The 57,671-nt window shown below is 44.5% G+C and carries 47 protein-coding genes (2 of these 47 cut by a window edge); 26 read left to right on the top strand and 21 right to left on the bottom strand.

The window, feature by feature from the left end; translation table 11 throughout:
* The 6 genes in view from OA79_RS11575 to OA79_RS11550 are tightly spaced (at most 20 nt apart) and all read right to left on the bottom strand, a layout consistent with a single transcriptional unit that may run on beyond the window.
* On the bottom strand, window positions 1-923 hold the 5' portion of the coding sequence (locus OA79_RS11575; RefSeq protein WP_063333397.1) for a BatD family protein. The gene continues 895 nt to the left of window position 1, outside the view; 923 of the gene's 1,818 nt are visible here — the first part of the coding sequence; the start codon lies at window positions 921-923; its stop codon lies beyond the left edge, outside the window.
* Window positions 917-2,617 carry a VWA domain-containing protein gene (locus OA79_RS11570; RefSeq protein ID WP_063333396.1) on the bottom strand — a complete coding sequence of 567 codons (1,701 nt, stop codon included), beginning with the start codon at window positions 2,615-2,617 and terminating at the stop codon, window positions 917-919. The genes OA79_RS11575 and OA79_RS11570 overlap by 7 nt, the downstream gene beginning before the upstream one ends.
* Complete coding sequence (locus tag OA79_RS11565) at window positions 2,614-3,612, bottom strand: vWA domain-containing protein (protein ID WP_063333395.1); 999 nt, start codon at window positions 3,610-3,612, stop codon at window positions 2,614-2,616. The genes OA79_RS11570 and OA79_RS11565 overlap by 4 nt, the downstream gene beginning before the upstream one ends.
* A complete protein-coding gene (locus OA79_RS11560) occupies window positions 3,605-4,078 on the bottom strand; it encodes a DUF4381 domain-containing protein (protein ID WP_063333394.1) in 474 nt (157 codons plus the stop codon). Before OA79_RS11560 ends, OA79_RS11565 begins: the two co-directional genes overlap by 8 nt.
* Window positions 4,078-4,989: a DUF58 domain-containing protein gene (locus tag OA79_RS11555; protein ID WP_063333393.1), complete on the bottom strand. Its 912-nt coding sequence runs from the start codon at window positions 4,987-4,989 to the stop codon at window positions 4,078-4,080. Before OA79_RS11555 ends, OA79_RS11560 begins: the two co-directional genes overlap by 1 nt.
* 20 nt (window positions 4,990-5,009) lie before the next feature.
* On the bottom strand, window positions 5,010-5,996 hold the full coding sequence (locus OA79_RS11550) for an AAA family ATPase (RefSeq protein WP_269447841.1): 987 nt from the start codon (window positions 5,994-5,996) through the stop codon (window positions 5,010-5,012).
* A 111-nt stretch (window positions 5,997-6,107) separates the two neighbouring features.
* Here OA79_RS11550 and OA79_RS11545 point away from each other — a divergent pair, with 111 nt between their 5' ends.
* The 5 genes from OA79_RS11545 to OA79_RS11525 all read left to right on the top strand — a co-directional run bounded on the left by OA79_RS11545 (window position 6,108) and on the right by OA79_RS11525 (window position 11,080).
* Complete coding sequence (locus tag OA79_RS11545) at window positions 6,108-6,329, top strand: DUF2835 domain-containing protein (protein ID WP_063333391.1); 222 nt, start codon at window positions 6,108-6,110, stop codon at window positions 6,327-6,329.
* A 39-nt stretch (window positions 6,330-6,368) separates the two neighbouring features.
* Window positions 6,369-7,409: a quinone-dependent dihydroorotate dehydrogenase gene (locus OA79_RS11540; RefSeq protein WP_063333390.1), complete on the top strand. Its 1,041-nt coding sequence runs from the start codon at window positions 6,369-6,371 to the stop codon at window positions 7,407-7,409.
* 126 nt (window positions 7,410-7,535) lie between these two features.
* On the top strand, window positions 7,536-9,704 hold the full coding sequence (rlmKL, locus tag OA79_RS11535) for a bifunctional 23S rRNA (guanine(2069)-N(7))-methyltransferase RlmK/23S rRNA (guanine(2445)-N(2))-methyltransferase RlmL (RefSeq protein ID WP_063333389.1): 2,169 nt from the start codon (window positions 7,536-7,538) through the stop codon (window positions 9,702-9,704).
* A gap of 92 nt (window positions 9,705-9,796) precedes the next feature.
* Entirely contained in the window at window positions 9,797-10,654 is an 858-nt protein-coding gene (gene purU / locus OA79_RS11530; protein ID WP_063333388.1) for a formyltetrahydrofolate deformylase, read from the top strand.
* 162 nt (window positions 10,655-10,816) lie between these two features.
* On the top strand, window positions 10,817-11,080 hold the full coding sequence (locus OA79_RS11525) for a formyltetrahydrofolate deformylase (RefSeq protein ID WP_231908859.1): 264 nt from the start codon (window positions 10,817-10,819) through the stop codon (window positions 11,078-11,080).
* 77 nt (window positions 11,081-11,157) lie between these two features.
* Here the strand turns inward: OA79_RS11525 and OA79_RS11520 are convergent, their stop codons facing one another.
* Window positions 11,158-12,228, bottom strand: a complete 1,071-nt coding sequence (locus OA79_RS11520; RefSeq protein WP_063333387.1) for a DUF3549 family protein — start codon at window positions 12,226-12,228, stop codon at window positions 11,158-11,160.
* Between the two features lie 99 nt (window positions 12,229-12,327).
* On the opposite strand from OA79_RS11520, the gene OA79_RS11515 reads away from it, so the two are divergent.
* The 5 genes from OA79_RS11515 (at window position 12,328) to can (ending at window position 17,190) form a co-directional block, all read left to right on the top strand.
* Window positions 12,328-12,666 (top strand): YqcC family protein, encoded by a 339-nt coding sequence (locus OA79_RS11515; protein WP_063333386.1) that lies wholly within the window; start codon window positions 12,328-12,330, stop codon window positions 12,664-12,666.
* Window positions 12,667-12,669: 3 nt separating this feature from the next.
* Entirely contained in the window at window positions 12,670-13,527 is an 858-nt protein-coding gene (locus tag OA79_RS11510; protein WP_063333385.1) for a DUF1853 family protein, read from the top strand.
* A 67-nt stretch (window positions 13,528-13,594) separates the two neighbouring features.
* Window positions 13,595-15,610 carry a putative bifunctional diguanylate cyclase/phosphodiesterase gene (locus OA79_RS11505; protein ID WP_063333384.1) on the top strand — a complete coding sequence of 672 codons (2,016 nt, stop codon included), beginning with the start codon at window positions 13,595-13,597 and terminating at the stop codon, window positions 15,608-15,610.
* 92 nt (window positions 15,611-15,702) lie between these two features.
* Window positions 15,703-16,551 (top strand): putative RNA methyltransferase, encoded by an 849-nt coding sequence (locus tag OA79_RS11500; protein WP_063333383.1) that lies wholly within the window; start codon window positions 15,703-15,705, stop codon window positions 16,549-16,551.
* A gap of 3 nt (window positions 16,552-16,554) precedes the next feature.
* Window positions 16,555-17,190 (top strand): carbonate dehydratase, encoded by a 636-nt coding sequence (gene can / locus OA79_RS11495; RefSeq protein WP_063333382.1) that lies wholly within the window; start codon window positions 16,555-16,557, stop codon window positions 17,188-17,190.
* Between the two features lie 99 nt (window positions 17,191-17,289).
* Here the strand turns inward: can and OA79_RS11490 are convergent, their stop codons facing one another.
* Both OA79_RS11490 and OA79_RS11485 read right to left on the bottom strand, forming a co-directional pair.
* Entirely contained in the window at window positions 17,290-18,243 is a 954-nt protein-coding gene (locus OA79_RS11490) for a LysR family transcriptional regulator (protein ID WP_063333381.1), read from the bottom strand.
* A gap of 101 nt (window positions 18,244-18,344) precedes the next feature.
* Entirely contained in the window at window positions 18,345-19,535 is a 1,191-nt protein-coding gene (locus OA79_RS11485) for an AGE family epimerase/isomerase (protein ID WP_063333380.1), read from the bottom strand.
* Window positions 19,536-19,709: 174 nt separating this feature from the next.
* Between OA79_RS11485 and OA79_RS11480 the strand changes: the two genes are divergently transcribed.
* Both OA79_RS11480 and OA79_RS11475 read left to right on the top strand, forming a co-directional pair.
* Window positions 19,710-20,912: an ROK family transcriptional regulator gene (locus tag OA79_RS11480; protein ID WP_063333379.1), complete on the top strand. Its 1,203-nt coding sequence runs from the start codon at window positions 19,710-19,712 to the stop codon at window positions 20,910-20,912.
* A gap of 4 nt (window positions 20,913-20,916) precedes the next feature.
* On the top strand, window positions 20,917-22,407 hold the full coding sequence (locus tag OA79_RS11475; RefSeq protein WP_063333378.1) for a TyrR/PhhR family helix-turn-helix DNA-binding protein: 1,491 nt from the start codon (window positions 20,917-20,919) through the stop codon (window positions 22,405-22,407).
* A gap of 60 nt (window positions 22,408-22,467) precedes the next feature.
* On the opposite strand, the gene OA79_RS18235 is transcribed toward OA79_RS11475, so the two are convergent.
* The 4 genes from OA79_RS18235 to OA79_RS11460 form a co-directional block, all read right to left on the bottom strand.
* Window positions 22,468-22,626 (bottom strand): hypothetical protein, encoded by a 159-nt coding sequence (locus OA79_RS18235; protein ID WP_156486261.1) that lies wholly within the window; start codon window positions 22,624-22,626, stop codon window positions 22,468-22,470.
* A 119-nt stretch (window positions 22,627-22,745) separates the two neighbouring features.
* The gene (locus OA79_RS11470; protein ID WP_063333377.1) at window positions 22,746-23,567 is read right to left on the bottom strand and encodes an HAD-IIB family hydrolase; all 822 of its coding nucleotides are present in this window, start codon (window positions 23,565-23,567) and stop codon (window positions 22,746-22,748) included.
* Window positions 23,568-23,720: 153 nt separating this feature from the next.
* A complete protein-coding gene (locus OA79_RS11465; protein ID WP_063333447.1) occupies window positions 23,721-24,068 on the bottom strand; it encodes a HopJ type III effector protein in 348 nt (115 codons plus the stop codon).
* Window positions 24,069-24,096: 28 nt separating this feature from the next.
* Window positions 24,097-25,290, bottom strand: coding sequence for a Bcr/CflA family multidrug efflux MFS transporter (locus OA79_RS11460; RefSeq protein WP_063333376.1), 1,194 nt, complete (start codon window positions 25,288-25,290; stop codon window positions 24,097-24,099).
* A gap of 244 nt (window positions 25,291-25,534) precedes the next feature.
* Here OA79_RS11460 and OA79_RS11455 point away from each other — a divergent pair, with 244 nt between their 5' ends.
* Window positions 25,535-27,394 (top strand): ABC transporter ATP-binding protein, encoded by a 1,860-nt coding sequence (locus OA79_RS11455; protein ID WP_156486260.1) that lies wholly within the window; start codon window positions 25,535-25,537, stop codon window positions 27,392-27,394.
* A gap of 161 nt (window positions 27,395-27,555) precedes the next feature.
* On the opposite strand, the gene OA79_RS11450 is transcribed toward OA79_RS11455, so the two are convergent.
* The 3 genes from OA79_RS11450 to OA79_RS11440 form a co-directional block, all read right to left on the bottom strand.
* The gene (locus OA79_RS11450) at window positions 27,556-29,313 is read right to left on the bottom strand and encodes an alpha-amylase family glycosyl hydrolase (protein WP_082825458.1); all 1,758 of its coding nucleotides are present in this window, start codon (window positions 29,311-29,313) and stop codon (window positions 27,556-27,558) included.
* A 72-nt stretch (window positions 29,314-29,385) separates the two neighbouring features.
* Window positions 29,386-30,612 carry a hypothetical protein gene (locus tag OA79_RS11445; RefSeq protein ID WP_063333375.1) on the bottom strand — a complete coding sequence of 409 codons (1,227 nt, stop codon included), beginning with the start codon at window positions 30,610-30,612 and terminating at the stop codon, window positions 29,386-29,388.
* A 53-nt stretch (window positions 30,613-30,665) separates the two neighbouring features.
* Window positions 30,666-31,493 carry an HAD-IIB family hydrolase gene (locus tag OA79_RS11440; protein WP_063333374.1) on the bottom strand — a complete coding sequence of 276 codons (828 nt, stop codon included), beginning with the start codon at window positions 31,491-31,493 and terminating at the stop codon, window positions 30,666-30,668.
* A 127-nt stretch (window positions 31,494-31,620) separates the two neighbouring features.
* Here OA79_RS11440 and OA79_RS11435 point away from each other — a divergent pair, with 127 nt between their 5' ends.
* Entirely contained in the window at window positions 31,621-32,493 is an 873-nt protein-coding gene (locus OA79_RS11435; RefSeq protein WP_082825457.1) for a DMT family transporter, read from the top strand.
* Window positions 32,494-32,628: 135 nt separating this feature from the next.
* Window positions 32,629-33,261 (top strand): LysE family translocator, encoded by a 633-nt coding sequence (locus tag OA79_RS11430; RefSeq protein ID WP_063333373.1) that lies wholly within the window; start codon window positions 32,629-32,631, stop codon window positions 33,259-33,261.
* Window positions 33,262-33,394: 133 nt separating this feature from the next.
* Here OA79_RS11430 and OA79_RS11425 read toward each other — a convergent pair whose 3' ends face one another.
* On the bottom strand, window positions 33,395-33,820 hold the full coding sequence (locus OA79_RS11425) for a DUF3010 family protein (RefSeq protein ID WP_063333372.1): 426 nt from the start codon (window positions 33,818-33,820) through the stop codon (window positions 33,395-33,397).
* Between the two features lie 299 nt (window positions 33,821-34,119).
* On the opposite strand from OA79_RS11425, the gene OA79_RS11420 reads away from it, so the two are divergent.
* Window positions 34,120-35,364 (top strand): pyridoxal-phosphate-dependent aminotransferase family protein, encoded by a 1,245-nt coding sequence (locus OA79_RS11420; RefSeq protein ID WP_063333371.1) that lies wholly within the window; start codon window positions 34,120-34,122, stop codon window positions 35,362-35,364.
* 50 nt (window positions 35,365-35,414) lie between these two features.
* Here OA79_RS11420 and yddG read toward each other — a convergent pair whose 3' ends face one another.
* Entirely contained in the window at window positions 35,415-36,338 is a 924-nt protein-coding gene (yddG, locus tag OA79_RS11415) for an aromatic amino acid exporter YddG (RefSeq protein ID WP_063333370.1), read from the bottom strand.
* A gap of 241 nt (window positions 36,339-36,579) precedes the next feature.
* Between yddG and OA79_RS11410 the strand changes: the two genes are divergently transcribed.
* The 6 genes from OA79_RS11410 to OA79_RS11385 all read left to right on the top strand — a co-directional run bounded on the left by OA79_RS11410 (window position 36,580) and on the right by OA79_RS11385 (window position 42,878).
* On the top strand, window positions 36,580-37,572 hold the full coding sequence (locus OA79_RS11410; RefSeq protein WP_063333369.1) for a Bug family tripartite tricarboxylate transporter substrate binding protein: 993 nt from the start codon (window positions 36,580-36,582) through the stop codon (window positions 37,570-37,572).
* Between the two features lie 82 nt (window positions 37,573-37,654).
* Window positions 37,655-38,095 (top strand): tripartite tricarboxylate transporter TctB family protein, encoded by a 441-nt coding sequence (locus OA79_RS11405; protein WP_063333368.1) that lies wholly within the window; start codon window positions 37,655-37,657, stop codon window positions 38,093-38,095.
* 1 nt (window position 38,096) lies between these two features.
* A complete protein-coding gene (locus OA79_RS11400) occupies window positions 38,097-39,611 on the top strand; it encodes a tripartite tricarboxylate transporter permease (RefSeq protein ID WP_063333367.1) in 1,515 nt (504 codons plus the stop codon).
* Between the two features lie 102 nt (window positions 39,612-39,713).
* Window positions 39,714-40,397: a response regulator transcription factor gene (locus tag OA79_RS11395; RefSeq protein ID WP_063333366.1), complete on the top strand. Its 684-nt coding sequence runs from the start codon at window positions 39,714-39,716 to the stop codon at window positions 40,395-40,397.
* The gene (locus OA79_RS11390; protein WP_063333365.1) at window positions 40,360-41,820 is read left to right on the top strand and encodes a sensor histidine kinase; all 1,461 of its coding nucleotides are present in this window, start codon (window positions 40,360-40,362) and stop codon (window positions 41,818-41,820) included. The genes OA79_RS11395 and OA79_RS11390 overlap by 38 nt, the downstream gene beginning before the upstream one ends.
* Window positions 41,820-42,878, top strand: a complete 1,059-nt coding sequence (locus OA79_RS11385) for an ABC transporter substrate-binding protein (RefSeq protein ID WP_063333364.1) — start codon at window positions 41,820-41,822, stop codon at window positions 42,876-42,878. The genes OA79_RS11390 and OA79_RS11385 overlap by 1 nt, the downstream gene beginning before the upstream one ends.
* On the opposite strand, the gene OA79_RS11380 is transcribed toward OA79_RS11385, so the two are convergent.
* On the bottom strand, window positions 42,832-43,581 hold the full coding sequence (locus OA79_RS11380) for a helix-turn-helix domain-containing protein (RefSeq protein WP_063333363.1): 750 nt from the start codon (window positions 43,579-43,581) through the stop codon (window positions 42,832-42,834). The two genes, OA79_RS11385 and OA79_RS11380, sit on opposite strands and share 47 nt — an antisense overlap.
* A gap of 141 nt (window positions 43,582-43,722) precedes the next feature.
* Here OA79_RS11380 and OA79_RS11375 point away from each other — a divergent pair, with 141 nt between their 5' ends.
* From OA79_RS11375 to OA79_RS11365, 3 genes are all read left to right on the top strand, one after another.
* A complete protein-coding gene (locus tag OA79_RS11375; RefSeq protein ID WP_063333362.1) occupies window positions 43,723-44,367 on the top strand; it encodes a methylamine utilization protein in 645 nt (214 codons plus the stop codon).
* Window positions 44,368-44,505: 138 nt separating this feature from the next.
* The gene (locus tag OA79_RS11370) at window positions 44,506-45,444 is read left to right on the top strand and encodes an SPFH domain-containing protein (protein ID WP_063333361.1); all 939 of its coding nucleotides are present in this window, start codon (window positions 44,506-44,508) and stop codon (window positions 45,442-45,444) included.
* Window positions 45,445-45,447: 3 nt separating this feature from the next.
* Window positions 45,448-45,903, top strand: coding sequence for an NfeD family protein (locus OA79_RS11365; RefSeq protein WP_063333360.1), 456 nt, complete (start codon window positions 45,448-45,450; stop codon window positions 45,901-45,903).
* 74 nt (window positions 45,904-45,977) lie between these two features.
* Here OA79_RS11365 and OA79_RS11360 read toward each other — a convergent pair whose 3' ends face one another.
* The gene (locus OA79_RS11360; protein WP_063333359.1) at window positions 45,978-46,829 is read right to left on the bottom strand and encodes a universal stress protein; all 852 of its coding nucleotides are present in this window, start codon (window positions 46,827-46,829) and stop codon (window positions 45,978-45,980) included.
* Window positions 46,830-46,858: 29 nt separating this feature from the next.
* On the bottom strand, window positions 46,859-48,349 hold the full coding sequence (locus tag OA79_RS11355) for a SulP family inorganic anion transporter (protein ID WP_063333358.1): 1,491 nt from the start codon (window positions 48,347-48,349) through the stop codon (window positions 46,859-46,861).
* A 354-nt stretch (window positions 48,350-48,703) separates the two neighbouring features.
* On the opposite strand from OA79_RS11355, the gene OA79_RS11350 reads away from it, so the two are divergent.
* A protein-coding gene (locus OA79_RS11350) for a retention module-containing protein (protein ID WP_063333357.1) crosses the window boundary here: on the top strand, window positions 48,704-57,671 show its 5' portion. It continues 1,310 nt past the right edge of the window; 8,968 of the gene's 10,278 nt are visible here — the first part of the coding sequence; its start codon is at window positions 48,704-48,706; its stop codon lies off the right edge, out of view.

Here is a 57,671-nt window from a genome sequence, read left to right as displayed (position 1 = left end):
AATGAACCTTTCGCGCGAACATTAATTTCCCACATTAGGGTATCGCCCACTCTGGGCGTATCGGTGGCTGCGGTCAGTTTAGTGCTTATTGCTACGTCTTCGCTGGGTAACCAAGAATCGGCTGTATAGCTCGCTGGTATGGGCAGAACCTGTAAATTTAGAGGTTCACTTTGTACCTTGATTAGCTTTCGTCCCGAGGACGTATTGATCATGGCTTGTACGCTTTGTGGCGGGATGGTCATCGGGCCACTGCGTTGAGGGAAACTTAGGTATTCACGAGTGATGACCTGATATTGTGTGCCATTGATGGTTTCATAATTCATTTGGTCATCAATGAGGCGTTCAATGACCAGATTGGGTTGCGCTGGCACAGAGCGGTTGGCGTTTTGTAGGGCAACGGAGGTATAGAGTTTAACGCTCAGGATGACTTGTTGTTGTAAATAAGGTTCAACATTGGAGGCTTGCAGTTTCATGATGACTGGCGGGTTGCCATTGTCGTCGAGTAGTTGAGGCGCACTATTGACCTGTAATTTAATGGCTTGTGACTGATGATCGCCAATCTTAATGGGTGGAATCTCAAGGGTGCCAACCGATTTTGGCATGAGTGAAATCACCCAAAAGTTGAGTGCTTTGCTGGTGCCAAGGTTGAAACTAAATTGGCTGTTTTGGCTTTTGCCGAGGATTTCGAAGTCTTTTTGTAGTGGAGACAACTCGGGGCCATTTCCGGTATCGCTAAAGTCCGCCCTTAAGGTCAGTTGTACAAGCGAGTTTTCAGTCACAACATTTTTATTCAGGCTGGCGGTCACGCTGGCGGCATACAGCGAGGACTGAGTCGCAATCAATAGACTTATGACCAGACAAGACTGCAATGCAGATCTTAAGCGTGACTGGAATAAAGTGAATTGTGACTGACGACTTACCATGGGTTCATCCCATCCTCTTGCATTAATAAATTTTGATTGCGTTTTTCTTGGTGCAGATACTCTAGTTTGCGCTGTAATAAGCTGCCAGGGTCGTCTTGAATCTGACGTAACCACTGTTCCAGAGCTTGTTTGCTTTCCATGTTTTGCTGAGTGTTTGTTTGTGCAGGTTGCTTATTACCTGTCTCCGTTTGCCCATTATCCTTTGGTGGTTGGTCTTTGTCTTGTGTTTCGTTCGTTTTGTCAGATTTTTTTGTGTCGTCTGTTTGTTTGGATTGCTGTCCATCAGATGATTTGTCTTGGTGCTGATCCTTGGTTGACGGCGGTTTGTTAGCATCTTGTGGTGATTGCTTGTTTTGTTGCTGTTTCAGATACTCAAGATTTTCTTTTGCGGCTGTCAGTTGCGGGTCTTGTTCAAGCGCTTTTTCGTATGACTGTATGGCTTTGTCTGTTTGGCCTGCAAGCGCATAGGCATTGCCAAGGTTGTAGTTATCAGCAGCCTGGAGGTTAGATTGCTCTAACAGTTTGATGGTGCGGTCGTATTTTTCTAGTGCGTATGACGAAGCCGCTTGCCAGTCTGGCCGCTTGAAGAGCTTTTCTGCCGTTTGCCAGTCGCCTTGATTAACCGCTTGTTGTGCTTGTTGATCTGGCGTTTTAAACCAATCCAGCGGGGAGGCATACAGCGGTTTGCTTGGCGTTGCAAAAATGCCGATTAATAGAAGAAAAAGCACGCCGCGGCGGAATTGGTAAGCGAGCCAAATTAAAAAAGGCAAAGCAAACCAGTGACCTTGATCTTGCCATGTGATGCGTTTGTTATCGGCTTGTTTATTTTGATGTCGTTGAGGTTGGTGGCGATTGATTTGTTGCAAAGCTTGTTGGTTTAGGCGGCCATGATAAAAATGCCCACCTAGGTCGTTGGTGAAGTTTTCTAGTGCTTTTAACGGTGTGCTTGGAATAATGGTTTGGCCTGATTTTTTCAGTATGCGGCCATTGGGTAATTTGATTGGGCCGCCTTGATCTGTACCAAAGGCAATGAGGTCTAATGTGATGTTTTTATCGTCCAGTAAGTCTGGAATGATGTCTTTATCTCTATCGGCAAGATCGTCGGTCAGCACAATCAGGTGCAGTGAGGAAGCGGTTTTATTTAAGCTCAATGCGGTTTCAATGGCTTGACTGAGATGGTTGCCATAAACGGGCATGATAATGGGCTCTAATGCCAGTAGAAAATGTATGATGGTGTCTTTGTCTTGGCTAAATGGGCTAATGACATAACTGTCTCCAGCGTAAGCCACTAAAGCCACATCGCCACCTTGAGTGTGATCTAAAATATCGCGAACGGTTTGTTTTAATTGTGTTTGGCGATTAGGTTTGATGTCGGTTGCGTACATAGAGAGGGATTGATCGACAACAAAGATGGTTTTCTGAGTGCTGATATACATTTTATGAGGAGATTGTTGCCAACTGATCCCTGTTAAAGCAATCCAACACAGCGACAAGCAAGCCACGCCAAGCCATTTGTTGAGCACAGGTTGTGGCGAGGGGGCTTGTAAATAGGGAAGTAGGTGAGCATCCACGAGTTGGTTGAGCTGTTTGTGTTGCGCTTTTCTGCCATCGAAAAGCCATGCCAATAACAAGGTCAATGGAATACAAAGAAGCCACCATGGGCGTTCAAGGTGTAGGGTGTCGAAAAGTATCATGTTCGCCCCCTTTTGCTTAAATAATAGCCATTATTAGAAATCAAAGAGAGGCTAAAACTTAAGATGGCAAACAGGGCAAACCAATGAAAAAATGTGGTCACAGGGCGTTGCCAAACCTCTTCTGAAGGGGTGGGTTCCATTTCATCCAGTTGTTGGTAGATGCGCTGTAAATCTTCGGTGCTTTTGGCGCGAAAATATTGGCCACCGGTTTGAGACGCAATGTTTTTTAATAGGTCCTCGTCAAGGTCGCTGGATGGGTTGACTTCTTTTGGACCAAAAAAACCTCGTACCAACATGCTGTCCGCCCCTATGCCTATGGTATGGATGCGAACATCCTGAGATGCGGCAAAGGCGGCTGCTTGGCTAGGCTGAACGCGTCCTGCTGTGTTGGCACCATCGGTCATAAGAATCAAGACTTTTTGATCGGACGCTTTGTCTTCTAAGCGCTTAATGCCCAAGCCAATGGCGTCTCCGATGGCGGTTCTTTGCCCTGCAAAGCCAATTTGCGTCTCTTGGACGAGTTGGTTGATGGTTTTGGTGTCAAAGCTCAAAGGTGCCTGCAGGAATGCTTTTGTGCCAAAGACAATAATCCCAATGCGATCACCGCGACGTTTGTCTATGAAATCAGCCAGTACCGCTTTGGCGGCCTGTAAGCGATCAGCCGTTTGTTGATGGAGTGTCATGTCGGTGATTTTCATGCTGCCGGATAAGTCCAGTGCAATGAGTAAATCGCGTCCGGACGGTGTCACTTGTGTTGGTTCTCCGACCCAAGTCGGGCGGCTAATGGCAATCACTAACAGTAGCCAAGCCAGCCACAGGAAACTTTTTCCGAGTATGGATTGCCCTGCGGTTGTTGTCTTGTCTTGATGTTGGATTAGGTGTTGAGACTGTGCCCACCACAAGGCGTCACGGCTTGGTTTGGCGTTGGGTAACCAGCGAGCCAATAGTGGAATGGGCAAAACAATGAGGAACCAAGGCCACACAAATTCAAGCATGGTGCTTCCTAATCCAATAACGAGTGGTTGTGACCATTTTCTGAATCTCTTCGGTATTGACCTCGACTTCGGCTTGATATGGCGCGACGATAAAGGCTTCGCCGAGCTGTGCAAAATTATGCTTTTTTGTCATCTGTTGGTCTAAAACAGCGATAAGCTCTCGGCTGTTTAGCGCTGCTTGTTGATCTTTACCTGAGCTGATGAGGCAGCGACGAATCAACTCATGACATAAAATAATATGGCGGCCTTCTAAGCCTTGGCGGGTTTGCTGTTTCAAAATGAGCAGTGCTTCACGTCGATAAGCTCGTTTCTTATATCGCTTTCGCAACCACCATAAGGTGCTGATGACCAGTACGCATAACAAAGCAAGCACAAGCCAAGTCCACCAAACGGGTGGCCACATGGCAACGGCATCGGGCAATAAATACCCTTTATTCGGTAAGTCTACAGGCGATGCTTGGGTCATTATCCAATGGCTCCTAATGACAGCAAGTATCGAGCGATGCCTTCAGGTGGCTCAGATAAATCAAACACCAGATGTTCAATATCGAGCTGATTTAGCTGCTTTTTTAGCTGTTGATTCTGTTTCTGAAAGGCCTGCTGAGCCAAGTTTGAACTGCGTTCGCTGATGTTCACTGTGGACTCACCAGAGGCATTTTTAATCTGATATTGTCCTGGGGCAAGTTTAAAGGTGTTGGCGTCAATTATTTGAACCCAAAATACCTTATTGTGCTGCGCAAGTTGCTTTAAATAAAGCGTTTCAGGTCGACTGAGATGTTGTTTGTCGGTCAAAATAATCACATCTTTATTGCGCGCTTTTAGACTGACCGGGTTTGGTGTCAGTACTTGCAGCGATGGTGTTGAGTATTGACGTGATTGTATTAAGCTGGCTTGCGATAAAGGCTGAAATAATTTTGCTAACAGCGGTGTTGTTTGTTGCCAGATGTCGAGTCCACCAAAGCACAATCGATAGGAAAGCTTGTCACCTTGTTGTTTTGTCCGCCAAGCTAGGATACCTGCTAGTTGTACAAAACGAGTGGAAATAAAACTGTATTTTGTACCGAAATAGGCGTCACTAGAAAGATCCATTAGAAGCAGCCTTTGGTGTTCGTTTTCTTGTGCATAGAGACGGGTTTGGGCCTGGCCTGTGCGCGCGGTGACACGCCAATCAATATGGCGCAGATCATCACTGGCTTGATACGCGCGAAGTTCCAGCATTTCTAACCCTTGCCCTTTTAGATGAGCATGGCGTTCGCCACTGGTTAAAGCGAAGTGCTTTGCCCGTGGTGCGCGCCCAAGGTGTTTAGCATAATGCCCGAGTTGAGCAAAATCCACGTCTTGTAACTCAGGTGAAGAGGGGGCTAAAAGAGCACTCATAGTCATCTATATCGAATTAATCATAACGCTGGTACATGGCTAATGAGACGATTTAGTATATCGTCTGTTGATAGACCAGAGGCTTGGGCTTCAAATGAGGTGATAATTCGGTGCCGAAGGACTGGCAAGGCGACTTGTCGAACATCGTCAGGGGTGACGAAATCGCGACCGTTTAGTAGGGCATTGGCACGAGCGCAACGATCTAATGCCAGTGTGCCACGTGGACTGGCTCCAAATTCAATCAGCTTCAAATCTTGCGCTTGTTGCCCAAGATACAGCTCTGGTTGGCGTGTCGCTACCACCAATTGCACAATATATTGCTCAACATTTTCAGACATGTATAAGCCCAATGCCTGTTGCTGTAAGGCCAAGATTTGCTTGGGACGACAGAGTGCTTGCGGCTTGTCTGTGGTGGTTTTGTGCAAGTCTTGTTGTCGAACGAGACGAAGTACTTCTAGTTCACTGTTGGCGCTTGGGTAATTAAGGTTGATTTTCATCATAAAGCGATCAAGTTGCGCTTCAGGAAGGGGGTAAGTGCCTTCTTGCTCAATGGGGTTCTGGGTGGCGATGACAAAAAACAACGCTGGTAAAGAGTAGCTTTGATTGCCTACCGTGACTTGCTTTTCCCCCATGGCTTCCAGCAAGGCGGATTGTACCTTTGCGGGCGCGCGGTTGATTTCATCGGCGAGTACAATGTCATTCATAATGGGCCCAGCAACAAAGCTAAACTGTCCGGTTTCTTGTTGGTAAATGTCGGAACCGGTTATGTCACCTGGCAGTAAATCTGGGGTGAACTGAATACGTTGGAAGCGGCTGTCTATGGTATTGGCTAATACCTTGGCCGCCGTGGTTTTGGCAATGCCTGGTGGCCCTTCTAAAAGAACGTGACCATTGGCGATGAGCGCAACCAATAATTCGTGTGTTAATTCTTCTTGACCAATAATGGCTTGATTGAGGTGATCTTTTAGTTGCTCAACAAGAGTTACCATCGAATTGAGATTCCTTATACTTCTGTCAAAAAAGGTGTGAAGGCCATATAATAGTGCCCATCTTATCGGATTCAAATCTTTACGCACAGAGCGAACTTTGTAAGGGTAATGTAAGCACAGGAAAGAATAATGGCGAAACTTGTATTAAATGTGGCTTTGCCTGCGTTTAAATATAAAGCTATGTACGCTGGTGCTGCAAAGAATTTAGTGGCAAGTAGCTTAGATGGACGTAAGGTACAATTACCTTTGTCCGCGTTTCAATCTTTTGTCACCCACCAAGGCATTCATGGTTTGTTTGAAGTCGAATTTGATAGTAGGAATAAATTAGTGGGTGTGACTAAACTGAGATGACACCCAAGATTGCAGATGATCCCATTGAGGAGCTTTTTTATGTATCAGTTTGCCCGCTCGCTATTGTTTAAATTAGACCCAGAAGTGTCACATGAGCTGTCGTTGGACATGCTCGCAGCGAGCAGTCGATTAGGCTTAAACAAATTCTTTTCTAGCTTGCCATCGACGAAGCCAGTGGATGTAATGGGCTTACGTTTTCCAAATGCAGTTGGTTTAGCGGCAGGGCTAGACAAAAATGCCGATGCTTTTGAAGCGCTGGGGGCTTGTGGGTTTGGGTTTGTGGAAGTGGGGACGGTGACACCGAAAGGTCAAGCGGGTAACCCAAAACCGCGCTTGTTTCGACTGCCGGAACACGAAGCCATTATCAACCGCATGGGGTTTAACAATAAGGGTGTCGATCACCTAGTGTCACGTATTCAAAAGCATCGTTACCCTGGTATTTTAGGGGTGAATATTGGTAAGAATCTCAGTACGTCGGTTGAAGATGCGGCGGCTGATTACCTTGCGTGTCTGGAAGCCGTGATACCTTATGCCGACTATATTACCGCGAACATCAGTTCGCCAAATACGCCGGGCTTGCGCAGCTTGCAATTTGGCGAGAGTCTTGCTGAATTGATTTCCCCATTGGTAGAAGCACGAGATCGCTATCAAGCAGAGCAGGGTAAACGCATTCCGTTGGCGGTAAAAATCGCACCGGATATGTCGGACGATGAAATTAAATTGGTGGCTGATACCTTGGTAGAGCAAAAAGTCGATGGCATTATTGCGACCAATACGACCTTGTCCCGTGATGCTGTGAGCGGTCATCGCTTTGCTGAAGAAGCGGGTGGTTTAAGCGGTGCTCCAGTACGTGATGCTTCAACTCATGTGGTGCGAGTGTTGGCTGAGCATTTGAAAGATACGTTACCTATTATTGGTGTTGGTGGTATTTCTACTGGTGCTGATGCGGTTGAGAAATTGCAAGCGGGTGCGCGATTGGTGCAAATGTATTCGGGCTTTATTTATCATGGACCGGAATTGGTCAAAGAAGCCATCGCAAGCACTGACGCTTATTATCGAGAACGAGATTTGAATAACTGAATAACGAACTGTAATTTAGCGCGAAAGACGATGCGATCGTCCTCGTGCCAGGGCGGGATTTGATCCCGCCTTTCTTATTTATGGCTTGACCATATTGTCATGACACTGAACCAAAAGTATTGATAAATGAACCCAAATACAGAAACACCAGAGCAAGTGATGTACGCATTAGAAATAACCTGTCCGATCGGCATGGAGAATGTTCTTGAAAAAGAGCTGCACGCTGAAGGCTTAACACAAACTCGCTTAGGTGAAGCGCAAGTTAAACTGACAACGGACTTGGAAGGCATCTATAAAGCATGTCTTTGGTCTCGAGTTGGCACTCGCGTTATGTTGCCCATCGCCCAATTTAAAATGGAATCTGCGGACGATTTGTACAATGGGGTAAAGGCCATTGATTGGTCACAGCATTTGCTGGTTACGAATACCCTTGCGATTGATTGTCATGGTACCAACCATCACATACGTAACACTCAGTTTGGCGCGGTGAGAACAAAAGATGCCATTGCGGATTACTTTGTTGCCCAAACAGGCGAGCGTCCAAACGTTGAGAAAAATCAGCCCGATGTTCGTATCGCGGTCCGAATTAAGCGCGATGTTGTGACGGTAAGTGTTGATCTGTCTGGCGAGAGTATGCACAGACGCAGTTATCGCCAGCAAGGTGCAATGGCGCCGCTAAAAGAAAACTTAGCCGCGGGCTTGCTCTTGAGAGCGGGCTGGGGTGTGGATTCCGATCTGAAACAATTGATTGATCCTATGTGTGGTTCAGGGACGTTTTTGGTTGAGGCCGCCATGATGTCATTGGACATTGCGCCAGGCTTACGTCGTCAGTATTGGGGGTTCAAAGGTTGGAAGCAGCATGATCACCGCTTATGGCAACAATTAAATGACTTGGCTAAAAATCGCAAAAAAGACCCTGAAAGTTTAGGCATTCGCTTTCAAGGCACGGATCGAGAGCAAAAAGCCATTGCGGCCGCTCGCGAAAACATCAAGCGAGCAGGTTTGACTGGACTCATCGAGGTGAGCATGTCGTCATTCCAAGAGCACGAATTCATCGTAGATGACGCACAGCCAGGCTTGGTTATTACGAACCCTCCTTATGGTGAGCGTTTGGGTGATGAAATGGCATTGATTGCTTTGTATCGTCAATTAGGTGAGTGGGTTGTAAATCACGCTCATGGCTGGCAATTTATGATGCTGACCAGCAATGATCATTTGGCTCGTCAAATCCCAGTTCGTCCTGAAAAAAGTACACGAGTGATTAATGGCGGTATTGAGTGTCGAGCTTATCAATTCCCTGTTACCTACGGTAATATTAAAGCGGATGCGGTTGCCCAATCTGTGATGACGCCTGGTGCGCAAATGGTGGCGAATCGTCTGCAAAAAAACCTAAAGAAAATGAAAAAATGGGCTGTTAAAAACAAAATTCAGTGCTTCCGTGTGTACGATGCTGATATGCCTGAGTATGCCGTTGCGATTGATTTGTATAACGACTGGGCTCATGTGCAAGAGTATCAAGCGCCAAAAAGTGTTGACCCTGAAAAGGCTAAGCAACGGTTATTCGAAGTGGTGTCCGCGATTCCAGGCGCATTAAACATTGCGGAATCGAATGTGGTGGTGAAACATCGTCAGCGTCAAGCGGGTAAAGGCCAGTACGAGAAGCTCGATCAATCACAGCATGAGATGATCGTAGAAGAATACGGTTGTGACTTTATTGTTAATCTTAAAGATTATTTAGATACTGGGCTGTTTTTAGATCATCGACCTGTTCGTAAATTGATTCAACAAAAAGCCGACGGCGTGCGTTTCTTAAATCTATTTTGTTATACCGCGTCGGCGTCGGTTCATGCTGGTCAAGGTGGGGCTTTGACGACATTGAGTGTCGATATGTCAAATACTTACACGGATTGGGCACGCCGTAATATTGAATTGAATGAGTTCTCAGATCGTGATCATACGGTGGTGCGAGCAGATTGCTTTGAGTGGTTAAAACAGAGTCGTGACGAATTTGATCTGATCTTTATGGATCCTCCGACTTTTTCTAACTCCAAGAAAATGGCGGATGTGTTAGACATCCAGCGAGATCACGGCGATTTGGTGCGATTGGCGATGGCGAGGTTGGCTACGGAAGGTGAACTTATTTTCTCCAATAATTACCGTCGTTTCCGTTTGGATGACGATCTAATGAGTGAGTTTGACGTACAGGATATTACCCGTTCGACATTGGATCCGGATTTTGAGCGCAATAGTAAGATCCATCAGTGTTATCTTATTAAACATAAATCTGTGCCTTAAGCGTTGGATCCAGTATAATTTCCTGAAAATTAATTTCGATTGTTTGTAAGTTATTTAACTTGCTGATTTTAAAAGGTTTATAAGTTTCTAGTATGAGAAAAACATTTCGTCTTGTGATTAGTTGTCCCGATCGAGTAGGGATTGTAGCGGCCGTTAGTCAGTTCTTAAACGAGCGTTCTGGTTCGATTATTGAAGCAAGTCATCACACAGATTTAGAGCAAAAATGGTTTTTCATGCGTCATGATGTTGATGCTGAGAGTCTTGCCATTGATGTTGACACTTTCCGTGAGGAGTTCGCGCCAATTGCGGAAGAGTACAACATGAAGTGGTACGTAAAAGACAGTGAAGACCGTCCAAAAGTCATCTTAATGGCGACCAAAGAGTCTCACTGTTTAAATGACATCATGCACCGCTGGCACACAGGTGAACTGAACTGTGAAATTGTCGGGGTCATTGCGAACCATGAAGACCTTCGTTCTATGGTGGAATGGTATAACGTGCCGTACTTCTGCATTTCAGTACCAAAAGAAAATAAAATGCCAGCCTTCCAAGAAATTGAAGCACGCATTGATGAAGTCGGCGCTGATACCATTGTACTGGCTCGTTATATGCAAATCTTCCCAGAATATTTGTGTGAGAAATACAAGCATCGAGTGATCAATATACACCATAGTTTCTTGCCGTCCTTCATTGGCGCTAAGCCTTATCATCAGGCGGCTGTGAGAGGGGTTAAGCTGATTGGGGCAACGTGTCATTATGTGACGGCGGATCTGGATGCAGGTCCAATCATTGAGCAAGATGTCATTCGAGTTCGTCACAGCCATTCTGCAGAAGATATGGTGCGACTGGGGAAAGACATTGAAAAACTGGTTCTGTCCCGAGGTTTGCGTTATCACTTGGAAGATCGCGTTCTGGTGCATGGGAATAAGACGGTCGTCTTTGCTGACTAGATCGCTAAAATATTGATGAAAAAGGGAAGGCCTTACAAAGGTCTTCCCTTTTTTTATGTTTTTTATCTTTTTGTAATATTAAGTTAGTTGAAATTTCGTTTTCCGAAAAAGCGTCTATAGTTATTTTTATGAGTTAATTAACGAGACGGCAATGAGAGGGAAATGATGAAACTCAAGTTAACGCCAACTCAAAATTTATGCGTTGGATTTTTAGAGTCTGGATTCAAATTGGTTCAGATGGGAGAGCAATATTATTTTGTCAAGGGAGAGAGAAGGCAAAAGGTGCTCCCTAAAACATTAGATGCTTTAGTTAACCGAGGTGCGTTGTCTTACACAGATCAAGGAGATTATATTTTAAGTGCGGAGTTTGTTGCCCATCGTAAGCGAATGAGAGAAACCAACGAAGCTGTTCCTGTGCGTCATTAAGTGGTGGTTCTGCTTGTTTAACCCAAACTTTTCATTATTGAAAAGTTTGGGTTTTTTTTGACTGTTTTTAATCTTATTTACTGGATAGAGCTTGGCGTTTGAGTAAACAAATAACCCACCGCTTGAGCCAAATTAGGGCTAATACGTTCGCTTCGTAATAGCTGCCATAATGGTTGCTTTGTTTCCGGGTGTTGGCTTAGTTCGGCGGTGATCTGTTTGAAGGCAATGTAACCGTCATCACGATGTGCGAGTTTTTCCATCACAATTCTAAGCAGCTGTGGGTTGGCACTTAGCCAATGAGGGCATTTGGCTGCTAACGCTGCGATCAGGTGAATGTCATCGTCTGTGCAGCTCGCTAAGTCACCTAAAATGCCAAACAAAGGCAGCAACAAGGCATCATTAAATGGCGCTTTGGAAAGGCCGCGAACATAGCTGGCTTTTAATAAAGCATCTTGCTCAGACGACAGTTTTTCAATCAACACCTGTTGTAAGTTCTCTGGTAAGTGCTGATGTTCTAAGGCGTGGCAAAGAGCAGAGACAAAGGCGGATGGCGCATCCGCAATTGCTTTTAATGCTAGGTCACAGTGGGCTTTGTCATCCATTCTAACGGCCAGTTCGGCAATGCCTTGTAAGCCAAGGTTTTGCCATTGCTCTCCTTGGGCTGCAATGTCATTTTTCAGATATTGGATTACATCATGATAGTAATGAGACGCGGCTTTGTTCAAATCTTTGGCTAACCGTGCATGAAAGCTGGCCATGCGTTCTTGATCTGGTTTAAAAGCATAAGGACTATCTTCTAACGCTTCTGATAAGCCTTGTTGTTCGCCTTTGTGAAGAATTTTATCAACAAGGGTTTTGATAAAATGATCGCGAGTGCCTAAATTCAATGCACCTGCTTCGTCCAGCGGTAACTTCAAAAACCAAATCACGCCTTCGTTTAAAGTGTCATCTTTGGTGGCGTTTTTGTCTTTTAATAGGCAAGCTAACCATGCATGCTGTCGAAAAGGGTATGGGTAAGCCTGTTGCTTACGGTCAAATTGGATGGCTTGCTGCGGCGTTATCTTATTAAGGCAGCGTCCAAGATCGTAGTAGCTTACATCACAACCGACCATATCAAATAAGTCGGCAAGGGATTCAATTTTATTCATGCTAAATATTTGCTCAAGTGGCCGATAAATTACCCAATGTATTATTTATCGGTGATAAACAGAAAACCTATTTTACCGTTTTTATAAGGAGAAATCAGGTTGAATCAAACCTTTTCTGATCATCATGCTCTGGCGGACCTGTTGATCACGTTGCAGATCCGCTTGCAACAGAGTGGGCTTTGGGAATGCGAGCAACCAAGTCACGAAGCATTGCAAAGTCAGCAACCCTTTTGCATTGATACCATGTCGTTTGAACAGTGGCTTCGGTACGTGATGATTGAAAAATTTAAATACCTTTTGCAAAGTGGCTCGGCTTTACCTAATCGCTGTCATATTTCGCCTATGGCAGAGGAGGCGTTTAAGGGAAATATCGGTGTTGATGTGGACGGTATTGTTGGCTGTCTTGATCAAATAGACAAACATTTAAGTGCTCAATAAACGATGCTGTCTTTAAATGCCAAGCAAGTGTTGAGAGACTTGGAATGGCTGGTGGATGGGCATTATATTCTTGCTGATTTTCAGTTGGGGCCTTACTGGCGATCCGATTGGCGGGAAATACTTACTTTGCACAGACACAATCCAACCTCTTTGATGGCAAAGCTTGAGCAAACGAAATCCCATTTCTTAGGCAGTTATTTTGAGGCCCTGTTCAGCTTTGCCATTTCTGAGTTATCTGTATTAAGCATTCAGCGAGAGCATTTTCAAATAACGCGCCAAGGCAAAACATTAGGGGAAGTTGACATGCTTGTCGCTCTGCCTGATGGCTCGTTGCAGCAATTTGAGTTGGCCATTAAATTTTATCTCCATCGGGCAGATTTGGCACCCAATGACTGGATTGGACCAAATAAGAATGATAGTTTGGTTAAAAAGGTTACTCGGGCTCGACAGCATCAATTACAAATTCTGAAGACAGAAGAGGGGGCAAACAGCATTCGGGATTTGTCTTCAGGTGGTGATATTCGTGCCAGTTTACTGATGTTTGGTCGTTTATATAGAGGGCTGCACACGGAATCTGATTTGGATGAGTGGTGGCGCGAAGAAGGTGGTGCGTGGCTTCGAGCGAGTGATATTTTATGGTTAAGCAAATATTTTTCGTACTTTATTGTTTTGGAAAAACCACATTGGTTGGCTTTTCCGTGTTTTAAGGAGGATTTTACTTTCTTTTCTCCTGAAACTGCATACAATCTTGTAGGCAATTTCCTACATGATGATCGCCCTTTGCACCTTTGTCTGAGTTCTAGTGAATCTGAGGCAAATGGAATAAAAAGGCATGTGTTTGTGGTTCCCGATACGTGGTGAAAACGGCTTGTCTAGCCAGTTATATAGTCGCTGTAGCATCTGATGTATTTGAGTAGTATTAAATTGAATGACTGACTTAGAAGAAGTTCTCCAAAATAAAATGCCGTCGGCGGCATGGGTCATTGACGTCGAACATTCGACTGTGCCTATGTTGAATCCGGCTGCTGAGCGTTTATTGGTCGGCTCATTAGGTCAAATTCAAGCGGGTCAGCGTCAAATTCCTCTTGCTTTGAAACAGAAATGGCAAAGTCGATTGTCCCACAGTCAAAAAGACCAGCGGTTCTCATGTCGATGGCCCTTTTCATCTGACCCATCGCAAAGCTATCAATGCGTCGGAAGTACGGTCCAGTTAGCCGATGGCCGCAATGGCATACTGCTCGAGGTTAGCTCTAACGCCATCACTCAAACTCCTTCCTCCGTTCCTGAAAAAGACATGGGCTTGTTGCGGCAGTTTAAAACCTTGTCCTTTGCTATCTTTTCCCTTGATGGCCAATTTATCAACGCCAGTGATTTTTTTCTAAACCATTTTGGTGAAGTAAAGCACATTAATTATTTGTTTGCGGTGTCTTCGGCGGCAAAGAGTTTTATGGCTCGTGTTAATGGTCAGTCCAGTTTGTCGCAAGAAATTATGCTGTCGACAGCAAATGGCGTTCGTTGGCATAGAATTGAAGCCAGTTTTGATGCTGAATTAGGTCAAATATATCTATTGGCTCATGATATTCAGGAAGAGCGAGATCATGAAGTGGCTTTATACCGGTTAAACAATTATGACAGTTTGACCAATTTGCCAAATCGAAACCTATTGTACCAACAGCTTGAAAGTGCTTTGCAGAATGCTAAAAAGCGCGAGCGTCAATTTGGCTTGATGTATTTAGATCTTGATGGCTTTAAGGTGGTCAATGACAACTTTGGTCATCGAGTTGGGGATGAATTGATTCAGCGTGTTGCTGAACGCATTAAGTCGAGTATTCCTGCAGGAGCGTGTTTATACCGCTTAGGTGGTGATGAATTTGTGGTGGTATTAGAAAATACCAATGCGTTGTCGGAGCTTGAGGACATCGCACAGAGCATTATGCAAAATGCCAGCAACACATACCCTGTTGCCAAGATGGACATGATGATCAGTGCCAGTATTGGGATTGCCAGTTATCCGCAACATGCGGATGATGTCGACAATTTACTGAAAAATGCGGACGCCGCGATGTATCGTGCCAAATCCACTGGGCACAATTTGTATTTCGTCTATGAAAATCAAATGGCCGATAACATTAATGCTCATTTAACCTTGGGCGGTGGTCTGCGAAAAGCCATTGAAAATGAAGAATTTGAATTACATTATCAGCCGAAAGTGGCCTTGCCCGATGAGAATGTGGTTGGTGCAGAGGCATTAATTCGTTGGAATCACCCAGAGTTAGGTATGGTGAGTCCAGATAAATTTATTCCTCTGGCAGAAGAGAGTGGTTTAATTCTGCCATTAGGCGAATGGGTCATTCGTCGTGCTTGTCGTCAGTTACAAGAATGGCGAGAACAGGGTTATCCTGCTCTGTGCTTGTCGGTTAATCTGTCCAGTCGTCAATTTATGCAGGCTGATTTGGTGGATATGGTGCAGACAATACTGGAAGAGACTGGGGTGGATCCTGCGTATCTGGAATTAGAATTAACGGAAAGTATGTTGATGACCGATGCCAAGCAGTCAATTGAGAAGCTTCACAGTTTTAGAGAACTGGGGCTGACTTTGTCCATCGATGATTTTGGAACGGGCTATTCCTCACTTTCTTATCTGAAGAAGTTTCCTATTCAAACGTTGAAAATTGACCGTTCATTCATCCATGATATTGGTATTGACGGTGATAATGATGCGATTGTCAAAGCCACCATAGCGATGGCCAAAAGCTTGAATCTGAAAGTGATTGCCGAAGGTGTGGAGCACAGATCGCAAGTGAATGCGTTAGGGGGGTATGATTGTCAAGAAGTACAAGGGTATTTGTACTCCAAGCCATTACCCAGTGCGGATTTTGTGCAATTTATGCAAAAGCAAGTAGGGCATGAGTCTTTCTCTCTTGTCGAAACGGGCACCTTATAAAATGCAATTATTCGTCAATTTCTAAATGACTACTTGCGAGCCTATCAGGAACCTTTTAACCTAAGCGCCAGACTGTAATTGACGGATTAACTGTGCCTTCCCTCAAAAATTTATCTTGTCCTATTGATGGTGCGGATCTTCAACTTGAAGGTCGGAGCTTAAGATGTGCTCATCGCCATAGTTTTGATTTAGCCAAAACAGGCTATGTGAATTTATTACCTGTACAAAACAAACGCTCGAAAGACCCTGGTGATAGCAAAGAAATGGTGCTCTCACGTCAAACCTTTCTTAATCAACAGCATTACTACCCAATTGTCGACGCAATTTTTGCTTCTTGGCCAAAAGACCTGCTTGTTACCGGTGTGCGTATTTTGGATGCCGGTTGCGGTGAGGGATATTACTTATCACACCTTGGTGAAGCGTTTGATAAACATAATATGATGACTGATCGGATCGGTTTGGATATTTCCAAATGGGCCGTTATGTCAGCGAGTAAACGCGATAAAGAGATTGGATGGATTGTTGGTAGCAATGCCAGTTTACCCGTGCCTGATAAGCGTTTTGATGTGATTTTATGTTTGTTTGGCTTCCCTGTTTTCGAAGAATTTTCACGTGCTTTAGATGACTCTGGGCAGTTGCTGTTAGTTGAATCTGGACCACGTCATTTGATTGAACTGCGTGAAGTGCTTTATGAGCGTATTCATGATTATAAGCCGACTTTTCCAGATGGCATTGCCGATTTTGAGCTGCATTCCGAAGAGTCAAAATGCTTTTCATTTGAACTGGATAGCCAAGCAAAAATTCAAGATTTATTGAGTATGACACCGCACATTCATAAAGCGTCATATGAAGGAAAATTGGCCATTCAAAAGAGAGAGACGATGAGTATTACCGCCGACATTAAGTTGCGCTGGTATCGAAAAAAGACAGGAGAGAAGTAGATTATGCCAAAGCAAAAAATAGAAGACCTTTTTAAGAAGAACCGTGATTGGGCTGCCAAGGTATCCGCAGAAGATCCTGAATTTTTTTCCACTCTGTCAAAACAACAACAACCAGAATATTTATGGATAGGCTGTGCAGACAGTCGAGTACCAGCCAATCAGATTGTTGATTTATTACCGGGGGAAGTATTTGTCCACCGTAATATTGCCAACGTTGTTGTCCATACGGATTTAAACTGTTTGTCTGTGATTCAGTTTGCTGTTGATGTACTCAAAGTGAAACACATCATGGTAGTAGGACATTACGGTTGTGGTGGCATTAAAGCGGCGATGGGGACAGAAGAACATGGCATGATTGATAATTGGTTACGCCATATTAAAGATGTGTATCGCCTTCACCGTGAGGAAATTGATGCTATTGAAGATGAGCATCAACGCTTTGATCGTATGTGTGAATTGAATGTGATGGAACAAGTGTCCAATGTCTGCCAAAGCAGCATCGTTCAAAATGCTTGGAAGCAAGGACAGGAATTACACGTTCATGGTTGGTGTTACAGTATTGATAACGGCCATATTACCGACTTAAAGGTCTCAGTATCGGATGCTCAACAAGCAAAAGAAACGTTAGAAAACCTATAATCGTCATCAATAAAAAAGCCTCTGATGCTTTTCTTAAGGAGCGTCAGAGGCTTTTTTGTTGTCAAATCCTAGGTGTTTTACCCTAATGGCAGTGTTTCTTTAAAGATTGTTGCTTTCCGCAATGGCCTTAGCACAAACCGCAATGCTAGAACGTAACCAGATATGGCCTGGGTCGTGTTGCAATAATGGGCTCCAGAGCATTTTTAGTTCGACGGGCTGAATTTCAAAAGGTGGAGGTAAAACGGCCACATGAGGATTGTCTTTCATTAGGCGTGTGGCTAAGGAAGGCAAGGTCGCAATTAACCCAAGTTGTTCAGTAGCACGCATGGCGACATTGTAATTACGAGTGAATAGTCGAATATTACGTTTGAAGCCAAGGTCTGCTAATGTGCCATCGACCCAGCCCAGTTTTTGCACTTCTTCGGGCTGGATACCCACTCCTACACCGAAACCGGTCTTGCTTACCCAAACATGTGGTGAAGACAGGTACGTTTCTAGACTGAAGTTTTTAGCAATTTCTGAATTGGTTGGCACAAGACAAGAAAACTGGTCGACCCAAACGGATTTCTGATGGAACGACTGCGGTAGGGTGTCAAATCGGTTGATGACTAGGTCTACTTTGCCTTTCTCAACGTCGTGGAAACTGACATCACTTGGATTCATTACATCCAAAATGACATTAGGGGCCTCTTCCTGTAATTTTTTCATTAATGGTGGAATGAGGGTGGCTTCTGCATAGTCACTGGCCATGATGCGAAAGACTCGTGAGCTGGATTCCGCTTCAAAGTTCTGACCAAGATGCAGCACTTCATCCACAGATTGTAGAATATTTTGTACTCTTGGTTGCAGCTGGATAGCCAGCGCCGTCGGCATCATGCCATCGCTGGTTCGGACCAGCAGAGGGTCATGAAATAAATCTCTGAGTCGTCTTAGTCCATTACTCATGGCAGGTTGTGTAATGCCAAGTTGGTTGGCGGCATGAGTCACGTTTTGTTCTCTTAACAAAGAATCCAAGTAACGAAGTAAATTGAGATCTATTTTGTCTAGCTGCATATGGAGAGGGGCCCGTGTCCACTAACAATGGGGCTGCATCATACTCTATTTCTTGAATGAATAGAATGATCGCCCCATATTAGCTTGTGCCAGATTAGGGGTTAAAGACCTTGGCTGAGTTGCTCAATGACTTCATAGCAAGCCCCCATTGTGTGGTAATCCGTTTTACCCGCCGGGCTTTTACAATCATCAATGGCGTGATTGTCTTGAGTCAGTATGCGAAACCATGCGCCGTATTGATGGTCAATCATGTTTTCCCAACTGTATTGCCAAAGCTGCTGATATTTTTCCCAATAGTGAGATTGTTGTGTCATTATGGCGAGCATGGCCGCAGCGGCAAACGACTCAGCTTGTACCCAAAAGTATTTATCACCATCACAAACCTTACCTTGTGGATCATATCCATAGCAAAGGCCCCCGTGCTGTTCATCCCAAGCTTTGTCCCAAGCTTGATTGAATAAACGTTCAGCGGTTGGGATAAGCCAATCGAGTGGTCGGCGTTGATGGATTAGCAATAATAGTTTGGCCCATTCTGTTTGGTGACCTGGCTGAAACCCCCATGGTCGAAATAAATGTTTTGGGTCATGCTGGTTATATTGCCAATCGACTTGCCAGTCTTGCTGGTAGTGCTCCCATATTTCTCCGTTGGCAAGTTCAGCTTGGCGTAGACAAATGTGTTGTGCCAAGGTTTGTGCACGATCAAGGTAGTGGGTTTCTTGAGTTGCGTCGTAAGCGGCGAGTAAGGCTTCACATGAATGCATGTTGGCATTTTGGCCTCGATAAGGAGACACAATTTGCCAATCTGCTGTAATTTCGTCTTTATAAAGCCCATGGCTGGCATCCCAGAAATGTTCTTCCATCGTCAAAAAGGTTTCTTCTAGCCAGACCTTCGCTTCACTGATGCCAGCTTTGTAAGCCATTGAATACGCTAACATAACGAAGGCAAAGCCATAACAATGATTGGTTTCGTCTAGGTTCTTTTCACCCTTAAGCAGCCAAACATAGCCGCCATTTTTTCGTAAATGGCGCTGACGTAAGTAGTTAACACCGTGTTTCGTTGCGTCAAGGTAAGCTTGTTGTGGGTCGGCAAGATAAGCTTTGGCATAGTTAAAAACAAACCGAGTACTGCTAACTAGGTGGCGAGTGTCGGCGTCATAAATGTCGCCGTTATCTTTATAGAAATGATAAAACCCCCCTTTAGGGTCGATACAATGAGGGTGGTAAAACGAGAAAGTCGATTGAATATGAGACTTAAGAAAGTCGATAGACTGAAAGTCGACAGTTGCTGGCATGGTATTATCCTTAAAACGGTCATGATGACCTTGTTATTTTTGTTACGTGGAAATTGATAATGAGACGTCAAGTCCATGTTTATGATTACGTTATTAAATCAAACTAATTAAATCAACTAGATTTAATAAATAGAAGTGGTTAGTTTACAGACCTCTAAAAAAGGTAAGGTTGAAATGAAGTCGTCAGGCAGTACTTCTGAGCAAAGTCGCATTTATAATGAAAGAATCATTTTACAACTGGTTCGACAGCACCCAGAGATTTCCCGAGTCGAAATTGCGAAGCGCACTGGATTAAGTGCTCAAACCATTTCTGTGATTACCTCTTCATTGTTGGAGAGAGAGTTATTGTGTGTGGTCGGCAAGGTGACAGGGCGTCGTGGGCAGCCTTCCATTAAATTAAGCATCAATCAGCAAGGTGCGTATGGCTTAGGTATCAATGTAGACCGCAACCATATAAGTGCCGCGTTATTGGATTTCAGTGGCGCGCAAGTTTTATTGTTGGAGCGAGAAGTGTCTTTTCCAACGGAGTCTTCGGCGAAGAGCATTGCCCGCGATGTCATAGAAGAAGTCAAACAAGAGCTTGGTCAGGATTGGTTAAAGGTAAAAGGCATCGGTTTGGCTAAGCCAGATTACATGGATTCCTGGTTAGACAGTTTGGTGACCAATTCAGACCAGCGCAGTGACCTTGACGCGTTAAAAGCTGCATTGGCCTATTGGCAATCTGATGCATTTGACGCTTGGTTGGCTGACGTTACAGGCTTGCCTTGCTTTTGTCAGAACGATGCCGCGGCGGCGGCCACCAGTGAATTATTATTGGCACCGAAACCTCCGTCCAAAGATTTCTTTTATTTGTTTGTTAGTACAGCGTGTGGTGGCAGCTTGGTGGCAAATGGTGAATGCTACTTCGGTGCCAATGGTAAGGCGGGCAGTTTTGGCCTGATTCCAACGACGACGGGAAAGCATGGCCAGTGGGTATTGGAAGCGTTGTCATTATCCTCTTTGCATCGTTATTTCATGGCAAAAGGGATGATTTGGCCTGAGCAAGATCATGACTGGTTACAGCCTTCTTATCGTATTGACATTGAATGTTGGGCGATGGAGGTAGCCGAGGAGGTGAAAGCGGCCTTAGTGTCTGTTATCGCTTTGTATGACCCTCAAGTTATCTTAATTGGTGGGCGATTGCCTGAGGTGGTCTTAACACAGCTGATTATGGCATTGAGTCAGGTCGTATCGGCAAATATTGTCTTGCCTATGCCTGACATACAGATTGCACAAACAGGCTATACTGCAGGTGTGTTAGGGGCAGCAGTATTGCCTCTGTATGAGACATTTGCGCCACAAAAAAACGTATTGCTGCTTAGCTCAAAAGAGGCTTGACGTTATGAGGTTAGAAATTCAATGCGAAGATAGAGTGGGGATGATACGGGAAGTCTTGGACATCTTTATCCCCCATCAAATCGACATACGTTTGGTGGAAGCTGACTCTAAGTTGCGTTGTATTTATTGTGGCTTTTCTGATATTCCCTTCGCGCAATTACAGAGTTTGTTGGCTGAAATTCGCAAATTAGACAGTGTCGAAGACGTTAAAACCATTCGGTTTACCCCCTTTGAACGGGAGCATAATGCTCTCTATACTTTATTAGAAAGTTTACCTGATGGTGTGATTGCGGTTGATTTGACTGGTCGTATTACCATGCTAACGGAATTGGCTGCAGAGGATTTAGGGGCGTCTGTAACTGACTTGATGCATCAACCTTTACAGCAGTTTATTAAGGGCATTCACTTTTCAAAAAGTGCTTGGGCCAATCCCAAAGCGGGTATGAGTAAGCGAATTCGTATTCGTAATAAGACCTTACTATTAGAGATGCGACCTTTTTTCGTCGCAGACGATGAAGGGGATATTCCGGCTGGTACAGTGATTTATTTAAAATCCGAGCAACGCTTAGATCGACAAGCCGCCAACCTAAAATTAGTGCCAGAAGCGGAAAATCATCTGGAGACCTTTTTTCAGCCTGAAGTAATCAAGAGTGCAGCGATGGCGCATACCCTTAAGCAAGCCAAAGCCTTTGCGGAAGTGAATGTGCCATTATTTGTGCAGGGGGAGGTTGGAACGGGGAAGCGTCATTTAATTGAAGCCTTATTTCAATACTGGCAGAAGCGTCAATCCGAGCAAGACGCTGAGCTGGTGGTGCGACATGCTAAAGACATTCAATTGGACGACATTAAAGGCTTGGAGAAACACTCAGGTTGGTTTGTTATCGATCAAATTGAACATTTGGCACCAGAACAGCAGCTAAATCTATCGAGCTGGCTTCACCAGCAAGCGGATTCGGTCACCAGTTTTGATCGGCAAATGCGTCTGGTGACTTTATCGAGTTTGTCCCAAACGGACTTGTTAGCTGCTGGCTTAGAGGCGTCTTTGTACTTTGCGTTAGCCAAAGTCAGTTTGACTATGCCTGCCCTTAGAGATCGCAGAGAAGATCTTGAGGGGTTAATAATGCATTTGCTGCGAGATTTAACTGAGCGTTATCGTAAGCCAATGCCAAACCTTTCTAAAGAAGCCTTGAGCAAGTTGAGTTTGCATTCGTGGGTTGGAAATTTGTCTGAACTGCAAAACGTGTGTTTACAGACGTTGTTGCAGACAAAAAATAAGACATGGATGCCGCAAGACATTGAATTACCTGAAGGCAAGCATCTTTCTCTGACATTACAAAATGACTCGTTAGAACAAACGGTAAAAGCTTGGGAATCAACATTATTGAAGCAGCTTTATCCGCATTACCCAAGTACTCGGCGTTTAGCGAAAGCGGTTGGAATGAGTCATAGCGCGATCGCGAATAAACTCAAAGAATATGGTATTCAAGGAAAATAAAATCCCGCTTATTGAATGTTGATCAATGAGCGGGGTTTTTAATAGAGGGGTGTGAATAGTTTAGTAAGGACGTTGGCTGCGAACAGGTTGACGCTTTTCTTCGCGTTCAATCTTAATCGGCTGTAACTTTGTTTTTGGCTGAGACACTGATTTCTGGATATTGGCTACCAAGAAAGCAATAACTGCACAAGCAGCTACGAACAATACAAATTCAAACATGGCATTTCTCCAAACTAATTATTCTTATAACAATATGGTGCATTATGACCACAGGGTAAAGTGAAATATGTTGTCTTTTCGTTAATAAGGGCGAATTTTATTGTTTCAAGTCTCGCCGTTTATAGGTTGTATCTGGCACGCAAATAACGAGCCACCCCATCCTCATCATGGTGACCAATGACCTCAGTAGCGGCTTCCTTGACATGCAACAGCGCGTTGCCCGTGGCGAAGGCTTCATCGGCCTGATCAAACATGGATAAATCGTTATCACCGTCTCCGAATACAATGAGTTTTTCGGCACCAAATTCTTGCTTTAGTTCCATTAACGCTGAACCTTTACAAACATTGCTATGATGGACATCAATCCAATGGGCGTCAGGATTATAGATGCCGCCACCTGAATACGCGGTCAGATGATCGTGCTTGTGACTTTCTTGAACGATTTTCTCAATAAAATCTGGATGACCTAATGCGCTGATGTTGGTGATTTTCGAATGCTTAGTAAGTTCTGTTAACGGGTGTAGGCTCATGTTTTTGTGATTGCCGAGTTCATTGGCAATGTGATCGCTCAAGTGGCCAATTAGTGGCGCGTGGTAAACTTGATGTGAGCCATCATCGGCCAAACAAAAGATAAAAGGCGTGATCTTGTGTTCGGCAAAGGCATCTAATAGATCATCAATGTGGTCATGGTTTAGCAAATGACGGTGGCGGTACTGATTGGCTTGCGGTTCCCACCATTCCACGCCATTTTTAAAAATCTGCCAATTTGGGAAGTCATGGCCAGCAATGCACGGCATGGCGGCCAGATGAGTTCGCCCAGTGGCAATGGTGTAAAAAATACCCGCTGCTTTGAGCTTCTCAAGTGTTTCTAGGGTGTAATTAGACAACCGCTGATGTCGATTAAGCAGGGTGCCGTCTAAATCAAATGCCACTAGTTCCATAGTCACCTCATTTCATTGAGTGAGCACTATCGCATTTTGTGACTTTGAACTTCAACCTTTGTAAGGTTGATTTTTTGTATCTGGCGGAAGAAAGATCAAGAGGGAAGAGAGAGTAGGATGGTGTTTATTAAGGCAAACCATCCTACTTAAGCATTACTTTTCGGTTAATGCTGGCGCTGAAAAAACAATGCCCTTCCAGCCATTTAGAATAAATTGGCGAATATTTTGGTGGTCATTACCTTGTGGGTTTTGCAGTACATCCACACGGTAAAAGTCACCGAATAAAGCCAGAGTCTCAGCTTCGTTGAGTTGGTTTAGCGAAGCAAAGGCAAAAATTTTGCAAGACCCATTGTTCTCATTAGCTGCGTTGCTTTGTTCACCATTGGTAAAGGCCGTTGGGGTGAATTCATATTCATGATCAATGACGGCAATAACGTCTTTAAACGCCACTTTTTCTGGGGATGATTTGACGATTTCGATTAACGTTTGTGTGTTTAGCATGACAACTCCAGCTAGGTTGGTGGTCACCTCAAATACCTTTGTTTTGTTTGGTGTATTTGACGGTAAATTTAAAAAGGGTGAAGGATATTAATCCGCAGCTCGCCATAGTGGCAAGCATGGGGACGAAAGTACCATTGTGAAAAATACTAACCATCGCACCACTCAGAGCCCCTAAGGCAAACCGTGAAGTGCCTGCCAAAGCGGTCACACTGCCATTGTTGTTGCCGGCATTCTTCAAGGCACCTGCCATAAAGCCGCTGCTTAAAATGCCCATGGGGCCAACAAAAAGCATGCTAGCAAGCATAATAAGTGGCAAAGGTGGCTTTTCAAATAAGCACAATATCAGCATAAAGACGGACGCCACTAAGGGGATAAAACTGGCGTACTTGGACAGCACCTCGGTCCCCAGCTTTTCAACAAAGCGGCTATTGATGGTTGAGGCAATCATCATGGTTATGACGTTGATCCCAACGAAAAAGCCAAAATGAGCAGGATCGACATCATAAAGTTCAATGTAGACAAAAGAAGAGCCAGTAATGAAGCTCATCATTCCAGAAAAGAAAAATGCGCCAGCGGCAATGTAACCTAGAACAGAGGGATTTTTAATCAGGGTACCGTAATTACGGATGGCGCCCCATAAAGAGAAAGGGGTGCGTTTTTCTTGAGGAAGTGTTTCTGGAATTTTGACCCAAAAGAGCACCATGGCAAGCATGGCTAAAATCCCTAAAAAGGTAAAAATAGAATGCCAACTAAACAAAGTGAGAATGGCACCACCTAAAATCGGCGCAGCAAGTGGGGCTAATGCCATGACTAACATGATCATTGACATGGCTTTGGCAAACTCATTAATGGACAGGCCGTCTTTTACTAAGGCTGGAATACAGACAGCCACCGCAGCACCCCCTAAAGCTTGTATGGCGCGCCCCATCATGAGCACATCGTAGCTTGGTGATAAAGCGCAAATAAAACTGCCAATCGCAAAGACACTAAGCCCGCCCACGACGACTTTACGACGTCCAATGGCATCGGAGATTGGACCAAACAGGATTTGCAAAAAAGCGAAGACGATTAAATACAAGCTTAAGGTCATTTGCACCAAGCTGATATTGATGTTCAGGTCTTTGGCAATGGTGGGAATACTGGGTAAATAAGCATCAACAGCCAATGGTGTGAGGCCAGACAATAAGCCTAGAATAAGAATAATGGGTAAGGTTAAGGACATAATATGGCTTGAATGATTCCCAATTGAGCGACGCGCTAAAATAAGGCGTTATTATAGCGTTTTTGCTAATATATTAGATGAAATTAATTGTGTAAACACTAAGTAAAGGCATCGTTGGGCATCGTCCGATGCTCCATATTGTGTGGTTTTCAAATGCCTTACATGTTTCAATTTCGTCACTTTTTTCCACCGTACTCTAGTCGATGCTCTATTTGATCTGCATCGGTCTGTGACAAGGACTATTATGTTAGGACTTTTTGAAAAATGGATTGCTGCTTATCCTAAACAGGAAGCTGAGCAAGCGCCGAACACACTTTACGCTTTTTGTCGTCATTACTCAAAAGGCGTTGAACTGCCATTGATACTGATGTCGTGCTTAACCGCATTGATTGCGATTTTGGAAGTAACGCTGTTTAGTTTTTTAGGACAGTTGGTGGATTGGCTGATAAACAAAGACCCAAGTACTTTTTTTGCCGAAGAAGGTACGCATTTGATGTTAATGGGGTTGATGATTCTGGTGGCCATGCCGCTGTTAACCTTTTTCCATTCCGCCATTATTCATCAGGTGTTGTTGGGTAATTACCCAATGCGAATTCGTTGGTTGTCACATCAATTTATCCTCAAGCAAAGTATGTCGTTTTTTCAGGATGAATTTGCTGGGCGAATTTCCACTAAGGTGATGCAAACCTCATTGGCGGTTCGTGAAACCGTGATGAAGCTGTTGGATGTATTGGTGTACATTGGCGTTTACTTTATTTCCATGGTGGTGTTAATTGCCAAAGCGGATTACCGACTCATGTTGCCTATGTTGGGGTGGTTGGTTTGTTATGTTTTGCTGCAGCTTTATTTTGTGCCTAAGTTGAAAAAAATATCGGCGGAGCAAGCCGATGCCCGTTCTATTATGACCGGACGGGTGGTCGACAGTTACAGCAATATCTCAACGGTGAAATTGTTTTCACATCATGATCGTGAAGCGGACTATGCCAAAGAAGGCATGGATGGCTTTTTGCAAACCGTGTACAAGCAAATGCGCCTAGTCACCTTCCTGAATGTTGGCGTACAAGGTTGTAATTATATATTGGCGTTCGTGATCGCGGCCATGTCTATCTGGCTGTGGTCAGACAGTGTGATTAGTGTGGGAGCTATTGCGATTTCGGTGAGCTTAGCGCTGCGATTGAATGGCATGTCCCAGTGGATTATGTGGGAAGTCAGTGCTTTGTTTGAAAACATTGGAATGGTCAATGATGGCATGAAAACCCTGTCCCGTGAGGTTGAAATTGAAGACAAACCAAACGCGCCAGCATTGCAAGTAATGCAGGGACAAATTGATTACAAAGCCGTCAATTTTCATTACGGCAAAACGGATCGTAAAGTCATTGAGGAGTTGGTTTTATCCATTAAGCCTGGCGAAAAAGTCGGCTTGGTTGGGCGCTCAGGCGCGGGTAAATCGACCATTGTTAATTTGCTGATGCGCTTTCATGATGTTGAATCTGGGCAAGTGTGCATCGATGGCCAAGATATCAGTCAAGTGACTCAGGAATCGCTGCGTGCTCAGATTGGTATGGTGACGCAAGACACGTCACTGTTGCATCGTACCGTGCGGGAAAACCTGCTTTATGGTCGTCCAGATGCCACGGAAGAAGAGATGATTGCGGCAGCGAAAAAAGCCGAAGCTCATGAGTTTATTCAGACGTTAACCGACCCATATGGCAATGTGGGTTACGATGCCATGGTCGGAGAGCGCGGCATTAAGCTCTCTGGCGGTCAGCGCCAGCGTGTGGCCATCGCTCGAGTGTTGCTAAAAGACGCACCTTTGTTGATTTTAGATGAGGCGACATCCGCTCTTGATTCTGAAGTTGAAGCGGCGATCCAAGACAGTTTGTACAAGCTCATGCAAGGTAAAACCGTCATCGCCATTGCTCACCGTTTATCGACCATTGCCGCGATGGACCGATTGATCGTCTTGGACAAAGGTCATGTGATTGAGCAGGGTAGTCATGAAGAATTAGTCAAGGCAAAAGGCATTTATGCGGCGCTATGGGCGCATCAGACAGGAGGCTTTTTGGCCGAAGACGTGGTGTTAGAGTCAGATGAAACGGTATAAGACTGATCTACTTGTTTTGTAGAAACGTCTGGTATTGATTCTCTCGTGATAAAAAATGCGACCTTATGACATCATACGGTCGCATTTTTATGAGGTTGTTGGAGTGCAGCGTGACGTATGTTTTACGTTTAATCTGCATTCATGAGGGACTTAGTCGTCTCTTAATCGTCTTTGATTTTACCCTTCTTGTTAGCCAACCAAACAAATTGATAAGGCATTAGGGTGACTTTACCCAGATGATCTTCATATACCTGTTCCGAAACAAGATCTGTCCAAATGTCCGTTGCAATTAGATTTAACTCTGACAAATTAAAGTGTTGTGGCTGATCTGTCATGTTGTATACCGCAAAGAGGCTTTGTCGTCTGTCTAAGCTTTGGCGCCAAAAAGCAAAGAGGTTTTCCCCCATGTGCAAAATGTATTGCGTAGCATTGGGGTGAAAAGCTGGTTGAGCGCGACGCACTTTTAGCAAGTTGGTGACACTGTTAAAGACTTTTTGATGGTGCGTCGGTGTATTCAGCGCGTGATCTAATTCATCCATGTCCCAAATATGGCGATTGATCGAACGGAAGTGCCCCGTATTATCGACCCGTTCAAAGTCATTTTCTGTCCCAAAAAGACTGTGAACATAAAACGCGGGAACGCCTTCTAGCGCCATCATTACACCAGCAGCGCAAAGGAAACGAGCAAACTGCCATTGGTCTGGCCCTTGGTGCGCGGAACCTGATAAGGCATCCCACAAGCTGATGTTGATTTCGTATGGTTTGGCTTCACCTTTTGGTGTGGTGCGTGAGCTGAGTTTGCCACCAAAACGCTTCATGGTGTTTATCAGTGTTTCCAATTCCCATTCTGACAACAAACCTTCTGTTGGGCGCAAACCTATGCCATCGTGCGAAGCAATGAAGTTCAGGTAAGTGGTCCCCTGCTGGGCAGGCGGCATGCTCATCAACCACTGTTTTAAGTGATGACAATTACCGGTGACCAAACTGTTGATCAACAACGGGGGCAAGGAGAAGTTGTAAATCAAGTGAGCTTCGTTGGCGTTACCAAAGTAGGTTAAATTTTCCTGATTTGGAATGTTGGTTTCGGTGATGATCACGGCTTCAGGGGCATAATGCTCTATCATCAAACGCAATAGACGAATCATTTCGTGGGTTTGAGGCAAGTTAATGCAAGTTGTCCCTGGGATTTTCCAAAGAAATGCCACCGCGTCCAGTCGAAACCAGCGAATGCCTTTTTCTAAATACAGACGAATGATGCGCAGGAATTCGATCAAGACATCTGGGTTTTCAAAATTCAAATCCACTTGGTCATGACTAAAGGTACACCAAACGTGCTTTTCACCGTTTTGAGTTTTTACTTCACGTAACAGAGGGGACGTTCTGGGTCTGACCACGGCGCTTAAATCGGCATTTGGGTCTGCTTCATAGAAAAAAGTAGCACCAGGTTCGACGCCCGCTTTATAGTTTTCAAACCACATGCTGCGACTTGAACAATGGTTGATGACCAAATCCCCCATGACTTTGAAATCTTTCGATAAGTTGGACACATGATCCCAGTTACCAGATGAAGGATTGACGGTGGTGTAATCCATTACACTGAAGCCGTCATCGGAACTGTAGGGAAAGAAAGGCAAAAGGTGAACAGCGGAAATGCAGCAGGCCAGTTTGCTTTTGACAAAATTGTGCAAGGTTTCTAATGGCGCTTCGCCTTTTTTACGCAAGGTATCTGCGTACGTGATCAGCATGACGTCGGACTGATCCCATAAGTTTCTATGAGGTCGAGGCGACTCGGTTGCTGGATCAAGAAAGAAGGTCGCTAAACACTTTCTCGCCAACTCTTTGTGATCAAGTGTTGGGTAGAGAAGCTGCAAATGCGCCATTAACCTTTGCTCTAATTGTGACAAGGGAGCATGTTCCATAGTGAATTCCTGCTATTTCAAGTGATTGAAAACAACGCCGTAGCGCTCACTCAGTTAACACGGTTAGCCCGATTACTTCGGACCAAACTCGTTCATATCTTTTTCGACTGCGTCGGCCAGTTGTGACATCACGCCAGGGAAGGCACTGATGACGCGATTCCAACTTGGAATAAACGGGGTTTCCATTGGGTTTTCTAAATATTGGTTGCCGGCTTTCATGATGTTGCTGGCAAATAATTCAACGGCCTGTTCTTCCGTGTGCACGTCCAGTTTTAGACCGTTGATTTCAGCATCATTACGGTAAGTTTCGATGAAGTCCAGTGCAACGCGGAAGTAGGTGGCTTTTATTGTACGGAAAGTTTCCTGATTGAAAATGGTGCCATTGGTTGCCAATTTACGGAAAATGGCTTTGGTAATGTCGATGGACATTTTCGATAGGCCGCCATCATCGTTATCGGCTGATAAATCTTGATGCTTATGATCGTAAATATCGGCAATGTCGACCTGACATAAACGGTTAGGTGAATAGTTGCGATACATTTCACTTAATACACCAATCTCAAGCCCCCAGTCACTTGGGATGCGCAGGTCCGTCATCACATCCCGGCGGAAGGAGAATTCCCCAGCTAATGGATAGCGATAGCTGTCGAGATAATCCAAATAATCAAGATGTCCTAGGACTTTTTTCAATGAATAAAGTAAAGGCGTCACTAACAAGCGGCTGACTCGACCATTCATCTTGCCATTGGCAGCACGAGCATAAAAGCCCTTGCAGAACTCGTAGTTAAAATTGGGGTTGGCCACAGGGTAGATTAATCGTGCTAATAACTCGCGATCATAAGTGACGATGTCACAGTCATGCATGGCGATCGATTCGGCTTTACCGGCGGCTAGGTTGTATCCCATGCAGAACCAAACATTTCGGCCTTTACCTGGGTCAGATGGAGAGAGGTTTTCGCCTTTTAAAACACTGTCAATTTCTCTTAATCGAGGGCCGTCATTCCAGAGAACTTTATAGTTTTGTGGCAGCACGCTGAAAAATTCTAAAGCATGGCGGTATTGCTCTTCGGTGGCGCGGTCCAAGCCTATGATGATCTCTGATAAATAGGGGACTTGTTGAAGATGCTTAATGATATTCGGCATGGCCGCTGTTTCCAACTCGGAATACAAACAGGGCAAAATCAGTGACATTGGACGAGTCTTAGCAAACTCGCAAAGTTCTTTCTCCATTTCTTCAAGGGGGCGGTGTGCTAAATTATGAAGCGTGGTGATGATACCGTTTTGATGAAAGTCACCCATTATTAATCTCCTGAAAGTAAAATGTCTGTTCGTTATTTTTGTCGAGCCTTGGGTTATAAAATGCCTTGTTTGCTTAATACTTGGTTAATGGCTTGTGCCCAGCCTTTTGGGCCATAATCGTCAGTTAACCAAGCATCACTGCGATTCGGTACTTCGGGTGGCGCGTGAACCGGTGAGCGAATGACGACTGGAATATCAGCTTTACTGAGCATGCCAATGTCATTCTCGCCATCTCCTAATGCCATGGTGGTAATGAGTTCATCGTCCAGATGCTGGCTTTGATACAGTGCTTTAAGCCAAAGCATGGCATTGGCCTTATCGCAGTCTTGTCCCATTAAATGGGAGAAACGGCCGCCTTTTTGAATTTGCACGCCGTAAGGTTTTAGGTAATCGCGAAAGCGTTGCAGAGCTTGGTTGGAGTCTGTCCATACCATAGGTTCAGTGAACTCCCTCTGCATCGCCAACTTGGCATTCTCTTGGTTTAAACCAGTTAACTTAATGAGCTGGCCAACACTCATGTCACTAAAACGTTGAAAGGTGAAGGCCTCTTGCTGGTCATTCGTCATTTTTATGAGCTCTTCCCGCTTAGGGCCGAACGCTTTTAGCCAATAATCACCCACTTCTTCTAAGGGTTCTTGAATGTCTAATTCAAGGGCTTTGGGTATATAAACGGCGGAGCCATTTTCAACGATAAAAGGGTCAAGATGGTTTAAGGCTTTTCTGAGAGGAAGTAACTCATGAAAGGTTTTGCTGGTATTAATGACACAAGGTATAGCAAAGGTTTTTAGAGACAGCATAGCGGACTTCGCTGGCTCGAAGCTGTAGGTGTGGTGATCCAATAATGTGCCATCTAGATCAGTAAAAATTAATAGGCTTGTCATCTCGTTTCCAATTGTGGGTCCATCAAGGTATTGCTGTTGGACGTTGAGGTTAGTCTTGCAAATGTGGTGCCAGTGCGTGACAGTAGGCTTTCCTTTTATCAGCTTAACTAGGGTTTTAAACAATTAGATGACAAGTTTGCTACGTTTGTATGTCGGGATATTTTTGGCTCTGATGGCGTTTGCCGCCAATTCAATATTAAATCGTTTAGCATTAGCGGATGGTTTGATTGACCCTGGGAGCTTTACCCTTTGGCGCCTACTGAGTGGTGCCATTACTCTGATTTTATTGTGCTTGATTCATCGACTGGTAAAGAGCAGGGTGACGTTGCCTAGTATGATGCAGGAAGGCAGCTGGGCGTCAGCCGCCGCTTTGTTTGTCTATGCTGTTGGTTTCTCCTATGCCTACATTACACTGTCGACCGGTGTGGGCGCATTGATTCTGTTTGCTGCGGTTCAGTTAACCTTAATTGGTTTTGCCATCTTTTTCGGACAGACATTGGGACGACTTGAATGGTTCGGACTGGTGTTGGCTTTTTCTGGTTTTGTGTATTTAGTGTTACCCACTTTAACCTCTCCTTCGTTGGCTGGCTTCGTGCTTATGACTATCGCCGGAGTGGCTTGGGGTTTGTATACATGGCGAGGTAAAAACTCTCGTTTTCCTTTGTTCGCAACGGCTTCTAATTTTGTTCGTACCTTGCCGATGTTGGTGATACTGCTGATTCTGATTAATTGTTTTGGTGTGTTGCAGAGCCGTGTTGATGGGATTTTACTCGCCGTATTATCTGGTGCGGTCATGTCGGGGTTGGGCTATGCGCTTTGGTACGCGGTGTTGCCTCTAATCAGTGCTTCCATGGCGGCTGTCTTGCAGCTTTTGGTCCCCATCATTGCCACCTTTGGCGGTGTGGTGTTTGCAGCTGAAAACATCAGCTTACATCTTATTTTAGCAAGCGCGATTGTATTAGGTGGTGTCCTACTGGTGATCATGGGAAGGAAAAAATAACGCTCTCATTTGGTGCAAAAAAAGCGTAGTGCGTTTTTTTGGTGAGCTGATATGGCGCAAGTTGTGGCATTAAGAGTCTGAAGGTTGTTCGGTTACATTCGTAAATGATTTGGGAAAAATAACAGGGAGTGTGTTTTGAAGATTGAACTGTGGTTTTTGTTTTTTTGTGCCTACTTATTCATTACTTTGGCCCCTGGGCCAAACGTCATTTTTGTGGTTCAGAATGCCGTTAAGTATGGGTATCGTAAAGCTTTGTTGTCGATTCTTGGGAACCTTACCTGCCAAGCTATTATCGTCCTTTTAGTGGCTTGTGGTGCTGGAGCCATGCTAGAGAAATCGCCGATGGCGTTTTTTATCCTAAAGGTGATTGGCGGAGTTTATCTTATATATCTGGGCGTGACTGGATTGTTGAATCAACGAAGGAAAGAGGAGGAAGGCAAGAAACTAGGGCAGAAAGAAGAAGAGAAGGCAGTGCCGTCGTGTTTTAAAACCGGGTTCTTCGTTTCTGCAAGTAATCCCAAAACAGTTATTTTTTTATCGGCTTTTTTGCCTCAGTTTGTATCGCCAGATCATGCAGTGACACTGCAATTTTTGATCATGTTTGCTTCTATCTGTCTGATCGTCATCTCGGTTCATCTTGCGTACTCTTATCTTGCTAAAAACATTTCAAATGCATTGCAAACAAGTGGGCTCAGTAAGGCATTTTCAAAAATCTACCATACGATTTTCATTGTATTGGGTGGTGGTCTGATTTTGGGTAACAGATAGTGGGTTGAGCTTAGTGTTCTCTAAGGCAGAGAGCATGGATTTTGACTTTATCGCTTATGCTTAATCTAAAAAGTCTTGTTCATTCTATGCTTTGCCAGACACTGCTTTAGTGTCTGGCTTTACGCATAAAAAATCAGTCTTGAGATAGCGCCACATAGGCGACCGTAAAGGCGCCTTCCTGAAAGGCTTTCAATCCTGTTGCTTTAAAGGGAATGGGCAATGGATTATTTTGTATGGTTTCTTTGATTTTGCTGCTGTTAAACAGATCCACCTGAACACTGTCGATGAGTTGCAGTGCCGCTTCAATTTTAAATCCAACGGCTCCACCGGCAAATTTTCCTTTCGTTGGACGCTCTTTGATGGCGACCTGAGTGACCTTGTAGTCTTCGAAGAGTTTTTTGAGAGTGAACTGCAGTTTGCGGATATTTTCACTGTCATTTGGATTGTTTAAGGGAAGTCGGATTTGACGACAGTCAGGAATTTGAAATAACCCGTCTTCTTTCGACATGAGACAAAGGATGGCTTCACTGCCTTTAATTTCGACGCCACAAGTAATCATATAATAGCCTTATCATTTAAGATTTTAGGCATTATCTCACACTTGTCGTGATTCTCGCAGAGTAAAAAAAACTGCTTGGTTTCATGAAAAGAAGTCAGATCTAATGCGAAAAGGTTGGCCTCTGGTGGATTACACTCTTTTCAGTTTCTTGTCTCTTAATGTTACGCAGAATACGTTATTATTTCGAAATAATATTTTGTTAAATTGCAAAATACGAGATTTTCTACTGATTAAATTGCTAAAACGTCTTTTTAATCGGCGGTTGTTTTTCTTTACTCTGACAAATTAGGTTGTATTCAATGACTGCTTCATCGCCTCTTGGCGTGACACCACCACAAGTAAAATCTTTGGATGAAATTCTGCCACACGAACCTTTGTTGATGATGGGGGCGGGTCCTGTACCCATTCCAGAACGCGTCGCCAAGGCCAATTCTGTGGTGATTAATCATTTGGGAAGTGTCATGGCCCAAGTAATTGACCAGGTTAAGTCCATGGCACGCTATGTTTTTCAAACCAAATCTGAATGGGTTTTGGGCGTAGCGGGGCCGGCCTCGGCGGCGATGGAAATGGCGGTTGCTAATTTACTGCAAAAAGATGAGCGTATTTTATGCATTAATAATGGCTTTTTCAGCCATCGTATGGCGGAGATGGCCACTCGTGTTGGTGCTGATGTTCATGAGTTACACGTTGGAACGTATGAAGCAGCGGACCCTGAGCGGGTGCGTAAAGCGATTGAAGAAACGCGTCCCAAAGTGGTTACTTTGGTTCAGGGTGAAACCTCTAATACGGTGTTTAATCACACCTTGGAAGACATCGCTAAAATTGCGAAATCGTATGGTTGTTTAGTGGTAGTGGATGCGGTTTGTACCTTGAGTACCATGCCGTTGAAAATGGATGAGTGGCAAGTGGACGTGGTGATTACTGGCGGTCAAAAAGGCTTGTCTTCTATTCCTGGAGCGTCTTTGTTGGCGTTTTCCGATGAGGCTTGGTCGGCCATTAAACGTCGTACTCAGCCTACTGCTCAGTGGTGTTTTGATGTGCAATTGGCTGAAAATTTCTGGCACAAAGACGGCTATCATTATACCGCGCCTGTTTCTGGCATCATGGCGCTTCATGAAGCCTTGAAGTTGGTATGTGAAGAGACACTTGAGCAACGATTTACTCGTCACTTACGTTGCTCGAAAGCGTTACAGACGGGTATAGAAGGAATGGGGCTAGAGCTTTTCATTACGTCAGAAGCGCGACTGAATTCTGTCGTCGGCATCAATATTCCGCAAGGATTGACCGCTAATCAAATTTGCCATCATATTTCAGATGTATATCGAGTTGAAATCGCGGGTTCATTTGGGCAACCGATAGTGCGCATTGGTCAAATGGGCGAGCAATGTCGTGAGCATAACCTGTTCCGAACTTTGCATGCTCTGGGCAGCACTATGCGAGATTTGGGAGTGAAAGTTGATCAGCCCAATGGTATGGCTGAGATGGAAGCGTATTTACAGCGCATGCCAAGAACCCTAGGGCAAGTGACTCAATCTGTTGCTTAGCGACAGTAAATGACTTAATCAATAAATAACTTAGTCTGCAAAAATGCCCCTTATGTTTGGGGCATTTTTGTGTCTGGCTTTTTATTTGGCATAAGGCTGGCGAACAGGGCGCCGAAGGTAATAAACAGGCAGGCAATGATTTGACCTTGAGTCAGCTCGGCTTCAGTAAACAGGCCAAGCCAGGCTGTAGAAAGAGCAGGGGCGGTATAAGACAACACCCCTAACAAAGATAAATTGCCCCGTTTGACACCGAAATCCCAACAGAAAAACGCCACGCCAACGGGTCCCAGACCCAGGCCAAGAATGGCGATCCAAGTGTTGCTTGTTAACGTTTCGGGTGTGGTTTCCAATATAAGGTGACTGATGCCAGCCAGTATTGTCGTGATGAGGCAGTACCAGAGCACGGAGCTTGAAGGAACATTTTGATAACGTCGGTTAGCCACGGAATAACTTGACCAGAGCAGGGCGCAAGCAAACGCGGCGGCATACCCCGTCCAATGTACTTCTATACCACTGCTATCCGCTATGGTGGTCTTTGATTGCAGCATGATGGCCGTTCCTATGAAAGCGACTATAGCGCCAATAAGGTGAGTCCAAGATAAGTGATGACCTTTTGTCATGCCTGCCATCAAAACGATTAGCAGTGGCCATAAGTAGGCAATGAGGCCGGCTTCCACTGGTGGCGCGTGCTGAAAAGCATAGAAATAACAAAAGTGATAGCAAAAAAAGCCTAAACCACCCATAGCGATGGCGCTTTTCGGTGTACTTTGCCAAGAGATTTTAATCTCTCCTTTGGCAAGGTAAACAGAAAAAAACAACAAGGTGGCCACGCCAAAGGTGAGGGTGAGCAGGAGTAAAGGTGGAACGAGACCCGCTTGCGTGGTAAACAGGGCTAAAATGCTCCACAGCAAAATCGCAATGCTGCCAATAAGGGTTGCTTGTGGAGAGGAGTGGGTCGTTATTGAAGTGCTCATGCTTTGCCCTTAACGTTAGAATTATGTATAGCTTACGGGTTTTAGTGCGTTTGAGCATTGTCAAAAAACGCTAAAGTGCATTGTTAAAAACACGCTTTTTTACATAATAAGTGAAATAAAAAAGGACGTTGACAGGGTGGTGACAGGTTTAAAAGGTAAGGTGAAGCCCATCAAGTTTACTGAGCATTTTATTTTAGAAACTTGACTCGCTAACAAAAACAATAACAAGCAGGAGAAAATCATGCTTAAAAACCTATCTTTAAAGTCTGTTCTTGTCTCTAGTGCGGTCGCACTTTCTATGGTTGGACAGGCTCATGCCTATGAACCTGCTCGCAGTGCGGAATGTATCGCACCAGCCAATCCAGGCGGTGGTTGGGATTTCACTTGTCGTAGTGTCGGTAAGGTTTTGGTTGACCAAGATTACATCAAAGGCAATGTGCAAACAGTCAATATGTCAGGTGCTGGTGGTGGTGTAGCGTTTGCGCACACGGTCAGTAAACGCACTAAAGATGATAATCTGATTGTTGCCGCCAGTACGGCAACCACAACTCGCCTTGCGCAAGGCCAATTCCCTGGAATGAACTCAGACCAAGTGAAATGGGTGGGTACATTGGGTGCGGACTACGGCATCATCGCCGTTGGTAAAGATTCAAAATACACTTCTCTTAATCAATTGATTGACGCCCTTAAGCAAGATCCAACTTCAGTGAAATTCGCTGGTGGTAGTGCATCTGGTGGTTGGGATCATCTAAAAGTCTTGATGACAGCGCAAAAAGCGCACGTTGAGAATTTACCAAAAGTTCGTTACTTAGCGTTTAGTGGTGGCTCTGAAGCTCTCGTCCAGGTTGTTGGTGGTCATGTTGACGCTTTCACTGGTGATGTATCCGAAGTGAAGGGTTTTATGGACTCTGGCGATTTGCGTGTGTTAGCTGTGCTATCTGAGCAGCGTTTGCCAGCACCTTTTAACACCATTCCAACGGCGATGGAGCAAGGTATTGATTCCGTGGCTCCAAATTGGCGTGGTTTTTACGTACCAGGTAAAGCGAGTCAAGACTCTTACGATTGGTGGGTAGATACCATGAATGAGTTGTACACCACTCAAGAGTGGAAAGACATCATGACTAAAAATGGCCTGATGCCATTCCACAAGTCCGGTGCTGAGTTTACCCAATTCGTTAAAAATCAAACTTTGGATATCCAAATCCTATCAAAAGATATTGGTTTGATCCGCTAATAGCAAACCGCTATTTGGAGGGGGAAACCCCTCCTGTTTTCCTTTTTTATATTCTATTGATTAACTAACATGGAGCAGAAACATGCGCGTAAATGATCGTGTGTTTGGCATGCTGATGCTAATTCTCGCCGTAGCGTACGGTTGGGAAGCGACTCAATTTCCAGTGCCTTTTGGTGGGCATGAAAGTGTCGGACCTGAAACCTTTCCTATTATGCTGTCCATTATTCTCGGGATCAGCTCAATTTATATGATGGTACGACCAGACCCAGATGAGAAGTGGGCACCAGCGGCTATGTTAGTGGAACTGACTATTGTGGTGTTGGCAATGTTGGTTTTTGCTTGGGCGATTGAACCCATTGGGTTTATGCCGGCAGCCGCATTGGTCGTAACGTTTTTATGCTGGCGCATGGGGGCAAGTGTGTCGAAGAGTGTCATTACTGGTGTGATTAGTTCTGTTGCCATCTTCTTCTTATTCAATCATGTGCTTGAGTTAGCTCTGCCACTCGGTTTATTGGAGTTTTAATATGGATACGATCAGCTTATTGATGCAAGGCTTTGCCGTTGCATTATCGCCAGAAAGTATTATGTTTGCCGTGGCGGGGGCGATTCTAGGGACGCTTATCGGAGCTTTGCCTGGTCTTGGGCCTGCCAATGGTGTGGCCATTTTGATCCCATTGGCGTTTAGCTTGGGCTTATCGCCAACGTCATCGCTTATCTTATTGACATCCGTGTATGCGGGGGCCATGTACGGTGGTCGTATTTCTTCTATCCTGTTAAATATTCCAGGGGATGAGCCGGCCATGATGACCTGTTTAGACGGTTATCCAATGGCGTTGAAAGGGAAAGCGGCTGAAGCCTTAGCCATTTCGGCCATTGCTTCGTTTATCGGCAGTTTCATTGCTACTATCGGCTTAGTTATTCTGGCACCAATCTTGGCTAAATTTGCGTTGAAATTTGGCCCGTCTGAATATTTTGCATTGTTTGCATTAGCCTTTGCGACTCTCGGTGGTATCACTGGTAAGAACCAATTCAAAACACTAATGGCAGCGGCCATTGGTTTGATGATTGCGACCGTTGGTATTGATATTTCGACTGGTGTTCAGCGTTATACCTTCAATACACTAGAGTTATTTGAAGGCGTCGATTTCATTATCGCTATTGTTGGTCTATTTGCGATCAGTGAATTGTTGTTTTTCCTTGAGCGTCACGCGGGTGATGGTCTAAAGCAAGTGGCGATTAATAAATTAAAATTATCAGCGAAAGATATTATCAAAGTCTTGCCTGCTTCTATTCGTGGGGCCTTGCTTGGTTTTGTGTCTGGCGTATTGCCTGGCGCAGGTGCTTCTCTTGGTAGCTTCATCAGCTACACGTTGGAGAAACGTACCTCGGACAAAGGTGAGTTTGGTCATGGTGACCCTCGTGGCGTCGCTGCCCCAGAAGCCGGTAATAATGGTGCTGCGTCAGGTGCCTTGGTTCCTATGTTAACGCTAGGTGTACCAGGCAGTGGTACGACCGCTGTATTGTTAGCCATGTTGATTTCGTTGAATATCTCACCAGGCCCTATGTTGTTCCAGCAGAATGCGGACCTCGTTTGGGGGGTGATTGCCGCCATGTTTGTTGGTAACCTAGTGTTGTTGCTGTTAAACATCCCTATGGTTGGTATTTTCGTTAAATTGTTGAGTATTCCGCCTAAATATCTCATGCCAATCGTGACCTTGATTGCTTCAGTAGGTATCTACTCTGTGAGTCACAGTGCGTTGGATTTGTATTTCATGGTAGGTTTTGGTGTCGCGGGCTACATTTTCCGTAAAGTGGACATTCCATTGGTACCGATTATTTTAGGTATGTTGCTTGGGCCTGAAATGGAAAAAAGCTTACGTCATGCATTGGTGTTATCTGATGGTGATTGGGGTGTGCTTTTCAATAGTGGTTTAAGTATTGGTCTTTGGACTGTGGCAATTCTAGGATTAGTTTTACCTATTGTTGTTGGTCCAATTGTCCGTGCTAAGATGGCCAGATCAAAAAATAGCACAAGCTAAATAGTTAACGAAATTAGTAGAAACTTAAAAATTCGGACGGTTTTTATCGTTCGAATTTTTTTGCTTTATATCAAACAATAATAATGAACTCGCAGGCGCCTTATGAGAATTTTAGTAGTCGAAGATACTCAGGTATTAGGTCAGGCCATTTATGAGCGTTTAACGTCGCTCGGTCACGGCGTTGATTTGATAACAGATGGTAAACAGGCCGATGAAATGTTGCGTTATCAGTCTGTGGATTTGATCTTGCTGGATTTGAATTTACCAGGTTTATCTGGCCTGCAATTGCTTCAAAAATTGAGGCAGCGTGATGATGATACGCCAGTACTGATTTTAACGGCTCGGGATCATATTGATGATCGTATTCGTTTGCTGGATGCTGGAGCGGATGATTATCTAACAAAACCTTTTGATTTTGGTGAACTAGAGGCCAGATGCCGAGCTTTGCTAAGACGAAAACAAGGTTACGCTACTAACGTAACAGAGCATGGTAACATTCAGGTTAATCGTGATAGCCGACAAGTGTTTATCGAAGGGGAGTTGACGGCGATTACTAATCGAGAATTTCGCTTGCTGGAGATTTTTCTAGGGCATTTGGGGCGAGTGCTCAGCAAAGACGAAATAACGGATCATCTTTTTAATTTTAATGAAACGCCAGGGCCTAATGCTATAGAGCTGTATGTCGGGCGGTTGCGAAAAAAAATGCTAAAAGGGGATTTGGTGATCAGCACATTAAGAGGAATTGGTTATGTGGCAGAAATCACTCAGTCCTCAAAATCTGAATGACGATGAAAAACTGGCGTTAAAAAAAGCCCCTTCATTACGCTTTCGTTTCATTGTCTCGGGCGTCATTGTGATTTGTGTCATTGCCGGCATCGCGATTAATCTGATTTTTGATTACAGTCGCCAGTTAGCGGATTTATCCTATGATCGACTGTTGCGCAGTGCCTTGTTGCAAATGGATGAAAACATCGCGCTGATAGACAATCAGGTGAGTGTTGATATTCCTTGGTCCGCTTTTGCGACTCTAGCTCAAGCTGATGAAGATCGGGTGTTTTATAAAGTCGAGAGTCTAGAGCAGGGTTTTATTACTGGCTATGATAACCTTGACTCCCAACCGCCAAAACAACCTGTTTTGGATCAAATGCAATTTTATAATCAAAGCTATTCCGGAGAATCGGTTCGATTTGCATGGCTTGAGCGTCATCTTACCAATCCTGAAAGCGCACAAACTGTTCGAATCATCTTAGGTCAAACACGCTTGTCTAGGGAAAAAATGGCTTCTTCCATTACCCAGCGTGCTGTTGAGGTGGTGGTACTAATTGCGTTGGTTGCCATTGCATTGATTATGATTGGTAGCCATTTGGTCTTACGCCCTTTACATCGCATTGAGTGGGCGCTAGAAGAGCGCGTAAAAGGGGATTTGACCCCCATTACCATCAATACTCCGAAAGAAACTCATCATTTAAAAGTGGCTATCAACCACTTTATGGCACGCCTTCAAAAAAACCTTGAACAACTTGAAAATTATACGGCCGACGCGGCCCATCAATTGCGAACGCCATTGGCGAGTTTGAAAGCGTTGGCGGAAAATGCTCGTGATAACACCTCGCCAGAAAAGCAGCATCTGGCCCTAGAGAATATTGTTCGTCAATGTGATTATTTGAGCCAGACAGTGACTTTATTATTGAATCAAGCTGTGGTCTCACATCGACTGCAAACTCACCGATTGGAACCAATGGACTTGTTAGTGCCGATTACCGCGTCATGTCGTGAGCACGCTGTGCCCGCTTTGCATCAAGGGGTGCGTTTGTCTTACGAATGCTCTCTTCAGGAAGCGTGGGTGCTTGGTGATGGTTTCTCGATTCAGCAGATGATGCAAAACTTAATTGAGAATGCGGTGCGATATAGTGGCCATCAAAAACAACAGCAAACGGATGTGATTGTTCGAGTAGAGGAATTGTCGAAAACCTATCGTATTCAGGTGATTGATTATGGTGATGGCATTGCTGAAGAAGAAAAAGAGCGCGTATTTGAGCGTTTTTATCGGGCTCGTTATGACATCGCTGGAAGTGGGGTTGGTTTGTCTATGGTGAAAGACATTTTAGATCATCATCATGCTCACATCGAAATTCTCGATACTCAACCCAAGGGCACGACCTTTCAGGTGGACATAGACAAATTGAGCTTTTTTAGAGGACGAATCTGATGAAAGCATGGCTGACGATTATAATGTGTTTTGGTTTGTCCTTGGCTTGGGCCGAATCGCCAACCGTTTGGTTTGGGAAAAAAAATGCGTCACGGGTATTAGTGATTAACTCGGCTTTGGACTTGACGTCCTTTGAACCCATTTTGCAGGATTTTGTCGCACAATATCCAGACGTGCGAGTGGCTTATCGTGATGTGAATACCCTTGAGCTCTATTATTTGACCATTGAGGAACAATCGAGTCCAGTGGCGAGTTTGGCCATTAGCAGTGCAATGGATCTGCATTTTAAGTTGGTTAATGATGGTTATGCCCGAACCTATCAGTCGAGTTTAACGGACAATCTACCGCAAGATTTTAAGTGGCGTGACCAGCTTTTTGCGTTTTCATTAGAGCCGATTGTGATGCTGGTAAACAAAGACGCCTTTCCTGGGCCTTTGCCAGAAGACCGACAGTCGTTATTGCAGACCATACGACAGCATGGGCAAGCCATGACAAAACGTATTGGTACCTATGATATTCGTCAAAGTGGTGTTGGGTATCTTTTGGCGAGTCAGGATGCACGTCAGGCGGATTTAACATGGGGGCGTCTGTTGGAGGCGTTTGGTAGCCACGATGTACAGACCTACTGTTGCACTCATAATATTATCGACGATGTGGCCGACGGTAAGTTGGTATTGGGTTATAACCTGCTTGGCTCTTACGCTTCTCAAAGGGCAAAAGACGACGATCGTCTCAAAATGATTTTGCCGAAAGATTTTACTTTAATGTTGATGCGTGCCGCCTTGATTCCAAAAAATGCGCCCAATCCTCAGGATGCGGGCTTGTTTATTGATTTCTTATTGTCAGATCGCGCTCAAAAAATGATGCAAGAGCAAGGGTTATTATTCCCAATTCACCCCGATGTGAAAAATACAGATGATCCTTTTGTGGTGAGTGCACCAGGGCCAACAGGCATTATAGAATTGGATCAGCAATTGTTAGTGGGGCGTGATTACGCCAAACAGCAGCGTTTTATTCGCAACTGGGAAATTGCTTTTGAGATTCAGCGTGAAGAGTAGAGCGAAATGTGCCCGGCGTCATATTTCCATGTTGATGAAAAAGCCTGACTAGGGCGCTGGCGTTGCTCAATCCCACTTTCTGTGCAATCTCTTCTAGGCTGTGTTGAGAGCAACTGAGCCAATGCTTTGCCGCAGTGAATTGTTTCTGGAGAAGGTATTGTTTTGGGGTCACGCTAAGATGTTGCTTAAATAGTAGTGTTAATTGACTGGTGCTTAAATGCACTTGTTGTGCGACTTGCTTGATGGACAAGCCATTAGCGAACTCTTGATCGATTAACTGTTTGGCTTTTTGTAACCGGACATGTGCGTGTCGTAATGTTTCTTTAGGTAGAGGCAATAAATGCTCTAAAAAGACTAAAGCTTGCTGTTGTTTGAGCAAGTTTGAGTCCGCTGACAAAGTAGACAAGAAAGGTAAATAGGCCTGGGCTTGAGGGGTTAATTGGATGAATTTTTCTTGGCTTATTAAGTCTTGATTCCAAATAGGCAGGGCATTTAATACTAGGCATCGGTTGTCGTGTTCGGCCAGATGCGTATGTGCTTGTTGTGATGAAATGAGGCACCCTTGGCCGAATTCGACCGCTTGCTGTTGACCTTCCACTTCCAGTTCCAATTGACCGGAAAGCGGCAAAACAATTTGGGTGTGTGTATGAAGGTGTGCTTCTGCCGTGCCTTGATAAGAGAGGAGTTCAATTGGATCACGCACTGTCTTGTCCTAGCCTTGCTATTCGGATGATTACTTTTTAATACTGACGTAGACTGTCAGTATTAACAGCCTGATAAATGAATCTTTCTTTTCAGATACTGATACTCTATACCTATCTAGACTTAAGCAAAAGGGGAAGTCATGCGATATCTATTGGTTAGTTTGTGTTGTTTATGGTTACAAGCGGCGTCGGCTGAAGTAACAATGCAAATCTTAGATCAAGATCAGCAACCGGTTACTGATGCGGTGGTTTTTGTGACGGGTGAAGCGGTTTCCAGCCCAACAGACAGTGCTGTGATGGATCAGGTCGATGAGTCTTTTGTGCCTAGAATATTAGTCGTTCAAAAAGGGCAGTTTGTTCGATTCCCTAATAGTGATGACATTCGGCACCATGTTTACAGTTTTTCCGAACCAAAAAGCTTTGAGATTAAGTTGTATAAAGGATCCGATATAGCCCCCATTCAATTTGATAAACCAGGGTTGGTGATTTTAGGCTGTAATATTCACGATGATATGATTGGGTATATTTTTGTCGCGGACAATGAATACGCGGTTAAAACCAATGATAAGGGTTGGGTGACCTTGCCGGTGGAGGCGGGCGACAGTGTTTCTATTTGGAATGAGCGCTTTGTTGAAGGCGTGGATACGATCAAGCGTTTTGAGGTTGGCAGTGATGCTCGACAAGCTGTCACGTTAAACCTCTATCCTCCGATTGAAGTGAGCGATCATTCTGATCACGACTATGATTATGATTGGCGAAATGAAGTCGATGGCGTGTCGGGTTGATCTTAAGATATCTGTTCGTCCTATTGTGCTTAGATAGTCCCACCTTATGTTTCATAAGGTGATATAACCAAGTAGTGTTTTAAAAAATAATACAACAAACGGCTGAATATGGCCTTTTTATGATAAGGATTTAAACAAATGGAAGTAATACTTCACTATTTATTAAGTGTACAAGTACTGGTACTGATTTTAGCGGTCTTCCTTTTAAAGAGTTCCATTAAGTTTGTGCCTCAAAACCGTGCTTTTCTGGTTGAGCGTTTTGGTAAATATCAATCGACAAAAGAAGCGGGATTGAATTTTATCTTACCCTTCATTGATCGTGTTGCGGCTGATCGCTCTTTAAAAGAGCAAGCGGTTGATGTGCCAGAGCAGAGCGCGATTACCAAAGACAATATCTCACTTCACGTTGATGGCGTGCTGTATTTTCGAGTGCTAGATCCCTATAAAGCGACCTATGGTGTTGATAATTATGTATTCGCTGTCACTCAGTTAGCACAAACGACTATGCGTTCTGAGTTAGGTAAAATGGAACTGGATAAGACTTTTGAAGAGCGGGATCAATTGAATACCAACATTGTTTCTGCGATCAATGAGGCGGCGGGGCCTTGGGGTATTCAGGTTTTACGTTATGAAATCAAAGACATTATACCGCCTCACTCAGTGATGGAGGCGATGGAAGCTCAGATGAAGGCAGAGCGTGTGAAACGCGCACAAATTCTTGAGTCGGAGGGCGATCGTCAAGCGGCCATCAACCGTGCAGAAGGTGAGAAGGCTTCGGTGGTTCTTGCGGCGGAAGCGGACAAGGAAGAGCAAGTGCTGCGCGCAGAAGGTGAAGCGAAAGCCATTGTTGCTGTCGCTCAAGCTCAAGCAGAAGCCTTGCGTAAAGTCGGTGAAGCGGCTGCGACAGAGGATGGCCAAAAAGCCATTCAGCTCGATCTAGCGACTAAAGCCATCGAAGCCAAGCGCGCCATTGCAAAAGAATCGTCAGTTGTCTTGTTGCCAGATGGTGCAACCGAAGCCTCTTCTTTAGTGGCGCAAGCAACCACCATTATCCAGCAAATGAACAAAGGTAATTAGCGTATGAACTTTTTCACCGAAAACCTTGCTCAAAGTCTTTTGGTTGTGGGTTTAATCTTATTGGTGATCGAAGTTGCGGTGTTAGGGTTTACGACTTTTTTCTTATTTTTTGCCGGCGTCGGCGCTGTGCTAACCAGCGTTCTATTATATATGGGCATTATTCCTGATACGCTTTTAAGTGCTTTGTTGAGTACCGGGGTCTTGACGCTGATAGCGGCGTTAGTGCTTTGGCGTCCGCTAAAGTCCATGCAAGCGAATGTGAGCGTAAAAAAAGCGCAGGGGGATTTGGTTGGACATCAATTTATTCTTAAAGACAAAGTATCGCCAACAGAATCGCCCACGCATTCTTACTCTGGTGTGCAGTGGCATTTAGTCAGTGACGATGTCATTGAAGCGGGTACTCGCGTGGAAGTCATTGAGGCCCAAGTAGGAATATTTCACATTAGAGCAATGGATTAAAGTGTATTAAAAGACATAAAAAAAGGCCGAGTCAGTCATGCTGTTAACTCGGCCTTTTTATTATCTGAATACGATTATCGTAGAATGAGTAAAGGAATATTACTTTCAATGATCATTTTACTGGTGTTGCTGCCGACGAAAAATTGTCGAACCTTTGAATGGGCATAGGCTCCCATGACCATTAGATCAATATTATGATCGTCACGGTATTGTGTGAGCACAGGATAAATCTTCCCAGCCTGAATACTGGCGGTCACTTGAAAACCTTCTTCTTCTAGCATGACTTGGGCAGCTTCTAGTTTTTCTCTGCGTCCAGGTGTGTCGTCTCCTGCCATGACTAAATGGCACTTAAGTCCCAACAGTAGAGGGCTTTTCGCAATTCTTGCAATGGCATTATCTGCCGCTTCCCGTCCATCATAGGCAATCATGAAATTTTTCGGTGGCGTGAATTCTCCAATGCTTATGAGAATGGGGCGATGTTGGCTGCGTGCCACTCGCTCAATATGAGAGCCAATGGTGTGGGCGTTCATCGTATGATGGTCACCCAAGCGTCCTAGTACGATTAATCGAGTGTCTTCTTCTAGTTCTGCTAGGCTTTCCACAAGGTCGCCGTGTCGTTGCAATTGGGCGACTTGTTTGGCGCCTGCTTGCAAGGCATAAGATTTGGCATTGTCCAAAATCATTTTGCCGTGCTCAAGTGCTAACTTAGCGCGTTTTGCATCGAGTTCGACCAATTCATCGAGCAAATGCTCGCGGCTACCAAAGCCAATTGAGCCGGACAGGTCTTCTTCCGTTCGGCTCTCGTCTTTTTCCAAAGAGTGCAACAATATCAGTGGACAGGATAATTGTTTTGCCGCCCACACTGAAGCGGAGGTGACGTATTCTGATAATGAAGAACCATCAATACAGGCAATTACGTTTGTCATGGTTGCACTCCTTTTTTGTTTTAATGGTTTTAGTGTCCGCCCATTAATTTTTCAACTTCTTCTGGGTTGTTGTGAACACCAAATTTATCGACGACGGTCGCACTGGCTTGGTTCATACCGATTAAATCCACATCCGCGCCTTCACGACGGAATTTAATCACCACCTTATCTAAGGCTGATACTGATGTAATGTCCCAAAAATGCGCATCTGATAAGTCAATCGTAACCTTTTCGACGGCTTCTTTAAAATCAAAAGCGGCCGTAAATTGATCTGAAGACGCAAAAAAGACTTGGCCAATGACTTTGTATTTTCTGTGTCCAGCCGTATCTCCTTGTTCACTTGTAACGGCCATAAAGCGCCCAATTTTGTTGGCGAAAAACATAGCGGCTAATAATACGCCGACAAACACGCCTAGAGCCAAGTTATGGGTGTATACCACGATGGAAACCGTGGCTAACATAACAATGTTAGTTGATAGTGGGTGTTTTTTCAGGTTAATCACCGATTCCCAAGAGAAAGTGCCGATGGACACCATGATCATCACAGCAACCAGAGCAGCCATTGGGATTTGGCCAATTAGATCGTCTAAGAAAACAACCATAATGAGTAGCAAGAAACCAGCAATAAAGGTAGATAGTCGACCGCGACCACCGGATTTCACATTGATAACAGATTGACCAATCATGGCACAACCTGCCATACCACCAAGAAGGCCAGAAGTGATGTTGGCCACACCTTGACCTTTACATTCGCGGTTTTTATCACTATTGGTGTCAGTGAACTCATCGACAATCGTGGCGGTCATCATAGATTCAAGTAAGCCAACGACAGCTAAGCCTAAGGAGTAAGGCAAAACAATCCAAAGAGTTTCAAGGTTTAAAGGCACATCAGGCCATAAGAATATTGGCAGCGTATCAGGTAGCTCACCCATGTCGCCAACGGTACGAATGTCCAGTCCATAAACCATCGCAAAACCAGTAAGCAGGACAATACAAACTAAAGGCGAAGGAATGGCTTTACCAATAACAGGCAGTAATGGGAACAGGTAAATGATGCCTAAACCAACCGCTGTCATCGCGTATACATGCCAGGTAACGTTTGTTAGCTCGGGCAATTGTGCCATGAAAATTAAGATGGCTAAGGCATTCACAAATCCTGTCACAACAGATCGAGAAACAAACCGCATTAGGCTGCCTAATTTGAGGTAGCCAGCGATAATTTGAAACACACCGGTTAATAAGGTGGCAGCTAAAAGATACTGTAAACCGTGATCTTTTACCAAGGTCACCATAAGCAGTGCCATCGCCCCTGTGGCGGCTGAAATCATGCCTGGGCGGCCGCCGAAAAACGAAATGACCACGGCAATACAGAATGAGGCATACAAGCCGACTTTTGGATCAACTCCAGCAATAATAGAAAATGCAATGGCCTCAGGGATGAGTGCCAACGCAACAACAGTACCGGCGAGAGAGTCGCCTTTTATATTTGAGAACCAGTCTCGTTTTATCGAATCGATCATGTATTACCTTCTGTGTGTAAAAGTCGCAATGAAAATTGCTATTAAGAGAGGCGCTGGGGCTCAACAAACAACTTGAGGGTTGTATTGTGGGGACACTATTAGAGTCTAGAAAAGGCTCAGATATACCATGAAAGAAATGGTTGATAGTGTAAACGCCTGAAAGTGCTGAAATTATAAAGAGTTAGACTCTCTAAGGCAATAATAAGCCGTATTTATAAGGCTTCGGTTACAATAATTACATTAATACACAAAGAACCTTGTCGTACTGTACCAAGGTACAATAGCGACCATGTCCTAACTCCTCTATCTTGTAGTCAATCATACATTTAATCCGTCATTTACCGGAGACGTCCCATGAGCGACAACCAAGTATCCTTTGCAACCCTAGGCGATCAAGTCGGCATTATTACCAAATTAAGTGGTTCAGTCGTCGTCGAATCTATTGATGGTCAAGAGCGAGTGGTCAAAGTTGGTGACCCGGTCTTCTTCGGTGAAGTTGTCCGGACAGGCAGTAATGGTAGTGTCACCATTGCCTTTGCTGATGGCACAGAGGTAGAGATTGGCAGCGATGCGAATGTGGAAATTAATGACGAAATCTACAACACCGTTGGCAGTGAAGACCTTGTCGCCGATTCGTCTAGTGATGTGGATGCCCTTCAAGAAGCCATCTTATCTGGTGATGACCCAACCTTAATTCAAGAAGCCCCTGCTGCTGGTGAAACGCCTACTGAGCAAGATCGTGTCGATGTTGATATTGAACGAAATGACAACAGTGCCTTGCCAGGTTTTGGTAGTGACTCCTTGACGCTTCCTAATTATGGTTATGATACGGAAAATGGCGCAGCTATCCAACAAAATACATTTGTTCAGCCTTCTGTGTCACAAACAAATACTTCAAATAGTGTTGAGAATCAAGCGCCAGTTGTTGGTGACCAAACTGGGTTTGTGACTGAAGACCTTACTATAAGTGGCAATATTCAAGCGACAGATGTCGATTTACCATCAGGTAGTGCTTTAACGTTTACAACGTCATCTACTGTCGCTGGTTTAACACTCAATAGTGATGGTAGTTACACCTTTGATGCATCTTCTTATGATTCTCTCAGTGTTGGAGAAGAGGAAGAAATATCAATTAGTATTACCGCGACAGATGATCAAGGTGCTGAAGGTTCTGGCACATTAGTCATTACTGTAACAGGAACCAATGATGCACCAATCGCTCAAGCTGCTACGGGGTTTGTAATTGAGAATACCGTCCTTAACGGCAGTGTTAATGCTACAGACATTGATCTCCCAACGGATGGAACCTTATCTTTTACCACAGAAGATACGGTATTAGGTTTAACACTTAATTCAGATGGTTCTTATACCTTTGATGCTTCTCAATACCGTGATTTAAATTCTGGTGAAATTAAGGTTATTACAGTTCCAATAACGGTTACCGATGATCAAGGTTCAACCGATACCACAACCTTAACAATCAATGTGTTTGGCACGAACGACGGCCCAGTTGCAGTAGACGACACAGCAACAGGCACAGAAGATGGTGGCGTGATCACCATCGATGTGTTGGCGAACGACAGCGATGTGGATGGCGATGCGTTGACCATTACGGATGCTTCGGTACCAGCAGAGCAAGGTACGGTGGCGATCGTGGACGGCAAACTACAGTTCACACCGGCTGAGAACTTCAACGGCGAAGCGACCATCAGCTACGAAATCAGCGATGGCACCACAACAGATACAGCAAGTGTTGCTGTATCTGTTGGTGCGGTGAACGATGCGGCTGTCATAGCTGGAGATACTTTCGGATCAGGAAGCGAAACGGACGAAGCTTTGTCATGGACAGGAACGTTAACAGCCACAGATATAGATAATAACAACAATACTTTCAAACCATTAACAACAGTCGGTTCAAGCGGCACGCTAAGCATAACGGCAGCGGGCGTTTGGACGTTTGTTGCGAGTAGCGCATTTAATGAATTAAGTGCAGGTGAAATAAAAGAAGAAATTTTTACAGTCACAACGGTAGATGGAACGCCACAAGATATCACGATCACAGTGACGGGCACAAACGATGCGCCAGTGGCCGAAGCGGCAACAGGTGCGGTTGCAGAAGACGCGACCATCACAGGCACCATCAGTGCCAGCGATGTGGATCTTGCAGACGATGCGAGCTTGGTGTTCAGCACGAGCGAAGAAACAGCAGGCTTGACGCTGAATGCGAACGGCACCTATGAGTTCGATGCGTCGTCTTACGACAGCTTAGAAGACGGTGAAGAGCTTGTTCTTGAAATCCCAGTGACCGTGACCGACGACCAAGGTGATACCGACACAACGACCTTAACGATTACCGTGACGGGTACGAATGACGCGCCAGTGGCCGAAGCGGCAACAGGTGCGGTTGCAGAAGACGCGACCATCACAGGCACCATCAGTGCCAGCGATGTGGATCTTGCAGACGATGCGAGCTTGGTGTTCAGCACGAGCGAAGAAACAGCAGGCTTGACGCTGAATGCGAACGGCACCTATGAGTTCGATGCGTCGTCTTACGACAGCTTAGAAGACGGTGAAGAGCTTGTTCTTGAAATCCCAGTGACCGTGACCGACGACCAAGGTGATACCGACACAACGACCTTAACGATTACCGTGACGGGTACGAATGACGCGCCAGTGGCCGAAGCGGCAACAGGTGCGGTTGCAGAAGACGCGACCATCACAGGCACCATCAGTGCCAGCGATGTGGATCTTGCAGACGATGCGAGCTTGGTGTTCAGCACGAGCGAAGAAACAGCAGGCTTGACGCTGAATGCGAACGGCACCTATGAGTTCGATGCGTCGTCTTACGACAGCTTAGAAGACGGTGAAGAGCTTGTTCTTGAAATCCCAGTGACCGTGACCGACGACCAAGGTGATACCGACACAACGACCTTAACGATTACCGTGACGGGTACGAATGACGCGCCAGTGGCCGAAGCAGACACAGCGACTACAGATGAAGATACGGTGATCAACATCGATGTGTTGGCGAACGACAGCGATGTGGATGGCGATGCGTTGACCATTACGGATGCTTCGGTACCAGCAGAGCAAGGTACGGTGGCGATCGTGGACGGCAAACTACAGTTCACACCGGCTGAGAACTTCAACGGCGAAGCGACCATCAGCTACGAAATCAGCGATGGCACCACAACGGATACAGCAGACGTTACCGTGACCGTAGATGCGGTGAACGATGCCGCCGTGATTGCTGGTGATGTGTCTGCTTCCGGTCTTGAATCGAATGAAGCCTTATCATTTACTGGTACATTGACGTCGACAGATGAAGATAATGTTGATAACTCGTTTACTGCAGCTACGATTGTGGGTGAAAACGGCAGCTTGAGTATCACGGCGGATGGTGTTTGGACGTTTGTTGCGAACAGTGCTTTTGATGAATTGAATGTGGATGATCAGGTTGAAGAGGTCTTCACAGTGAGTTCTGTAGATGGCACTGAACAATCTGTAACGATTACGATCAACGGCACAGATGATGCCTCTGTAATATCTGGTGATGTAGTAGGCCAGGTATATGAGGACTATGATGATTCTGACTTAGTTACTCTAAATACTTCAGGGTCTCTAGTTGTTGAAGACGTTGATAACGTTGCTCCTGTTTTCGATACGGATAATGTTTCTTCAGCTGATGGTAATCTAGGTGAATTGACTATTGATTCAAGTGGAAATTGGTCTTATTCAGTAAGCAATGAAGCAGTTCAATTCTTAGGCGAAAATGAAACTAAAGTTGAAATATTTACCGTTTATACAACGGATGGAAACTCTGAAGAAGTCAGTGTCACTATCACTGGCTCAAATGATGAGGCTGTGGTTAATACAACTGAGACGTTATCAATTCAAGAAGATTGCTTCATTCCAATTACTCAGAGTTTAACTATTTCTGATATTGATCAGCACGATTCTCCTGTTTTTTCAGATGCTGTAATTGAAGGTACTTATGGCTCTTTAACTCTAACAAGTGGCCAGTGGACTTATGAATTAGACACTTCAAAAACTCAGTTCCTAGATGTAGGTGAAACGGTTGATGATGTCTTTAATCTTGTGGCAAGTGATGGAACATCGCAGCCTGTAACGGTTACGATTAATGGTTTGGAGGATGATGCTGTTGTTAGCGGTGATTTCACTGGGTCTGTTAATGAAGGTAATGTTGGAGATAGTCCAAATACAGTAACAGGAACGCTATCAATTTCTGATGTAGATGCCAACGATAATCCTGTATTTGAAGATGCTACAGTCTCTGGTGAATATGGTAGTTTGTCAGTTGTGGATGGTACTTGGACATATACTCTTGATGAGTCTAAAGCTCAAAATCTACAAGGAGATGTTTCTGTAACGGACACAATAACGGTTACTGCAGATGATGGAACAACCCAAGATATTGTCATCACGATTAATGGTACTGATGATTCCACATCTCTAACATTGAACCCATTAAGTGTGACAGAGGATTCTACTGTAGAGGGTGATGTCGTCGCGACTTTTACTGTTACTGATTTAGATGAGGCTGCTACAGTTCAATTTGCTGATGGTTCTAATGCTAATGGCTATTATGCTATAGAAGGAACCAATGTGGTGTTGACTGCACAAGGTGAAGCCTTTTTGGATGCTGGTAATGAATTGCCAGAGATTAGTCTAGTCACATCAGGTACTTCAACAATAGCCACGGCTTCGGGTACACCTGAAACCATATTAATCGATGACGATATCGCCACACCATCTATTAGCTTTGAAAGTACAGGTGATGACGATGTTTATAATGCTGATGAAGTAGGTGATGACGGGACTGTCACAGCTACAATCTCTGTTTCTGGTTCTGAAGTGGGCGATAAGTTAACTTATAGCGTGAACGGAACCGAAACCACAATCACCTTAGGGGCTGCTGACATTAGTAATGGTGTTTCAGTTGAAGTGTCTCCTGGCGCTGAGGTGACAGCGATCTTATCGGATGCTGCGGGTAACAGTTCAATCGAAGTAAGTGAAACGGCAGCTGATGCTGATACTTTGGTAGAACCTCCAGTCATTACTGCTGTTACAGATGATTCAGCATCTTCTGATTACTCTAAGGTGACTTTGCATGGTACGGGCGAGGTTGGTGCTGTTATTACATTGTGGGTTATAGCTAATTCAACAACAGATGGCAATGATACTCAGACCGGTAGTTATGAAGAGTTAACCAGTGTAACAACGACTGTTTCTAGTAATGGGACTTGGACGTTGGATGTGTCTGACCTTTCTGATTCACCAGTGAATGACAATGAATTCTTCAAAGTTACTCAGACTGATACTGCAGGTAATGTGAGTGGGGATTCTAATGTGGTTCATTATTGGCATGGGGATTGGTCCACTATTAACTCCGAAACAGGCGATGATTTCGTGTTGTTGGGTAGTGGTAACGATACTATTAATGTTAATGCAGATGATGCTTCTGACTCTCTTACTGTAGACGGCGGTGCGGGCCATGATAAGGCCGTATTCTCTGCCGCCCTTTCGGATATGCAATCTGTTACGCTGGATGAAGATGGCAATGTGATAATTGTTGATAATCAAGGTGACACCAATACTTTTATCGACTTTGAATCATTTTCGTTCGATGGTGTTGTTTACACTAAAGAAGACTTATTTGCTCCGCATGCTGAAGATGATTCTGCTAGTACTACAGAAGACAGTGCCGCTATCACTATTAATGTCTTAGAAAACGACAGTAATGTAAGTGGTGATGTTTTGACTGTCACAGAGGCCACGGTGCCAGAAAATCAAGGTACGGTTGTTATTGTTGACGGTCATCTTGAGTTTACTCCGGCTGAGAACTTTAATGGCATTGCGACTATCAAATATACGGTAAGTGATGGCCATGGTGGTACAGATACAGCTGAAGTAAGTGTCGACGTTGATGCAGTGAATGATGCGCCAGTAGCGGCGGCAGACACTGCGTCCACAGATGAAGATACGGTCATCACCATCGATGTGTTGGCGAACGATAAAGACATAGATGGCGATACCTTGGTCATTACGGATGCTTTGGTACCGGAAGAGCAAGGTACGGTTGAGATTGTAAATGGCAAATTACAATTCACACCGGCTGAGAACTTCAACGGTGATGCGACGATTAGTTACAATATCAATGATGGTCATGGTGGTACGGATACTGCTGACGTGAAAGTAACGGTTGAATCTGTTAACGATGCCCCTGTTATTAATGCGTCTTCAGGGCAAGGTCAAGGCGATGAAGACAGTGTTGGTATTGATGTGACTTTGTCAGCTTCTGATGTCGACGGTACTGTGGCTAGCTTTGTTATTCAAAGTTTGCCTGCTCATGGCACGTTATTCATTGATGGGGTTGAAGTTACGTCTACCGAAACGACTATTTCTGCAACTGATGGAAATGCTAGTTTGACTTTTGTACCTGATACGGACTGGAGCGATAATAATGGAGATGCTCCTGTAACGTTTGAGTACCTTGCAGTTGATAATAGTGGAGAGGTTTCTGCAACGGGCACCGCTACTATTAATGTAACGCCAGTGACGGATGTGCCAACAGTAGAGTTAACCTTGGAGCCAACTACGACAACTACACTATACAGTGTAGATTTGTCTAATGTGTTGGAGGGAGTAGAAGAGGCGATTGGTAACCCTGCGGGCTTTACTGTTACTGCATACAATGATCAGAGCGAGATTGTTGATATTTCAATTAAGGATACAGGTACACCGACTGGTTTTGGTGTAACAGGGCAGGCGAGTAACGGTGCTGATTCTGAAATTGGTAAACAGGAAAAATTGGTCGTTGAGCTTGATAACCCAGCGTCTTCGGCAACCTTCGAACTTGCTTGGTTGAATAGCTATAATGAAACGGCTGTTTATAAGGTGGTTTATAGTGATGATACTTCAGACACCTATACCATCGATGGTAATACGGATGAAGGTGGCTATGACGGGATAGGTTTACCTGTAACAGTTACTGCGCCTGAAGGCAAAACAATCGCAGCCATTGAGTTCTCTACGCCGACTGGTGGTGGTCGAGTTGATTCCAGTGACTATGTATTGCATAGCCTTTCTTACGAATCGTCTGCACAAAATTACTCAATTAATGTTACGGCATCACCAACTGATTCAGACCATTCAGAGAGTATCACTGAACTAACTGTGAAGACGCCAGAGGGAACTTCTTTGTCAGGTGCTGTGAAAGTGGGGACAGAGGATGGTGTTACAACATGGAAAATTTCGTTAGAAAATGGTGGCTTTACAAATAAGGTAGTGATCAACGCTGAAACAGGCGCTGTGACTGTTGAAGATTTGATACTGACAGTCCCCGATGACTTTGATGGCGAACTGACGGTAACAGCAACGGCTACTGCATTAGACCCTGGAGCGACAGAAGTATCCGGTAGTGCTACTTGGGAAAATAATGCTCCTGAGATTATACTCACGGCAGGTTCAGACACTGTTACTGTTTCTGAAGAAAGTTTAGTGGATAGTCATGAGGCAATCGCTTCAGGATCATTCACAGTAAGTGATTTTGATGGCGATGATTTGACAATGTCACTGGTTGCTCCAACTGAAGTTATGACGTCAGGCGGTGTAACACTGGTTTGGACGACGGATAGTAGTGGTGATTTGGTCGCGAAAGCGGGTGATACTGAAATTATTCGTGTTGCTATCGGCGGGAATACAGATGGTGAGATCGATTACTTTGTTCATCTAAATGGCCCTATTGATCATGCCGATGTAACGTCGGAGGATGCTGCTAGTATCAGCTTTGGTATTGCTGTCAGTGATGGTATTGAAACTACGATAAGTACGGTCACTGCGATTATTGAAGATGACTCTCCAGGTGCTGTCAGTACATCTGAGATATTGTTTTTGGATACTACCAACGAGACTTATTCTATTGGTGATATTGAAGCAGGCTTTTCTTCTATCTTCTATTATGATCGTAATGCAAATCATCAAACTGATGGTATGCATGTTAATAATACGGATAACGATTCGTATACAGATGAGATTATTTGGGGGAAAGGAAGTAACTACGATAATGTATTTAGTAGTATTTCCGTTAATGAGTCTAGTGGCAGTCAAGGTGTCTCTGTAGATGATGAAATTGTTGTTGCCTCTGTTACGCATAGAAATAATGCCACATCCCAGAGAGACGACTCATTTGCAAGTTCGCAGTTTTCTGTGGATGTCACTATCTCAATAGGTGGGAAGGAAGTTGTTGTTAATTTATCTTCTTTGCTTACTCTCGACGAAACTGAAAATGACTCACCAGAAACTGGAGATTCATTAACTTTAGAGACAAGTAGTAAAACTATTGAGGTAGATGGGGTTTCTTATAACGTATCTCTGGATGGTTTTTTGGTTGATGGAGTAATCACAAATACGGTTACTACCCCAGAAGATAATACGGTAACTTATTCTATTGCCGCACATGTTGAGATGATTGGTGTTGCGCCTTTAACTTCTCTTACTGGGACTTTGAATGTCGACGCTGGTGTAGACGGTTTAGACCATGTAGTGGAAGAGAAGACTGAAGATGATAATGGTGTCCTGATCATCAATTCTGATGGCTCTTATACCTTTACGCCAAGCGATAGCCTTGCTAGTTCTTTAGGTGCGGCTGAATCGAAAAATCTTACATATTCATATTCAGTTGTCGATGGTGACGGTGATGTATCTGTTAATAGCTTAACTATTACCGTTGCTAATAAAGACACCTTAGTTGTTGATGATCGCAATGTAGGTGAGGAAGATAATGTCATTGATGTTGCTGCTGTTGATGGCGTGTTAGCGAACGATAAAGATCTTGACAGTACATTAGAAGTATCTTCATTCTCATTTGCGAGTGATTCTGTTACAGCTGGGGAAACATTGGTTATCGCGGGTGTTGGTAGTTTGATTATTACTTCTGATGGAGGGTATAGCTTTACTCCGGTCAAAGATTGGTCTGGTGAAGTGCCTGATATTAACTATGTGACTAATACCGGCGCTACTGGAACGTTGAGTTTATCTGTTGCAGCCGTTGCGGATGCACCGACATTAAATGTCTCTGTTGGTGAAGGTGTTGCAGACGTTGTTACTGTTGTGAAAAGTGCCGAGAATATCTCAAGCTTAGGGGATGTCGGTAATGGTGTAATTAATAGTGGTTATACAAATGCAGATATTGAAAACAGAACGTTTGATTTTGGTTCAGAATTTGCGCATCAAACCATCGTTGTATCCTTTGATACCAATGTATTCGGTAGCTGGGATAATGATGATAGACGTTATACCA

The sequence above is a fragment of the Marinomonas sp. TW1 genome, assembly GCF_001625355.1.
Lineage (GTDB): Bacteria > Pseudomonadota > Gammaproteobacteria > Pseudomonadales > Marinomonadaceae > Marinomonas.
This window is presented reverse-complemented; position numbering and strand designations above follow the sequence as displayed.

What these genes read in the sequence shown, in the direction of transcription:
- OA79_RS11570 (WP_063333396.1), bottom strand. Translation starts at nt 2,617, where the DNA reads ATGATACTTTTCGACACCCTACACCTTGAACGCCCATGGTGGCTTCTT.
- OA79_RS11565 (WP_063333395.1), bottom strand. Translation starts at nt 3,612, where the DNA reads ATGCTTGAATTTGTGTGGCCTTGGTTCCTCATTGTTTTGCCCATTCCA.
- OA79_RS11560 (WP_063333394.1), bottom strand. Translation starts at nt 4,078, where the DNA reads ATGACCCAAGCATCGCCTGTAGACTTACCGAATAAAGGGTATTTATTG.
- OA79_RS11555 (WP_063333393.1), bottom strand. Translation starts at nt 4,989, where the DNA reads ATGAGTGCTCTTTTAGCCCCCTCTTCACCTGAGTTACAAGACGTGGAT.
- OA79_RS11545 (WP_063333391.1), top strand. Translation starts at nt 6,108, where the DNA reads ATGGCGAAACTTGTATTAAATGTGGCTTTGCCTGCGTTTAAATATAAA.
- OA79_RS11540 (WP_063333390.1), top strand. Translation starts at nt 6,369, where the DNA reads ATGTATCAGTTTGCCCGCTCGCTATTGTTTAAATTAGACCCAGAAGTG.
- rlmKL (WP_063333389.1), top strand. Translation starts at nt 7,536, where the DNA reads ATGAACCCAAATACAGAAACACCAGAGCAAGTGATGTACGCATTAGAA.
- purU (WP_063333388.1), top strand. Translation starts at nt 9,797, where the DNA reads ATGAGAAAAACATTTCGTCTTGTGATTAGTTGTCCCGATCGAGTAGGG.
- OA79_RS11525 (WP_231908859.1), top strand. Translation starts at nt 10,817, where the DNA reads ATGATGAAACTCAAGTTAACGCCAACTCAAAATTTATGCGTTGGATTT.
- OA79_RS11520 (WP_063333387.1), bottom strand. Translation starts at nt 12,228, where the DNA reads ATGAATAAAATTGAATCCCTTGCCGACTTATTTGATATGGTCGGTTGT.
- OA79_RS11510 (WP_063333385.1), top strand. Translation starts at nt 12,670, where the DNA reads ATGCTGTCTTTAAATGCCAAGCAAGTGTTGAGAGACTTGGAATGGCTG.
- OA79_RS11505 (WP_063333384.1), top strand. Translation starts at nt 13,595, where the DNA reads ATGACTGACTTAGAAGAAGTTCTCCAAAATAAAATGCCGTCGGCGGCA.
- can (WP_063333382.1), top strand. Translation starts at nt 16,555, where the DNA reads ATGCCAAAGCAAAAAATAGAAGACCTTTTTAAGAAGAACCGTGATTGG.
- OA79_RS11490 (WP_063333381.1), bottom strand. Translation starts at nt 18,243, where the DNA reads ATGCAGCTAGACAAAATAGATCTCAATTTACTTCGTTACTTGGATTCT.
- OA79_RS11485 (WP_063333380.1), bottom strand. Translation starts at nt 19,535, where the DNA reads ATGCCAGCAACTGTCGACTTTCAGTCTATCGACTTTCTTAAGTCTCAT.
- OA79_RS11480 (WP_063333379.1), top strand. Translation starts at nt 19,710, where the DNA reads ATGAAGTCGTCAGGCAGTACTTCTGAGCAAAGTCGCATTTATAATGAA.
- OA79_RS11475 (WP_063333378.1), top strand. Translation starts at nt 20,917, where the DNA reads ATGAGGTTAGAAATTCAATGCGAAGATAGAGTGGGGATGATACGGGAA.
- OA79_RS18235 (WP_156486261.1), bottom strand. Translation starts at nt 22,626, where the DNA reads ATGTTTGAATTTGTATTGTTCGTAGCTGCTTGTGCAGTTATTGCTTTC.
- OA79_RS11470 (WP_063333377.1), bottom strand. Translation starts at nt 23,567, where the DNA reads ATGGAACTAGTGGCATTTGATTTAGACGGCACCCTGCTTAATCGACAT.
- OA79_RS11465 (WP_063333447.1), bottom strand. Translation starts at nt 24,068, where the DNA reads ATGCTAAACACACAAACGTTAATCGAAATCGTCAAATCATCCCCAGAA.
- OA79_RS11460 (WP_063333376.1), bottom strand. Translation starts at nt 25,290, where the DNA reads ATGTCCTTAACCTTACCCATTATTCTTATTCTAGGCTTATTGTCTGGC.
- OA79_RS11455 (WP_156486260.1), top strand. Translation starts at nt 25,535, where the DNA reads ATGTTAGGACTTTTTGAAAAATGGATTGCTGCTTATCCTAAACAGGAA.
- OA79_RS11450 (WP_082825458.1), bottom strand. Translation starts at nt 29,313, where the DNA reads ATGGAACATGCTCCCTTGTCACAATTAGAGCAAAGGTTAATGGCGCAT.
- OA79_RS11445 (WP_063333375.1), bottom strand. Translation starts at nt 30,612, where the DNA reads ATGGGTGACTTTCATCAAAACGGTATCATCACCACGCTTCATAATTTA.
- OA79_RS11440 (WP_063333374.1), bottom strand. Translation starts at nt 31,493, where the DNA reads ATGACAAGCCTATTAATTTTTACTGATCTAGATGGCACATTATTGGAT.
- OA79_RS11435 (WP_082825457.1), top strand. Translation starts at nt 31,621, where the DNA reads ATGACAAGTTTGCTACGTTTGTATGTCGGGATATTTTTGGCTCTGATG.
- OA79_RS11425 (WP_063333372.1), bottom strand. Translation starts at nt 33,820, where the DNA reads ATGATTACTTGTGGCGTCGAAATTAAAGGCAGTGAAGCCATCCTTTGT.
- OA79_RS11420 (WP_063333371.1), top strand. Translation starts at nt 34,120, where the DNA reads ATGACTGCTTCATCGCCTCTTGGCGTGACACCACCACAAGTAAAATCT.
- yddG (WP_063333370.1), bottom strand. Translation starts at nt 36,338, where the DNA reads ATGAGCACTTCAATAACGACCCACTCCTCTCCACAAGCAACCCTTATT.
- OA79_RS11410 (WP_063333369.1), top strand. Translation starts at nt 36,580, where the DNA reads ATGCTTAAAAACCTATCTTTAAAGTCTGTTCTTGTCTCTAGTGCGGTC.
- OA79_RS11405 (WP_063333368.1), top strand. Translation starts at nt 37,655, where the DNA reads ATGCGCGTAAATGATCGTGTGTTTGGCATGCTGATGCTAATTCTCGCC.
- OA79_RS11400 (WP_063333367.1), top strand. Translation starts at nt 38,097, where the DNA reads ATGGATACGATCAGCTTATTGATGCAAGGCTTTGCCGTTGCATTATCG.
- OA79_RS11395 (WP_063333366.1), top strand. Translation starts at nt 39,714, where the DNA reads ATGAGAATTTTAGTAGTCGAAGATACTCAGGTATTAGGTCAGGCCATT.
- OA79_RS11390 (WP_063333365.1), top strand. Translation starts at nt 40,360, where the DNA reads ATGTGGCAGAAATCACTCAGTCCTCAAAATCTGAATGACGATGAAAAA.
- OA79_RS11385 (WP_063333364.1), top strand. Translation starts at nt 41,820, where the DNA reads ATGAAAGCATGGCTGACGATTATAATGTGTTTTGGTTTGTCCTTGGCT.
- OA79_RS11375 (WP_063333362.1), top strand. Translation starts at nt 43,723, where the DNA reads ATGCGATATCTATTGGTTAGTTTGTGTTGTTTATGGTTACAAGCGGCG.
- OA79_RS11370 (WP_063333361.1), top strand. Translation starts at nt 44,506, where the DNA reads ATGGAAGTAATACTTCACTATTTATTAAGTGTACAAGTACTGGTACTG.
- OA79_RS11365 (WP_063333360.1), top strand. Translation starts at nt 45,448, where the DNA reads ATGAACTTTTTCACCGAAAACCTTGCTCAAAGTCTTTTGGTTGTGGGT.
- OA79_RS11360 (WP_063333359.1), bottom strand. Translation starts at nt 46,829, where the DNA reads ATGACAAACGTAATTGCCTGTATTGATGGTTCTTCATTATCAGAATAC.
- OA79_RS11355 (WP_063333358.1), bottom strand. Translation starts at nt 48,349, where the DNA reads ATGATCGATTCGATAAAACGAGACTGGTTCTCAAATATAAAAGGCGAC.